The organism is Xanthomonas sp. BRIP62409, from assembly GCF_003992965.1.
Taxonomy (GTDB): domain Bacteria; phylum Pseudomonadota; class Gammaproteobacteria; order Xanthomonadales; family Xanthomonadaceae; genus Xanthomonas; species Xanthomonas euroxanthea.
Map to the genome: position 1 here is coordinate 576,717 of NZ_QEZJ01000020.1, position 56,636 is coordinate 633,352.

50 protein-coding genes, 1 other RNA gene and 1 pseudogene (1 of these 52 only partly in view) are annotated in these 56,636 nt (G+C 66.8%); 25 read left to right on the top strand and 27 right to left on the bottom strand.

Annotated features, from left to right (window positions below; all coding sequences use genetic code 11):
- Positions 1-872, top strand: the 3' portion of a protein-coding gene (ubiA, locus tag EO170_RS11690) for a 4-hydroxybenzoate octaprenyltransferase (protein ID WP_104649108.1). The gene continues 34 nt to the left of window position 1, outside the view; the window shows 872 of its 906 coding nt (coding positions 35-906); its start codon lies beyond the left edge, outside the window; it ends in the stop codon at positions 870-872.
- 111 nt (positions 873-983) lie between these two features.
- On the opposite strand, the gene EO170_RS11695 is transcribed toward ubiA, so the two are convergent.
- The gene (locus EO170_RS11695; protein WP_181901072.1) at positions 984-1,709 is read right to left on the bottom strand and encodes a ComF family protein; all 726 of its coding nucleotides are present in this window, start codon (positions 1,707-1,709) and stop codon (positions 984-986) included.
- A 49-nt stretch (positions 1,710-1,758) separates the two neighbouring features.
- Between EO170_RS11695 and bioB the strand changes: the two genes are divergently transcribed.
- The 5 genes from bioB to bioC all read left to right on the top strand — a co-directional run bounded on the left by bioB (position 1,759) and on the right by bioC (position 7,107).
- The gene (gene bioB, locus EO170_RS11700) at positions 1,759-2,793 is read left to right on the top strand and encodes a biotin synthase BioB (protein WP_126945062.1); all 1,035 of its coding nucleotides are present in this window, start codon (positions 1,759-1,761) and stop codon (positions 2,791-2,793) included.
- A gap of 97 nt (positions 2,794-2,890) precedes the next feature.
- Complete coding sequence (bioF, locus tag EO170_RS11705) at positions 2,891-4,096, top strand: 8-amino-7-oxononanoate synthase (protein ID WP_126945065.1); 1,206 nt, start codon at positions 2,891-2,893, stop codon at positions 4,094-4,096.
- A gap of 273 nt (positions 4,097-4,369) precedes the next feature.
- Positions 4,370-5,131 (top strand): pimeloyl-ACP methyl ester esterase BioH, encoded by a 762-nt coding sequence (bioH, locus tag EO170_RS11710; RefSeq protein WP_104585657.1) that lies wholly within the window; start codon positions 4,370-4,372, stop codon positions 5,129-5,131.
- 43 nt (positions 5,132-5,174) lie between these two features.
- Entirely contained in the window at positions 5,175-5,957 is a 783-nt protein-coding gene (locus EO170_RS11715) for an SDR family oxidoreductase (protein ID WP_126945068.1), read from the top strand.
- Positions 5,958-6,222: 265 nt separating this feature from the next.
- The gene (bioC, locus tag EO170_RS11720; protein WP_047124575.1) at positions 6,223-7,107 is read left to right on the top strand and encodes a malonyl-ACP O-methyltransferase BioC; all 885 of its coding nucleotides are present in this window, start codon (positions 6,223-6,225) and stop codon (positions 7,105-7,107) included.
- Between the two features lie 170 nt (positions 7,108-7,277).
- Here the strand turns inward: bioC and EO170_RS11725 are convergent.
- Positions 7,278-7,353: non-coding RNA, sX9 sRNA (locus EO170_RS11725), on the bottom strand.
- 94 nt (positions 7,354-7,447) lie between these two features.
- Here EO170_RS11725 and lpxO point away from each other — a divergent pair.
- Entirely contained in the window at positions 7,448-8,353 is a 906-nt protein-coding gene (gene lpxO, locus EO170_RS11730) for a lipid A hydroxylase LpxO (RefSeq protein WP_016903250.1), read from the top strand.
- A gap of 269 nt (positions 8,354-8,622) precedes the next feature.
- On the opposite strand, the gene EO170_RS11735 is transcribed toward lpxO, so the two are convergent.
- The 3 genes from EO170_RS11735 to EO170_RS11745 form a co-directional block, all read right to left on the bottom strand.
- Complete coding sequence (locus tag EO170_RS11735; protein WP_115675733.1) at positions 8,623-9,042, bottom strand: nuclear transport factor 2 family protein; 420 nt, start codon at positions 9,040-9,042, stop codon at positions 8,623-8,625.
- 80 nt (positions 9,043-9,122) lie between these two features.
- Complete coding sequence (locus EO170_RS11740; protein WP_104649188.1) at positions 9,123-9,740, bottom strand: YdcF family protein; 618 nt, start codon at positions 9,738-9,740, stop codon at positions 9,123-9,125.
- Entirely contained in the window at positions 9,725-10,684 is a 960-nt protein-coding gene (locus EO170_RS11745) for a pyridoxal-phosphate dependent enzyme (protein ID WP_104649102.1), read from the bottom strand. The genes EO170_RS11740 and EO170_RS11745 overlap by 16 nt, the downstream gene beginning before the upstream one ends.
- 157 nt (positions 10,685-10,841) lie before the next feature.
- Between EO170_RS11745 and EO170_RS11750 the strand changes: the two genes are divergently transcribed.
- The 3 genes from EO170_RS11750 (at position 10,842) to EO170_RS11760 (ending at position 14,733) form a co-directional block, all read left to right on the top strand.
- Positions 10,842-11,321, top strand: a complete 480-nt coding sequence (locus EO170_RS11750) for a hypothetical protein (protein ID WP_047124571.1) — start codon at positions 10,842-10,844, stop codon at positions 11,319-11,321.
- A gap of 578 nt (positions 11,322-11,899) precedes the next feature.
- Positions 11,900-13,804: a tRNA uridine-5-carboxymethylaminomethyl(34) synthesis enzyme MnmG gene (mnmG, locus tag EO170_RS11755; RefSeq protein ID WP_126945071.1), complete on the top strand. Its 1,905-nt coding sequence runs from the start codon at positions 11,900-11,902 to the stop codon at positions 13,802-13,804.
- Between the two features lie 281 nt (positions 13,805-14,085).
- Positions 14,086-14,733, top strand: coding sequence for a DUF2490 domain-containing protein (locus tag EO170_RS11760; RefSeq protein WP_164740191.1), 648 nt, complete (start codon positions 14,086-14,088; stop codon positions 14,731-14,733).
- Positions 14,734-14,864: 131 nt separating this feature from the next.
- Here EO170_RS11760 and EO170_RS11765 read toward each other — a convergent pair whose 3' ends face one another.
- A complete protein-coding gene (locus EO170_RS11765; protein ID WP_126945075.1) occupies positions 14,865-15,833 on the bottom strand; it encodes an alpha/beta hydrolase in 969 nt (322 codons plus the stop codon).
- A 323-nt stretch (positions 15,834-16,156) separates the two neighbouring features.
- The gene (locus EO170_RS11770; protein WP_115675730.1) at positions 16,157-17,017 is read right to left on the bottom strand and encodes a PA4780 family RIO1-like protein kinase; all 861 of its coding nucleotides are present in this window, start codon (positions 17,015-17,017) and stop codon (positions 16,157-16,159) included.
- Positions 17,018-17,164: 147 nt separating this feature from the next.
- Between EO170_RS11770 and EO170_RS11775 the strand changes: the two genes are divergently transcribed.
- Positions 17,165-18,022, top strand: coding sequence for an IclR family transcriptional regulator C-terminal domain-containing protein (locus tag EO170_RS11775; RefSeq protein WP_115675729.1), 858 nt, complete (start codon positions 17,165-17,167; stop codon positions 18,020-18,022).
- Positions 18,023-18,038: 16 nt separating this feature from the next.
- Here the strand turns inward: EO170_RS11775 and EO170_RS11780 are convergent, their stop codons facing one another.
- The 9 genes from EO170_RS11780 to EO170_RS11825 form a co-directional block, all read right to left on the bottom strand.
- Positions 18,039-18,965 (bottom strand): alpha/beta fold hydrolase, encoded by a 927-nt coding sequence (locus EO170_RS11780; RefSeq protein ID WP_164741014.1) that lies wholly within the window; start codon positions 18,963-18,965, stop codon positions 18,039-18,041.
- A 266-nt stretch (positions 18,966-19,231) separates the two neighbouring features.
- Entirely contained in the window at positions 19,232-19,636 is a 405-nt protein-coding gene (pcaC, locus tag EO170_RS11785) for a 4-carboxymuconolactone decarboxylase (RefSeq protein ID WP_104583844.1), read from the bottom strand.
- Between the two features lie 282 nt (positions 19,637-19,918).
- Complete coding sequence (pcaD, locus tag EO170_RS11795; protein WP_126945081.1) at positions 19,919-20,707, bottom strand: 3-oxoadipate enol-lactonase; 789 nt, start codon at positions 20,705-20,707, stop codon at positions 19,919-19,921.
- A gap of 10 nt (positions 20,708-20,717) precedes the next feature.
- A complete protein-coding gene (locus tag EO170_RS11800) occupies positions 20,718-22,100 on the bottom strand; it encodes a 3-carboxy-cis,cis-muconate cycloisomerase (protein ID WP_206514011.1) in 1,383 nt (460 codons plus the stop codon).
- A gap of 300 nt (positions 22,101-22,400) precedes the next feature.
- A complete protein-coding gene (pcaG, locus tag EO170_RS11805) occupies positions 22,401-22,964 on the bottom strand; it encodes a protocatechuate 3,4-dioxygenase subunit alpha (RefSeq protein ID WP_126945087.1) in 564 nt (187 codons plus the stop codon).
- Positions 22,965-22,968: 4 nt separating this feature from the next.
- The gene (gene pcaH, locus EO170_RS11810) at positions 22,969-23,697 is read right to left on the bottom strand and encodes a protocatechuate 3,4-dioxygenase subunit beta (RefSeq protein WP_126941557.1); all 729 of its coding nucleotides are present in this window, start codon (positions 23,695-23,697) and stop codon (positions 22,969-22,971) included.
- Positions 23,698-23,777: 80 nt separating this feature from the next.
- Positions 23,778-24,986, bottom strand: coding sequence for a 3-oxoadipyl-CoA thiolase (gene pcaF / locus EO170_RS11815; RefSeq protein WP_126945090.1), 1,209 nt, complete (start codon positions 24,984-24,986; stop codon positions 23,778-23,780).
- Positions 24,983-25,771 carry a CoA-transferase subunit beta gene (locus EO170_RS11820; protein ID WP_115675723.1) on the bottom strand — a complete coding sequence of 263 codons (789 nt, stop codon included), beginning with the start codon at positions 25,769-25,771 and terminating at the stop codon, positions 24,983-24,985. The genes pcaF and EO170_RS11820 overlap by 4 nt, the downstream gene beginning before the upstream one ends.
- Positions 25,768-26,631, bottom strand: coding sequence for a CoA-transferase (locus EO170_RS11825; protein ID WP_126945093.1), 864 nt, complete (start codon positions 26,629-26,631; stop codon positions 25,768-25,770). The genes EO170_RS11820 and EO170_RS11825 overlap by 4 nt, the downstream gene beginning before the upstream one ends.
- A 256-nt stretch (positions 26,632-26,887) precedes the next feature.
- Here EO170_RS11825 and EO170_RS11830 point away from each other — a divergent pair, with 256 nt between their 5' ends.
- The 7 genes from EO170_RS11830 (at position 26,888) to glpK (ending at position 35,021) form a co-directional block, all read left to right on the top strand.
- The gene (locus EO170_RS11830) at positions 26,888-27,964 is read left to right on the top strand and encodes an aromatic ring-hydroxylating dioxygenase subunit alpha (protein WP_104583851.1); all 1,077 of its coding nucleotides are present in this window, start codon (positions 26,888-26,890) and stop codon (positions 27,962-27,964) included.
- 22 nt (positions 27,965-27,986) lie between these two features.
- Complete coding sequence (locus tag EO170_RS11835) at positions 27,987-28,790, top strand: GntR family transcriptional regulator (protein ID WP_104650581.1); 804 nt, start codon at positions 27,987-27,989, stop codon at positions 28,788-28,790.
- On the top strand, positions 28,783-29,766 hold the full coding sequence (locus EO170_RS11840) for a PDR/VanB family oxidoreductase (protein WP_104583853.1): 984 nt from the start codon (positions 28,783-28,785) through the stop codon (positions 29,764-29,766). Before EO170_RS11835 ends, EO170_RS11840 begins: the two co-directional genes overlap by 8 nt.
- A 55-nt stretch (positions 29,767-29,821) precedes the next feature.
- Positions 29,822-30,649, top strand: a complete 828-nt coding sequence (locus tag EO170_RS11845; protein ID WP_104650580.1) for a DeoR family transcriptional regulator — start codon at positions 29,822-29,824, stop codon at positions 30,647-30,649.
- 223 nt (positions 30,650-30,872) lie between these two features.
- Entirely contained in the window at positions 30,873-32,387 is a 1,515-nt protein-coding gene (glpD, locus tag EO170_RS11850) for a glycerol-3-phosphate dehydrogenase (protein WP_126945096.1), read from the top strand.
- A 179-nt stretch (positions 32,388-32,566) separates the two neighbouring features.
- Positions 32,567-33,388: an MIP/aquaporin family protein gene (locus EO170_RS11855; RefSeq protein ID WP_104650579.1), complete on the top strand. Its 822-nt coding sequence runs from the start codon at positions 32,567-32,569 to the stop codon at positions 33,386-33,388.
- 133 nt (positions 33,389-33,521) lie between these two features.
- Positions 33,522-35,021, top strand: a complete 1,500-nt coding sequence (glpK, locus tag EO170_RS11860; protein ID WP_104583856.1) for a glycerol kinase GlpK — start codon at positions 33,522-33,524, stop codon at positions 35,019-35,021.
- A 130-nt stretch (positions 35,022-35,151) separates the two neighbouring features.
- Here the strand turns inward: glpK and EO170_RS11865 are convergent, their stop codons facing one another.
- Both EO170_RS11865 and pobA read right to left on the bottom strand, forming a co-directional pair.
- Positions 35,152-35,664, bottom strand: a complete 513-nt coding sequence (locus tag EO170_RS11865; RefSeq protein ID WP_104583857.1) for a nuclear transport factor 2 family protein — start codon at positions 35,662-35,664, stop codon at positions 35,152-35,154.
- 257 nt (positions 35,665-35,921) lie between these two features.
- Positions 35,922-37,106, bottom strand: a complete 1,185-nt coding sequence (gene pobA / locus EO170_RS11870; RefSeq protein ID WP_126945099.1) for a 4-hydroxybenzoate 3-monooxygenase — start codon at positions 37,104-37,106, stop codon at positions 35,922-35,924.
- A 98-nt stretch (positions 37,107-37,204) separates the two neighbouring features.
- On the opposite strand from pobA, the gene EO170_RS11875 reads away from it, so the two are divergent.
- Positions 37,205-38,101, top strand: a complete 897-nt coding sequence (locus tag EO170_RS11875; RefSeq protein WP_126945102.1) for a helix-turn-helix domain-containing protein — start codon at positions 37,205-37,207, stop codon at positions 38,099-38,101.
- A 581-nt stretch (positions 38,102-38,682) separates the two neighbouring features.
- Here EO170_RS11875 and EO170_RS11880 read toward each other — a convergent pair.
- From EO170_RS11880 to EO170_RS11905, 6 genes are all read right to left on the bottom strand, one after another.
- Complete coding sequence (locus EO170_RS11880; protein ID WP_104650575.1) at positions 38,683-40,164, bottom strand: benzaldehyde dehydrogenase; 1,482 nt, start codon at positions 40,162-40,164, stop codon at positions 38,683-38,685.
- 28 nt (positions 40,165-40,192) lie between these two features.
- Positions 40,193-40,960 carry a coniferyl-alcohol dehydrogenase gene (locus EO170_RS11885; protein ID WP_126945105.1) on the bottom strand — a complete coding sequence of 256 codons (768 nt, stop codon included), beginning with the start codon at positions 40,958-40,960 and terminating at the stop codon, positions 40,193-40,195.
- Positions 40,961-40,993: 33 nt separating this feature from the next.
- Positions 40,994-41,935, bottom strand: a complete 942-nt coding sequence (locus EO170_RS11890; protein WP_126945482.1) for a transporter — start codon at positions 41,933-41,935, stop codon at positions 40,994-40,996.
- 208 nt (positions 41,936-42,143) lie between these two features.
- Positions 42,144-42,620 (bottom strand): MarR family transcriptional regulator, encoded by a 477-nt coding sequence (locus tag EO170_RS11895; protein WP_104583863.1) that lies wholly within the window; start codon positions 42,618-42,620, stop codon positions 42,144-42,146.
- Positions 42,621-43,206: 586 nt separating this feature from the next.
- A complete protein-coding gene (locus tag EO170_RS11900) occupies positions 43,207-44,451 on the bottom strand; it encodes an HD-GYP domain-containing protein (RefSeq protein WP_126945108.1) in 1,245 nt (414 codons plus the stop codon).
- A 137-nt stretch (positions 44,452-44,588) separates the two neighbouring features.
- Positions 44,589-45,896, bottom strand: coding sequence for an MFS transporter (locus tag EO170_RS11905; protein WP_126945111.1), 1,308 nt, complete (start codon positions 45,894-45,896; stop codon positions 44,589-44,591).
- 730 nt (positions 45,897-46,626) lie between these two features.
- Between EO170_RS11905 and EO170_RS11910 the strand changes: the two genes are divergently transcribed.
- On the top strand, positions 46,627-47,172 hold the full coding sequence (locus tag EO170_RS11910) for a gamma carbonic anhydrase family protein (protein ID WP_164741036.1): 546 nt from the start codon (positions 46,627-46,629) through the stop codon (positions 47,170-47,172).
- A gap of 257 nt (positions 47,173-47,429) precedes the next feature.
- Here EO170_RS11910 and EO170_RS11915 read toward each other — a convergent pair whose 3' ends face one another.
- Both EO170_RS11915 and EO170_RS11920 read right to left on the bottom strand, forming a co-directional pair.
- Positions 47,430-47,696: a YkgJ family cysteine cluster protein gene (locus EO170_RS11915; protein WP_104650573.1), complete on the bottom strand. Its 267-nt coding sequence runs from the start codon at positions 47,694-47,696 to the stop codon at positions 47,430-47,432.
- A 48-nt stretch (positions 47,697-47,744) separates the two neighbouring features.
- Positions 47,745-49,112, bottom strand: a complete 1,368-nt coding sequence (locus EO170_RS11920; RefSeq protein ID WP_126945114.1) for a cellulase family glycosylhydrolase — start codon at positions 49,110-49,112, stop codon at positions 47,745-47,747.
- A 408-nt stretch (positions 49,113-49,520) separates the two neighbouring features.
- Between EO170_RS11920 and ilvD the strand changes: the two genes are divergently transcribed.
- Positions 49,521-51,359: a dihydroxy-acid dehydratase gene (gene ilvD / locus EO170_RS11925; RefSeq protein ID WP_126945117.1), complete on the top strand. Its 1,839-nt coding sequence runs from the start codon at positions 49,521-49,523 to the stop codon at positions 51,357-51,359.
- A gap of 259 nt (positions 51,360-51,618) precedes the next feature.
- Here the strand turns inward: ilvD and EO170_RS11930 are convergent.
- Positions 51,619-51,964: pseudogene (locus tag EO170_RS11930) on the bottom strand (phage integrase N-terminal SAM-like domain-containing protein); the annotation flags it as partial.
- A gap of 1,215 nt (positions 51,965-53,179) precedes the next feature.
- On the opposite strand from EO170_RS11930, the gene EO170_RS11935 reads away from it, so the two are divergent.
- From EO170_RS11935 to EO170_RS11955, 4 genes are all read left to right on the top strand, one after another.
- Positions 53,180-53,482 carry a hypothetical protein gene (locus tag EO170_RS11935; RefSeq protein WP_126945120.1) on the top strand — a complete coding sequence of 101 codons (303 nt, stop codon included), beginning with the start codon at positions 53,180-53,182 and terminating at the stop codon, positions 53,480-53,482.
- An 836-nt stretch (positions 53,483-54,318) separates the two neighbouring features.
- Complete coding sequence (locus EO170_RS11945) at positions 54,319-54,897, top strand: hypothetical protein (RefSeq protein ID WP_126945123.1); 579 nt, start codon at positions 54,319-54,321, stop codon at positions 54,895-54,897.
- Positions 54,898-54,965: 68 nt separating this feature from the next.
- Positions 54,966-55,298 (top strand): hypothetical protein, encoded by a 333-nt coding sequence (locus EO170_RS11950; protein WP_024938819.1) that lies wholly within the window; start codon positions 54,966-54,968, stop codon positions 55,296-55,298.
- Positions 55,299-55,423: 125 nt separating this feature from the next.
- Positions 55,424-55,777, top strand: coding sequence for a hypothetical protein (locus EO170_RS11955; RefSeq protein WP_126945126.1), 354 nt, complete (start codon positions 55,424-55,426; stop codon positions 55,775-55,777).
- Positions 55,778-56,636: the final 859 nt, after the last annotated feature.

Consider the following 56,636-nt stretch of genomic DNA (forward strand, 5'->3'; position numbering starts at 1 on the left):
CGCCCGCGCTGACCTGGCCGCAGCGACTGGGGCAGTACTGGAAGCTGGTCCGCGGCGATCGTCCGATCGGCAGCCTGTTGTTGCTGTGGCCCACCTGGTGGGCATTGTGGCTGGCTGCCGATGGCCTGCCGCCGCTGTGGACGCTGTTCGTGTTCACCGCCGGGGTCTGGTTGACCCGCTCGGCAGGCTGCGTGATCAACGACTACGCCGACCGCTGGCTGGACCCGCATGTAGAGCGCACCAAGTCGCGTCCGCTGGCCACCGGTGCGGTGTCCGGGCGCGAGGCGCTGTGGGTGTTCGTGGTGCTGATGCTGGTGGCGTTCGCGCTGGTGCTCACGCTCAACTGGCTGACCGTGGCGCTGAGCGTGCCGGGCGTGTTCCTGGCCGCCAGCTACCCCTATCTCAAACGCCATACCCACCTGCCCCAGGTCTATCTGGGCATGGCCTTCGGCTGGGGCATCCCGATGGCGTTTGCCGCGGTGCAGGGCAGCGTGCCATGGCTGGCCTGGCTGCTGTACGCGGCCAACATCCTGTGGGCGACGGCCTATGACACCTGGTACGCCATGGTCGACCGCGAGGATGACATCCGCATGGGCAGCAAGTCCACCGCCATCCTGTTCGGCAGGTTCGACCTGCTCGCGCAGGGCCTGCTGTATGCGTCGATGTTTGCGGCACTGGCACTGGTCGGCCTGCGTGCCGGTCTCGGCATCGCGTACCTGGCAGGGCTGGGCGTGGCCGCGCTGCTGGTGGCCTACGAATTCCGGCTTGCCCGCCACCGCGAACGCGGCCCCTGCTTCCGTGCCTTCCTGCACAACAACTGGGTGGGCCTGGCGATCTTCGTCGGCATCGCCGCCGCCCTGGCAATGCGCTGACCCGCAGACGGGCAAACCACCTCGGCTTAAGCCCCTCTCCCAGCGGAGAGGGTCGGGGTGAGGGTACGGGCGAAGCCCATGGTGCAGCTCACAACCCGCGGCCCACCAGCCTCACGGCACCCGCGCACACACCCACGCATCCACCCGCTGCACGCCGGCCCGACGCAAGGCCTGCGCCGCCGCATGCAGCGTCGCACCGGTGGTCATCACGTCATCCACCAATGCCACATGCGCCGGCAACGCGCCACGCGCGACGAAGGCGCCGCGCAGGTTGCGCTGGCGCTCGGCCGCATCCAGCTCCGACTGCGGCGCGGTCGCGCGGACCCGGCGCAGCAAGGGCAGGCAGGGCAACCGCAGCGCGCGCCCGAGCGGTCTGGCCAGCTCCAGCGCCTGGTCGTAACCGCGCTGGCGCAGGCGCTGCCGATGCAGACTCACCGGCACCAGTGCCTGCGGACGCGGCAGGCCCGCACACGCCTTGACCATCAACTCGCTGAGCAGACGCCCGGCGGCCAGATCCTGGCGAAACTTGAAACGCCGCAGCAGGCCATCCACCGGCCAGCGATAGGTGAAGCACGCATGCACGTGCTGCAGCGGCGGCCGATGCTGCAGGCATTGCCCGCACAGCAGCGCTTCATCGGAGGCGGACAATGGCGTTGCGCAGCACAGGCAGGCGCGCCCGTGATCGGGCAAGGCCGCGCGGCACCACGGGCAGAGATCGCCATCGGCAGTGCCGGCCTCGGCGCATACCAGGCACACGTTCGGCAGCAGCAGCCGCAACACCCGTCGCGGCCAGCTGTAAACCGAATGCACCTCATCGAAGTTGACAGCCTCTCGCATGCTCACCAGACTGCCTGGCTTCCAAGCCGCTGACTGTCAGGAAACCCCGATGTCTGTTGTCGTACGCCATGACTGGGATCGCAACGAGCTGCAGGCGCTGTTCGATCTGCCGTTTCCGGAGCTGCTGCACCGCGCCGCCAGCGTGCATCGCGAACACTTCGATCCGGCGGAAGTGCAGGTTTCCACGCTGCTGTCAGTCAAGACCGGCGGCTGCCCGGAAGACTGCGCGTACTGTCCGCAGGCGCAGCGCTACGACACCGGCGTGACCGCGCAGAAGCTGATGGAGACCGAAGAGGTCGTCGCCAAGGCGCGCCAGGCCAAGGCCGCCGGCGCCTCGCGCTTCTGCATGGGCGCGGCCTGGCGCTCGCCCAAGGAGCGCGACATCCCCAAGGTCGCGGCGATGATCCGCGAGGTCAAGGCGATGGGGCTGGAGACCTGCGCCACGCTCGGCATGCTCGACGCCGGCCAGGCGCGCGCGCTCAAGGATGCGGGGCTGGATTACTACAATCACAATCTGGACACCGCGCCGGATTACTACGACTCGATCATCCACACCCGCCAGTATCAGGACCGCCTGAACACGCTGGAGCATGTGCGCGACGTCGGCCTGAAGACCTGCTGCGGCGGCATCGTCGGCATGGGCGAAACCCGCGAGCACCGCATCGGCCTGCTGCTGGCGCTGGCCACGCTGCCGGCGCATCCGGACTCGGTGCCGATCAACCAGCTGGTGCAGGTTGCCGGCACGCCGTTGCACGGCACCCAGCAGCTGGATCCGTTCGAATTCGTGCGCATGATCGCCGTGGCCCGCATCACGATGCCGCATTCGATGGTGCGCCTGTCCGCCGGCCGCGAAACAATGAGCGACGAGCTGCAGGCGCTGTGCTTCCTGGCCGGTGCCAACTCGATCTTCTACGGCGAAAAACTGCTGACCACCGGCAACCCGGACACCGAGCGCGACCAGGCCCTGTTCCAGCGCCTGGGCCTGCGCCCGATGCAGATCACCGTCGACGCCGCCGACCATGACCACCCGGGCACCGTGCATGCGGAGATCACCCGCAGCACGGCCTGCGAGCACGCTGCCTGACCGCGAAGCGAGCACCCGGCACCGATCGTCGGTGCCGGCTGGGCGCGCCGGGCGCGGCAGGCTACGCTAGCGCACCTTTCTGCCGCTGAACGCCCCCATGGCTCGCCCCGATCTGCACGAACGGATTTCGTCGCTGCGCACCTTGCGTGTGGCCCAGGAACGGGTGCGGGTACGGCGGCTGGTGGGCCGGCGCGATGGCGTGCGGCTGGAGATCGATGGCCGCTGGCTGACCGGCTTCTGCTCCAACGATTATCTGGGCCTGTCGCAACAGTTCGAAGTGGTCGCTGCGTTGCAGGACGCCGCCGCGCGCGATGGCGCCGGCGCCACCGCCTCGCACCTGATCTGCGGCCACCACACCGCGCACGAAACGCTGGAGCGCGAGATCGCGCAGTGGCTGGGTTATCCGTCGGCCCTGCTGTTCGGCAGCGGCTTTGTCGCCAATCTGGCGGTGCAGCAGGCCCTGCTCAGCGAGGACGACGATGTCTGCGTGCAGGACCGGCTCAACCACGCCAGCCTGCTCGATGCCACGCGCCTGGCCGGCTGCCGGCTGCGCCGCTATCCGCACCTGGATGTGGAAGGCGCGATGCGTCAGCTCAAGGGAGCGCCCGAGGGCGCGGCGATGCTGGCCAGCGATGGCGTCTTCAGCATGGATGGCGATGTGGCCCCGCTGCGCGCGTTGAGCCTGGTGGCGCGCATGCAGCAGGCGCTGTTCTATGTCGACGACGCACATGGCGTGGGCGTGCTCGGGCCGCAGGGGCGCGGCTGCGTGGCCGAAGCCGGACTGGGCGTGGCCGAGGTGCCGCTGCAGCTGGTGACCCTGGGCAAGGCGCTCGGCGGCTATGGCGCGGTCGTTGTCGGCGATGAAGCGTTGGTGCGCCATCTGGCCGAAACCGCGCGCCCCTACATCTACACCACCGCGTTGCCGCCAGCGCAGGTCGCTGCAACCCTGGCGGCGGTGCGCCTGGCGCGTCGCGACGATTGGCGGCGTGCCAAGCTGGTCGAGTCGATCGGCAGCTTCCGCGATGGCGCACGCCGGCACGGCTTCGAACTGATGGCCTCGGATACGCCGATCCAGCCCTTGCTGTGCGGCGAAGAAGCCACAGTGATGGCGATGTCCGCCGCGCTGGAACAGGCCGGCTTTCTGGTCGGCGCGATTCGCCCGCCCACCGTGCCCGAAGGCAAGGCGCGTCTGCGTGTGACCCTGTCCGCGCTGCATACGCCGCAGCAGGTGCAGGCCTTGATCGAGGCCATCGTGCAGGCGCGCGATGTGGTCAGTCGGCAGCCACTGCGCGCGTCGGCCTGAGGGCGACGATCAAGACGATTGCCCAGCAGCCGGGCAGCGCCGCCGGTGCTCGGGGTGGCACGGATCGCTCGACTGAAACCGCAGCGCTGCGCGCGCAATCCACACCCAGCTGACACCTGATGGAGCACTGGCGTTGCCGCTGCCGCGATCAGGGTCATGTGCGCACGCAACGGAACTGCTTCGAATCCCGGGGTCAACGCGCCACGTACAAGCGCCATGCGCCGACTCGGCACGGATCTGCGCACCGATTGTCCAATCGGCGACAATCCCCGCATGCATATCGATGTCATCGGCCACGGGCCTGCGCTGGTTCTTCTGCATGGTTGGGCGTTGCACGGCGGCGTGTTCGCGCCGCTGGTGGAACGCCTGGCCGCGCACCATCAACTGCATCTGGTGGACCTGCCCGGGCACGGTTTCAGCCGCGAGGACAGCACGCCGCTGGCGCTGCCGGACGTGGTCGCCGGCATCGCCGCGGCCACCCCGCCGGCGGTGTGGGTCGGCTGGTCGCTGGGCGGGCTGTTCGCACTGCATGCCGCAGCCACCCAGCCGAAGGTGCGCGGGCTGGCGATGATCGCGGCCACGCCGCGTTTCGTGCGTGGCCCCGAGTGGCCCGACGCGGTCGAGCGCGAGGTATTCGTGCAATTCGGCCAGGACCTGGCGCGCGATTATCGCGGCACGCTGGAGCGCTTTCTGGCGCTGGACACACTGGGCTCGGCGCATGCCCGCGCCGAGTTGCGCAGCCTGCGCGAGACGCTGGTGGCGCGCGGCGAACCGGCGGCCGCAGCGTTGCAGCAAGGTCTTGGCCTGCTGGAGCGCACCGACCTGCGCCGCGCGCTGCCGCAGCTGACACGCCCCAGCCTGTGGATTGCCGGCCAGCGCGACCGGCTGGTGCCGGCGGCCGGCATGCAGGCCGCCGCGGCGCTGGCTCCGCACGCCCAGGCATTGACCATTGCCGGTGGCGGCCACGCACCGTTTCTTGGCCACGCCGACCAGGTCGCCGAGGCGCTGCAACGCTTCGTTGCGTCCGTGCCGTGAACCGATCGTCGATCATGCGCCATCGCTGATCGAGGACACACGCATGGATCTGGGAATCGCCGGGCGCTGGGCATTGGTATGCGCCGCCAGCAAGGGCCTGGGATTGGGCTGCGCACGCGCGCTGGCCAGCGAAGGCGTCAACGTGGTGATCGTCGCGCGCGGCCGCAATGCCCTGGAGCAGTCCGCCGATGCGCTGCGCGCACTGCCGGGCGCCGGCGAAGTGCGCAGCGTGGCGGCCGATATCGCCACCCCCCAGGGACGCAGCGATGCCCTCGCCGCCTGCCCGCAGGTGGATATCCTCATCAACAACGCCGGTGGCCCGCCGCCCGGCGATTTTCGCCAGTGGGAACGCGACGACTGGCTGCGCGCACTGGATGCCAACATGCTGGCGCCGATCGAGTTGATCCGCGCCAGCGTCGATGCGATGCGCGCACGGCGCTTCGGCCGCATCGTCAACATCACCTCCAGTGCGGTGAAGGCGCCGATCGACATCCTGGGCCTGTCCAATGGCGCGCGCGCCGGCCTTACCGGCTTCGTCGCCGGGCTGGCGCGCAGCACGGTCGCCGACAACGTCACCATCAACAATCTATTGCCCGGCCAGTTCGCCACCGACCGCCTGCGCGGCAACTTCGCGGCGATCGCCCAACAGCAAGGCCTCGGCGCCGAAGAGGTTGCCGAGCGCAAGCGTGTGGGTATTCCGGCCGCACGCTTCGGCGAGCCGGACGAATTCGGCGCGGCCTGCGCGTTCCTGTGCAGCGCGCAGGCCGGCTACATCACCGGGCAGAACCTGCTGATCGACGGCGGCAGCTATCCCGGCACGTTCTAGGACGCGCCGGCCATGCCGATGGGTGTGGCCAATGCGGTGGCCGACGCGCCCTAGGCGGACGTTGCGGGCCGATGGTTGTGGCAACTGCGGCGGACGTTCCGGTTGCCTCCGGCCACGACGCGCGCGTCGAGACACCTTGCCGGTCCATTGCGGTCGCCATGCTGTCGCTGGCGGACCGACCGCTTGCACTGCTCCGGGCCGATTGCCTGTCCGCGCCACACATCGATTCCCTCCGCCCCGGCCACAGGCGACAATAGCGCCGCTCATGAACAGTACTTTCGACCCCCGCCACGTCCGGCGCGCCTTTGCGCGTGCCGCCAGCAGCTATGCCGCCGCCGCCGCGCTACAGCGCGAAGCCGAAGCGCGCCTGCTCGAATCGCTCGACTACCTGGGCGACCAGGTGCCCAAGGTGGTGCTGGATGTCGGCGCCGGCCCCGGCCATGCCAGCGCCGCGATCAAGAAGCGCTGGCCCAAGGCGCAGGTGATCGCGCTGGACCAGGCCATGCCGATGCTGCGCCAGGCGCGCAAGGCGGCGGGCTGGTGGAAGCCGTTCGCGCAGGTCTGCGCCGATGCGCGCGCCTTGCCGGTGGCCGACGGCAGCGTGGATGTGATCTTCAGCAACCTGTGCCTGCAGTGGGTGGAAGACCTGCCGGCAGTATTCGCCGGTTTCCGCCGCGCGCTGCGGCCGGGCGGCTTGTTGCTGTGCTCCACCTTCGGCCCGGAGACGCTGATCGAATTGCGCGAGGCCTTCGCCCAGGCCGACCCGGCCCCGCATGTCAGCCGCTTCCCGCCGATCGCCCAGTTCGGCGATGCCTTGCTGATGTCCGGCTTCCGCGACCCGGTGCTGGACCGCGACCTGTTCACGCTGACCTACAGCGACCTGCCCGCGCTGATGCGCGAGCTGCGCGCGATGGGCGCCACCAACGCGCTCAGCAATCGCCGCGCCACCCTGACCGGGCGCGGCCGCTTCGCCGCCGCCAGCGCCGCCTACGAGCCCCTGCGGCGGCCGGACGGCACCTTGCCCAGCTCCTGGGAAGTGATCTATGCCCATGCCTGGGCGCCGGCACCGGGCGCGCCCATCCGCGAACAGGGGCATGACGTCGCCAGCGTGCCGGTGGCCTCGATTCCGATCCGCCGCCGCATCGACTAGCGGCGGTGCAGATCGCCGGCAGCACCGCAGCCGCTGCCGGCGAGACACACAGTTTTGCGACCACACCAATGCCGACCTGTCAGGCTCGGTCCCGACACCCGGTAGAATTCAGCAGTCAACGGCCGCAGGTTCCTGTTGCGGCTCACCTTGTTCAATGCCTCAACCAGCGTGGCTCGCACTACGTCGCAAGCGATCGCCAGGTGGCTGCAGACGGCGCGCAGGGACCGCCGTGTACGCGTGATACATGCAGTTCCGAGCACCGCCAGCGCCCGCCCGGCCGTTTGTCGTTTTGATCGCCGCGCTGATGTTTGCGGCCCCCGCCCCCCAATTGGTCTTCCCAATGTTGAAGTGGCTCATCATCGCGCTGTTCATCGCATCGGCGCTGTACATCCATTACCGCGGTCGCGTGCGGCACCGGCTCAGCCGGCAGCTGCTGGACCATTCCACCTTCATGGCGCCGATCAACACGCTGATGTATCTGTGTTCGCGGGTGCCGACCACACCGTTCATCGATCCCGGCAAGGAATTCCCGGAACTGGCGCCGCTGCGCGCCAACTGGCCGCTGATCCGCGATGAAGCGGTGGCGCTGCAGCAGATGCAGAAGATCCGCGCCGCCGACGGCTATACCGACATCGGCTTCAACTCGTTCTTCCGCCGCGGCTGGAAGCGCTTCTATCTGAAGTGGTACGGCACCGCGCACCCGTCGGCGTCCGAGCTGTGCCCGCAGACCACCGCGCTGCTGAAGTCCATCCCCACGGTCAAGGCCGCGATGTTCGCCGAGTTGCCGCCGGGCAGCGAACTGCGCCCGCACCGCGACCCGTTCGCCGGGTCCATGCGCCTGCACCTGGGCCTGGCCACGCCCAACGACGACCGCTGCTTCATCGACGTCGACGGGCAGCGCCACAGCTGGCGCGATGGCGAATGGACGATGTTCGACGAGACCTACATCCACTACGCGCGCAACGACACCGACCAGGACCGCATCATCCTGTTCTGCGACATCGAGCGCCCAATGCGCTGGCGCTGGGCCGCGGCGGTGAACCGCTTCGTCGGCCGCAGCCTGCTCTCGGCCGGTGCCTCGCCCAACCAGGAAGGCGACAAGACCGGCGGCATCAACCGCGTGTTCCGCTACTTCTATGCCGCGCGGCTGAAGGCCAAGGCGCTGAAGGAACGCAACAACCCGCTGTACCAGACGCTCAAGTGGGGCATCTTCATCCTGGTGGTGGTCGGGATCGTGCTGCTGTAACCCGGACCACGCGCAGGAGCGCGCTTACGCGCGATGGGGCGTTACCGGTAACGCCCATCGCGCCCGGGTGCGCTCCTGCGCAGGTCTGGCTGCCCATGCCGATCGGTCCAGGCAGGGTATGCACCGCGCCCTGCCGCAACGCCGGAGTCATGCCACAACACCGGACCCACCACGTAGGAGCGCACCCGGGCGCGATGAGGCGTTACCGCAATGCCTGGTCGCGCCCGGATGCGCTCCTACGCAGGGCTGGCCCGCGCCGATCGATGCACTCAGCGCGCCACCTGCGCGATCCATTCCTGCAGGTTGTAGTAGTTGGTGACGCGGGTGATCCTGCCGTCGTGCACAGTGAAGAATGCACCGCCCGGCAGCACGTAGGTCTGCCCGTTGGCCTCCGGCAGGCCTTCGTCGGTGGTGTGGTAGACCCCGTGCACCACGTACTCGGCACCGACCCGCGTGCCATCCTCGTTGGCGGTGACCACGACATCGCGCAGCTGCTCGCGGTAGCTGTCGTTCATGCGTTGCAGGAAGGCGGCAAATGCCGCCCGGCCGATCTCGCGCGGGCCCTGATTGAGGTCGTGCGCGACATCGTCGGCCAGGAACGCCAGCATGGCATCCCAATCGCCGCGGTTGAAGGCGTCGTAATAGGCCTGGACCAGGCCGATGGCGTGTTGCCGATTGCGCTCGCTCATGCTCGCACCTGCCGCTGGGAAAGTCGCATCATAGAGCGCGTGCTGCGCTTGGACACGCCTGCCATGCAGCACACCCGGCATCAGGCGCCCTGCACCACCAGATCGCGGTGGAAGTAATAGACCTCCTGCAGCAGGAAGCGCCAGCTGGTGTGGAAGCTGCGAAAGCGCGTGCTGGGCGTGGAGGAGGCCAGCGCGTCCACCCCCAGCTCCTGGCTCAACCGCAGCGCGCGCGCCATGTGCAAGGGGTCGCTGACGATGATCGCCCGGTGCATGCCGTGACGGTCCATCAGCGCGCGCGCCTGTTGCAGGTTCTGCCGGGTGGTGCGCGAGACCGTCTCGATCACGATCGCTTCCGGCGGGACGCCGTGGCGTAGCGCATAGCGCCGCGCCACCTGCGATTCGGCAAAGCGCGCGCCGTTGCCGAAGCCGCCGGTGAACAGCAGCCGCGGCGCGTAGCCCTGCGTGTACAGGTCCAGCGCATGCCGGATGCGCTCCTCGAACACCGGCGAGGGGCGCGCGTCGTAGGCGGCCGCACCCAGCACGATGATCACGTCGGCCGGCGCGGCCTGGTCGCGATCGCCGACCCAGACGATCCAGCCGGCCACGCCCACCAGCCAGATCAGCGCCAGCATGCACAGGCGCCAGCACCAGCCCCACAGACCGATCCCACGCGAGCGCCTGCTCACGCCGCGGCCCAGGGCAGCGCGTCCAGGTCGACATTGCCGCCGGACAGGATCAGCCCGACCCGCCGCCCGGCAAAGCGTGCCGGGTCGGCCAGCACCGCCGCCAGCGCAATCGCCGAGGACGGCTCCACGACCTGTTTGAGGACCTGCCAGATCAGCCGCATCGCCTGCACCACCGCCGCATCGTCCACGGTGATCACCTGTGCGCCGGCGGCCTGCAACAGCGCGAAATTCGGCGCGCCCAGGGTGCCGCGCAGGCCGTCGCAGAGCGTGTCGGGCACGAAGTCGACCAGGCGCTCGCCAGCCGCCAGCGAGCGCGCGGTATCGGCCGCCCCGCTCGGCTCGGCCAGCACCAGCTTGCAGCCCGGCGCCGCTTGCAGCGCCAGCGCCGTGCCTGCCGCCAGCCCGCCGCCTCCGACCGGTGCCACCAGCACGTCCAGCCCGCCGCTCTGCCGCAGCAGCTCCAGCGCGGCGGTGCCCTGCCCGGCGATCACGGCCGGGTCGGTATACGGATGCACCAGCGTCGCGCCGCTGCCGGCCTGGACCTCGGCACACATCTGCTCACGCGCCGCGATGGTGGGCGCGCAACGCCACAGCGTGGCGCCGTGACGGGAAATATTGGCCAGCTTGGCGGCCACCGCGCCTTCGGGCACCACCACATGGCAGCCGATCCCGCGCGTGCGCGCGGCAAGCGCCAGTGCGGCGCCGTGATTGCCGGACGAATGGGTGACCACACCGCGTGCGGCAAGCCCGGCCGGCAATGACCACACCGCGTTGCAGGCACCACGGAACTTGAATGCGCCGCTGCGCTGCAGGTGTTCGGCCTTGAAGAACAGCTGCGCGCCGCAGAGGGCGTCCAGGCTGTGCGCGGTCAGCAGCGGTGTCGGCGCGCACTGCGGCGCGATGCGCGCAGCGGCTTGCAGGACGTCGGAATGGGCAGGAGGGACCGTCTCGATCATGCCTGCAAGATTAACGTATCGTCCCCGCCTTCACGGCTGCAGGCGCACTGCCCGCGCATGCTGGATCGATGAAGAAGCGCCACATTGCGGCACAGTTAAGGACCGATTCAAAGCATCGGCTCGAAAGTGACACCATGGTTGCAGGAGGGCACCATCGATGAAATTCCGTCTGATCTTCGCCGCCGGGCTGTTGGCCCTGGGCGGCTGCGCAACGTACGACTACACCGGCGCTGGGTCGGGCGGCTATTACCGCGGCGCGCCCGCGGTGCAGTACCGCTACCCGCCGGGGTACTCACCGTATTCCTACGGCAGCCCGTACGGCTACCCCTATGGTGCCGGGTCGATCGGGCTGTACGACTACCCGGTGTATCCGGTCTACCGCGGCGGTGGCGGCTATTACTACCGCCAGAACGATCGACGCCCGCAGTACCGGCCGCCGCGTCCGAATGGCTCGTTCTACGGCCCGCGTCCGAACGGCCCCCGCCCCAACGGGCCGCGCCCGCAGCAACCCAACCGCCCCCCGGCGACCGGTGCGCCGCCGTCGCGGCCGCCGCCACGCATCGGTGCACCACCGCGGGTGATCCGTGAGATTCAACGGCAGACCGCACCCCGCAACACACGCCAGCAGATTCCCTGAGTGGCTGACTGCGACGTGGCCCACAAATGATGATGTTGGGGGCTTGCGTTCAGCCGGCACTTGGTCGCAAGCTAGGTGCTCTGTGTGACCCGCCACGTCATTTTTTGACCTGACTCGCTTCACTGACCGACTTATGTCGATGTCCGACAGGGAAATCTGGATCCCCCCTGTTCCGGCCCTGTCGGATATCGGCGCCTCCAATGCATAAAGCCCCGGCATGCCGGGGCTTTATGTTTTTGTCTTCCGCTCTGCCGTACCTGTGGGCATCCCAACCCGGAAGGCGGGCTTGCGGCCGGCATGGATTCCGGAAAAAAAATAAGGGTCGGCAGTCCCCCGACTACCGACCCTTACGCGACCCCGTCGCACGCGTGGCTGGCCCCTGTTCCAATTCCAGCCTTGCGCCCATGTCGCAATGCCACGACGGGTGCAGTAGGGATATCCGCACGGAACATGCCAACTTGAGGGTCAGCATTCGATAATGTGATGTAAGTCACACTTCTACTGGTTTCGTGACCTCAACCGCCCTTCAGCCGATACTTTCGCGGCCGCCAACCTTCTTCTGCTCCTGGTCCACGCTCATGTCCGACTCCTTCTATCGCTACGACGTCATCGTGATCGGCGGCGGCCATGCCGGCACCGAGGCGGCGCTGGCGTCCGCGCGCGCCGGTGCCCGCACCTTGCTGCTGACCCACAACATCGAGACGGTGGGCGCGATGAGCTGCAACCCGGCCATCGGCGGGATCGGCAAGGGCCATCTGGTCAAGGAGATCGACGCGCTGGGCGGGGCGATGGCACGCGCGGCGGATCAGGCCGGCATCCAGTGGCGCACCCTCAATGCCTCCAAGGGGCCGGCGGTGCGCGCAACCCGCTGCCAGGCCGACCGCAACCTCTACCGCAATGCGATCCGCCGCATCGTCGAGACGCAGTCCAACCTGACCGTGTTCCAGGCAGCGGTGGACGATCTGATCATCCACCACGGCGCCGCCGAAGCCGACAGCGTGCGCGGCGTGGTCACCCAGACCGGGCTGCGTTTCGAAGCGCCGGCAGTGGTGCTGACCGCCGGCACCTTCCTGGCCGGCAAGATCCATGTCGGCGAAACCCAGTACGCGGCCGGGCGCATGGGCGACCCGCCGGCCACCACGCTGGCCGCGCGTCTGCGCGAGCGGCCGTTTGCGATCGACCGGCTCAAGACCGGCACCCCGCCGCGCATCGACGGGCGCACGCTCGACTACGGCGTGATGGCCGAACAACCCGGCGACGATCCCCTGCCGGTGATGTCGTTCATGGGCCAGCTCGGCGATCACCCGCGCCAGGTCAGCTGCTGGATCACCCAGACCACCGAGCAGACCCACGACATCATCCGCAGCGCGCTGCATCGCTCGCCGCTGTATTCGGGGCAGATCGAAGGCATCGGCCCGCGTTACTGCCCGTCGATCGAAGACAAGGTGGTGCGCTTTGCCGAGAAGACCAGCCACCAGATCTTCGTCGAGCCCGAAGGCCTGGACGTGGCCGAGATCTATCCCAACGGCATCTCCACCTCGCTGCCGTTCGACGTGCAGCTGGCGCTGGTGCGCTCGATCCACGGGTTTGCGCAGGCGCACATCACCCGCCCCGGCTATGCGATCGAATACGACTTCTTCGACCCGCGCGGGCTCAAGGCCTCGCTGGAAACCAAGGCAGTGGGCGGGTTGTTCTTCGCCGGCCAGATCAACGGCACCACCGGCTACGAGGAGGCCGCCGCCCAGGGCCTGCTCGCCGGCCTCAATGCCGCGCGCCATGTACAGGGATTACCGGCGTGGTCGCCGCGCCGCGACGAGGCCTACCTGGGCGTACTGGTGGACGATCTGATCACCCACGGCACCACCGAGCCGTATCGCATGTTCACCAGCCGCGCCGAATACCGGCTGCAGCTGCGCGAGGACAATGCCGATGCGCGCCTGACCGGCGTCGGCCGTGCCATGGGCCTGGTCGACGATGCGCGCTGGGCGCGGTTTGCGGCCAAGCAGGAGGCGGTGCAGCGCGAAAGCGCGCGCCTGTCGCTGCTGTGGGCGACCCCGGGCAATGCGCTGGGCCGCGAAGTGGCCCAGACCCTGGGCGTGGCAGTGAGCCGCGAAACCAACGTGCTGGACCTGATCAAGCGCCCCGAACTCAACTACGCCACGCTGATGCGCGTGCCGACCCTGGGGCCGGGCGTGGACGATGCGCAGGTGGCCGAGCAGGTGGAGATCAGCGTCAAGTACGCCGGCTACCTGGATCGCCAACGCGACGACATCGCGCGCCAGCAACGCCACGAAACCACGCCGATTCCGGAAGGATTCGATTATGCCGGCGTGCGTGGCTTGTCGATCGAAGTGCAGCAGAAACTCGAACGCGTGCGCCCGCAGAACATCGGCCAGGCGCAACGCATTCCCGGCATGACACCAGCGGCGATCTCGCTGCTGCTGGTGCATCTGGAACGGGCGCGCCGCAGCCAGGTGGCGTGAGTGCCCGCCGATGCGCTGACACGTTGATGTCGGCGGCCTGATCGCCCCATCGCTTTACACGCTGAAAATGCGTGGATGCTTGTCAACCGATGTCATGGCGCGACTCCATGTCGCCGCATGCGAAGCAATGCGCCGGTATCGCACGGGCGATGCCGGGAAGCTTGATGGAGGTCGCGACCGAGTTGGTATGCTCCGGCACCACTGACGACGTCCTGACCATGAACCCACTGCGCGCGCTGCTGTCGGCAACCTACCGAATCGCCTGCCCCGCCCTGCTGCTGATGCTGGGCGGCACCTCGCAAGCGGCCGCGCAGACCGAGGAAGACGGGCGTTACTGGCTGAGCGTGTATGCCCAGGGCAAGCTGCCGGTCGAGAACCTGTACTGGAGCATGGACGTGCATCCGCGCTGGCGCGAAGAGGGCGAGCAGTTCGACCAGTTGATCCTGCGCCCCGCGGTGTTTTACCGGTTCACTCCCAAGGCCAGTGTCTGGATGGGTTACGACACCATCATCAGCCACCCGGCCGGGCAATCCTCCAACCGCGAAAATCGCTGGTGGGGCCAGTTTCAATATCAGTTCGATCCGATTGCCAACATCACCATCACCAGCCGCACCCGCCTGGAGCAGCGTCACCGCGAAGGATTCAGCGACGAAGGGTATCGGGTGCGCCAGATGATCAGAGCGGTCCGGCCCAGTGCGTTGTCTGCACAACTGTCGTGGGTGGCGTTCAACGAACTGTTCGTCAATCTCGACCAGACCGAATGGGGTGCGCGACGCGGCCTGGACCAGAACCGCGTCTTCGTCGGCATCAACTGGAAGTTCAACGACGTTGCCAATGTCGATGTCGGCTATCTGAACCAGTTCGTCAATACCAGCACGGTGGACCGCGAAAACCATGTGCTGATGACCACATTCCGCTTCAATTTCTGAAGCGTGATGGGCGGCCGCAAGGATTGCGCAACCACCGGCTCGGACGGGGCTTCCCGACGCCGGTGACCTGCATGCGCGAGTGGCTGCAGTGCCGCGGCAGCGCGCGCATGCACGCCTGCCGCATGCATGCCTTACGCCGCCCTGCACTCGACGGCAGGCAGCAAGCGCTGGCGCAGTAGCAGTGCCGCCATCTCCAGCGTTTCGTCGGCGGCGCGCAGGACCCCGCCCATATTGATGAAGCCGTGGATCATGCCGGGAAAGCTGTGCAGGGTGACTTCCACGCCGGCTGCGCGCAGACGTTCGGCATAGCCGCGTCCTTCGTCGTAGAGCATGTCGCGGTCGCCCACGATGACCAGTGCGGGCGCAACGCCGGCCACCTCCGGCACCAGCATCGGCGAGACACGCCAGTCCTGTGCAATGGCGGGATCGGGCAACAGATGCCGATTGAAGAAGCGCACCGCCTCGGTGGTCAGTGGCGGCAGGCCGGCATTGTGCGATCGCGACGGATACTGCCCGTTGTCCTCGCGCGCATCGGTCAGCGGATATACCAGCACCTGGCAGCGCAACGCGATCCCGGCGTCGCGCGCGGCCAGCGCCGCGACCGCGGCCATGGCCCCGCCGATACTGTCGCCAGCCACTGCCAGGCGCTGTGCATCGGCACCGACCGCATCGGGCTGGGCAACCAGCCAGTGCAGGGTCGCCAGCACGTCCTCCACACCCGCCGGCGCGGGATGTTCCGGCGCCAGGCGATAGTCGACCGCCAGCAGCTGGCAGCCGGCACGCGCCGCCAGTTGCCGGCAGACATCGTCATGGGAGTCCAGGTCGCCCACCACACCGCCGCCGCCGTGCACGAACAGGCAGGTCGGTGCGGGGCCGCCGGCTAGCCCTGGCGGGCGATACAGGCGCAGGCGCACCGGGCCGGCTGCGGTATCGGCCTGCAGATCGCGCACCTCGGCCATCTCCACACGTGGAAAACCCATCTGCACGCCGAGTGCACGCATCATTGCGCGAGCACCCTCGATTGGCAGGGTTTCCATCGGTGGTTGAGCGGCGTGTTGAAGCTGGGCAAACAGGCGCACGACATCGGGATCAAACGACATGACGGACTCTCCAGGAGACGATGGCTGAGCCTGCCAGATACTTATGATCAATCACCATCGACCGTCATCAATCATTTCAATGGCGTTGCCGACTATGCGCCGCAGCGCCGCAAGATCCGGTACTGCCGACGCATGCAGCCGCAGTGGCGGTGGCCAGCAAATGGTCGCCGCGATCGGGCGTCGCCGGTTTTTTGCTGCACTGCAACGCATCTACGCGCCTGCACCGGCGCGCACTTGTGCGATCTCCCTGCGCGCTGCATGCCGGCAGCGCTGTCGCTGTGCCGCCGCTGTCGCGCCGACGCGCGCGCCAGGGCAGCGGCAGTCTAGTCGTCGTCCTCGGCAGCGGCCTCGCGGCCCTGCTGACGGATGAGGTTTTCCTGGCGCGCGTCTTCGATCGAGGCGCGGATGGCACGCACGTCGGCCCGGCGGGTGTCGAACTTGAAGCGTCCGGTCAGCACGCTGTCCGGGCGCAACTCACCCTTTTCGAACAGCGCCCACATCTCTTCGCCGTAATGGGTTTCCAGCAGCTCCGGGGCGAAGCGGCCGAGGCAATCGCGCAGGTTGTGCACATCGCGCAGCAGCATGTCGCGGGCGGCGTTGTTGCCGGCGGCGCTGACCACCTGCGGGAAGTCGATCAACACCGGGCCCTCGGGCGAGACCAGCACGTTGTATTCGGACAGATCGCCGTGCACCAGGCCCAGCGACAGCATCTTGACCACGTCGCCGATCAGGCTGGCATGGAAGCTGCGCGCCTGTTCCGGTTCCAGGTCTACCTCGCCCAGCCGCGGTGCGCTGTGGCCGGCCTCGTCGGTGACCAGGTCCATCAGCAGCACGCCATGGAAATAGCCGCGCGGCCTGGGCACGTGCACGCTGGCATCCATCAGCTGATAGAGCACCTCGGCTTCGGTGTTCTTCCACGCGGTCTCGGCTTCGCGCCGGCCGAACTTGGTGGCCTTGCCCATCGCGCGCGCCTGGCGGCTGCCACGCACCTTGCGGCCTTCCTGGTACTGCACGCGCGCCTGGAAGCTGCGTTGCGCCATGTCCTTGTAGACCTTGGCGCACAGGATGTCGGCGCCTGTGCTGACCACGTAGACGGATGCTTCCTTGCCGCTCTTCAGTGGTCGCAACACTTCGTCGATGATGCCGTCGTCGATCAGCGGTTGCAGGCCCTTGGGGGTTTTCATGGACTAAGGGGACCGATCCGAAACAAACCAGCAACGATTATGCGGCAACCAGGGTGAAGCGCTTACATGTCCGGGCACAAGCTGCGACCGGGCGCATGCATCGGCGTGAGCGCTTACCATGCATGGACCCCTCCAACCCGCGATCCGATGCCCGAGCCCGCCTCCAGCCGACGCAAACGCCCCACCGCCGTGGCCACCGGCGGTAGCGAACGCGGCCTGCCACACGAGTTGATGCAGCAGATCGCCGCGGCCCAGGGCGACCCGGACTTCATGACCTCGCTGGGCCGCGGGCTGGTGGTGCTGAGCGTGTTCGCCCAGCACGCGCGCGAGGTGACGATGTCGCAGATCAGCCTGGAGACCGGCATCTCGCGCGCGGCGGTGCGGCGGGTGCTGCACACCCTGGCCAGGCTGGGCTATGTCGGCGAGCAGGGCCGCGGCTACGTGCTGCTGCCACGCGTGCTGGGGATCGGCGGCGCCTATGCGGCGTCTTCGTCGATGACGGCGGCGGCGCAGCCGGTGCTGGACGGGCTGCGCGACCAGTTGCACGAATCCTGCTCGCTGGGCGTGCTGGACGGCGACGACCTGCTGTACGTGGCACGCGCAGAGACGGTGCGCATCATGTCGATCGGGCTGCGCCCGGGCACACGCCTGCCGGCCTATTGCACCTCGATGGGCCGCGTCCTGTTGGCCGCCCTGCCCGGCGACACCTTGCAGGCGTACCTGGAGCGCACCACGCTGCGCCCGCGCACCGACCGCACCGTGACCCAGGCATCGGCATTGCTGGAGGTGCTGGCACGTACGCGCCGCGAAGGCATGTGCCTGACCGACCAGGAACTGGAAATCGGCCTGCGCTCGATCGCGGTACCGGTGCGCAACCTGCGCGGCGAGGTGATCGCCGCGCTCAATATCGGCGCCCAGGCCGGGCGCGTGAGCCTGCAGACGATGCAGACGCTGCTGGAGCCGTTGAAGCAGGCCGCGCAGCGGCTGGGCGCGTTGTTGAGCTAGCGGGCTGCCGGCGCGCTCAGCGTGGCCGGCGCAGGAAACTCACCACCGCATCCACCCAGGCGGCGTGGGTGTCCTCGACATGTGCCACGTGATCGGCGTGCGGCAGCGTGACCCAGCTGCGGTCTTGGCTGCGCAGACGTGCGTACAGGTGCGCGTTGTCGGACTGGGTCGCGATGGGATCGTCGACGCCACGCAGCAGCAAGACCGGCAGCGTGGTCACCTGCTCCGGCTGGAAGGCGAACTGCTCCATGGCGCGCCAGTCGGTGCGCACCGGGTCGGCCGACACCGCCTGCGCCACATAGGCCGCACGCACGCCGGGCGGGGCGGCGTTGGCGGTGATGAAATCCTCGCCGGCCGCCGCGGCCGTGGTGCGCGCACGCACTGGCTGCGCAGGCGCCGGGGTGGCGTCGGGGGCTGCGTCGACATCGTCCGGGAAGCCGTACAGCACCAGCGCCGACACTGCCTGCGGGTGTTGCTGGCCGATCAGCAGCGCCACCCGCGCGCCATTGGAATAACCGAGCAACGCCGGCGCCGGCAGCTGCGGGTGCTGACGGGCCACCCAGGCCAGCACCGCACTGACATCGGCCACTGCGCGCGCGGGCGTGTTCCAGCCGCTGGGATCGCGCGCACTGCCGCCATAGCCGCGCAGGTCCACCGCGTAGGCGGCATAGCCGGCCTGCGCCAATGCCGCCAGCACCGAGCGCGCATCGCGCGGTTCGTCGGGAACCTGCAGGTCGAAATTGGGCAACGCACTCCAGGTGCGCCCATGCACCAGCAGGATCGTGCCGCGCGGCTGCGCCGGCACGCGCGACCACACCGCCAGCGTCTGGCCATCGTCGGTGCGCACCTGCGCCAGGCGGGTCCCGGGCCCGGGATGCGGTCGTGCCTGCAGCCCGGAGGCGGCGAGCAGCAGCAAGAGCAAGCAAACGGTACGCAGCAGCATCGGCAACCTCGTGGGGAATGTCCTGTGCGACCGGAAGCGGTTGTCCGTCGCCGCATGTCCATCATCCCGTCGTCGATGGGCGATGTCATCACCGGCCGGTGTGCTCACGGCGCCGCCAGCACGCAACCAGATGCATTGCGTCTGCATCCTTGCCGCCACCTGCGCTGCTGGCCTAGCAGCGGCACGCTATCCGAACCGATCGCGGTGCATCGCCGCCTGGCGCGCCAGCGACGCGTGCCTGCTGCACTCGCGCGTCGCCGTGGTTGTCAGCCTTCGCTTGCCGGCCCTGCGTCGCCCGCCTGCTCCTCGAGGATGGGCTTGGCCAGCGCAAAGGCATGGTTGGCGGCCGGCACGCCGCAATAGACCGCGGCCTGCAGCAACACTTCCTTGATCTGCTCGGGGGTGACGCCGTTGTTGCGCGCGGCGCGCACGTGCAGCTTGAATTCCTCGTCGTGGCCCAGCGCGACCATCATCGCCAGGGTCAGCAGCGAACGGGTGTGTGCGGGCAGGCCATCGCGGGTCCAGATGGTGCCCCAGGCATAGCGGGTGATCAGCGCCTGGAACTCGTCGGTGAACGCGGTGCGTGCGGCCAGCGAGCGCTCGACATGCGCATCGCCCAGGACGCGTCGGCGCTCGCGCAGACCTGCCTGGTAACGCTCGTCTTCGTGCATCGGAGTTCTCCTGCGTGGGAATGGGGAATGGGGAATGGGGAATGGGGATTCGGGATTCGGGATTCGGGATTCGGGAATGGTCGCTGCAGATCCGCAGCGGCGGCAGGTAGATGCTGACGTGTCAGGTGGCGTGGTGGCCGTCGACGTTGCCGACCTGGTGCGGTTGCCATGGGTCAGCTGGGCACAGATGCAAGCTACGACCGGGAATGCCGAGCGTCGCACCTGCCGGATCGGGGTGCCGGCTTCGCGCGTGGGGCAACTGCCGGGCTGGGCGTGCGAGGGTCACACGTGGTCGGCCTGCAGAAAGCCCAGCACGCTGTCGTTGAAGGCGGCCGGCGATTCGAGGTTGCAGATATGCCGGCCGGGCACCTGCGCGTAGTGGCCGCGTGGGGCGGCATAGGCGATCTCGCGCAGATCGGCCGGCGGACAGACCGGGTCGTCGTCGCCGGCCAGTGCGAGCAGTGGCAGTTCCAGGGTGTCGAGCGCGCCGCGGAAGTCGGCGTCGGCCACCGCCTGGCAACAGGCGATATAGCCCTGCGGCGAGGTCGACACGAAGGCGGCCACGATCATGTCCAGGCGCTGCGCATGGCGGGTGGCAAACGGCGGTGTGAACCAGCGCTGCAAGGTGGCATCGACCAGCCCCGGCAGGCCTTCGCTGCGCACCTGTTCGATCCGCGCGTTCCAGCTCTGACTGCTGCCGATCTTCTGCGCGGTGGCGCACACCACCAGCCGGCGCAGGCGCTGCGGCGCATGCAGGCCCAGCCATTGCCCGGTGAGTCCGCCGATCGACAGGCCGCAGAAGTCGCTCTGCGCGATCTGCAACGCATCCCACAGCGCCAGCACGTCCTGGCCCAGGTCGGCAACGCGGTACGGGCCGGGCGGCGTGTCCGAATCGCCATGGCCGCGGCGGTCATAGCGCAGGATGCGGTAATACGGCGCAAACGCGGCGATCTGCGCGTCCCACATGTGCAGGTCGGTGCCCAGGGAATTGCAGAAGGTCAGCCAGGGGCGGCCTTCGGTGCCGTCGAGACGGTAATGCAGGCAATGCGTGGGCAACTGGAGATAAGCCATCGGAGCACCGTCAGCGGGATGAGGAACCGGCCAGCACGCGATCGATCCAGACCGAGGACATGCCGCGCCAGCTGTCCACATCGAACACCGCCTGCAGTTGCGCCTGCGTGAGCACCGCGCCCACCTGCGCGTCGTCACCGAGCACCTCGCGCAGATGGCGCTGCTGCGCCTGTGCACGCGCCACCGCGCGCTCGACCAGCGCATGCGCCTGCGCCTTGCCGAGCCTTGGTGCCAGCGCGAACACCGCCGCCTCGGCATACAGCGCGCCGCCATGGCTGTGCAGGTGCGCGCGCATGGCGGCGCGATCCAGTTGCAGGTCGGCCAGGCAGGCCTGCATCTGCGCCAGGCTGCCGGCGGTCAGGCACACGATCTGCGGCAAGGTCTCCCATTCGGCATGCCATTGCCCGGCGGCGCGTTCGTGCGGCTGCGCCATCGCGCTGAACAGGGTCGCGACCAGGCCGGGCACGCGCGTGGCGGCGGCAACCGCGGCGACGCTGGAGACCGGGTTGCGCTTGTGCGGCATCGCCGAGGAGCCGCCCTTGCCGGCCGCGGCCGGCTCGAACACTTCACCGACTTCCGACTGCATCAGCAGCACCACGTCGCCACCGATCTTGCCCAGGGTGCCGGCCAGCAGACCGAACGCACAGCCAACCTCGACCAGGCGATCGCGGGCGGTATGCCACGGCAACGCGGGCAGCGGCAGCGCCAGCGTCGTTGCCAGCGCCTGGGCGACAGCGAGACCGCGCTCCTGCAACGACGCCAGCGTGCCGGCCGCACCGCCAAACTGCAGCACCAGGCCATCGTGCTGCAGGGCCTGCAGGCGGTGGTGCGCGCGCTGCAGCGCATCCAGCCAGCCGGCGACCTTGAGCCCGAGAGTGACCGGCACCGCCTGCTGCAACAAGGTACGACCAGGCAGGCCGGTGTTGCGTTCGCGTTCGGCCAGCGCAGCCAGCTCGGCGCACAGGCCTTGCAGGCGCGGCAGCAGCAGGTCGAGCGCGGCACGCAGCTGCAGCACGGTGCCGGTGTCGATGACGTCCTGGCTGGTGGCGCCCCAGTGCACCCAGCGCGCGGCCTGCGCATCGTGGGCGGCCACGCGCGCGGTCAGCGCCTTGACCAGCGGAATGGCGGGGTTGCCGGCAAGTGCGGTGGCCTGGGCCAGCGCGGCCAGATCGTAATGCTGCACGTCGCAGGCGGCCGCAATGGCCTGGGCGGCATCGGCGGGAATCACGTCGCATTGCGCCTGCGCGCGGGCGAGCGCGGATTCGAAATGCAGCATCGCCTGCACGCGCGCCGCATCGTCGAACAATGCGTCGCAGGCAGGTTCGCCAAACAGGGATCCCAGCAGGGAAGACGTCGCAGTCATGCATGGCCTCTGGTGGCGTGCCGGCAGCATGGCACCGATGCGCGGGAGTGCCAACTGGCGTGCGCGGGGGGGGCGTGGTGCAAACGCAGGTGTGCGTGGCGTGCACACGCGTTCGTCTGGCGTGGTCATGCGCGCGGCCTGCGTGTTTCGCCAATGCAACTGACGCTGCGGATAACGGCGCCGCGCGCCGGTCACGTACCGATCGCGACGGGTCATCGACGGCATCGCGCGTTGCCACCTGGTTGCTTGCCGCGCGGCGTCTGCACGCGGATGCAGGCGTCGTGCTCACGCGGACACATCGCAGCAGCCAACAGCGCGCCGACGATGCGATCAATAGTGGAAGAACACGGTTTCCGCATCGCCCTGCATATGAATGTCCCACACGTAGTCGCTGCCGCCACGCGACTGGGCCAGCAGCGTACCGCGACGTTCTGCCGGCACCAGGGCCAGGATGGGATCGCTGCCCAGCTGCGGGTCGTCGGCGAAGTACAGCCGCGTCGACACGCCGCGCAACAGGCCGCGCATGAACACCAGCACGGTCAGATGCGCGGCCTGCGCCACGCCGCCGGGGCCGGCGACCCGGCCCGGCTTGATGGTGCTGAAGGAAAAATGCCCCTGCGCATCGGTCGGCACGCGGCCCCAGCCATCGAAGCCGGGATCGTGCGCCTCGCAGCGTGCGTCGGCGGCATGCGCATAGATGCCGGCCGCATCGGCTTGCCACATTTCCAGCACCGCATCGGCCACCGGGCTGCCGGCGCCGTCGAAGACGCAACCGCTGACCCGCACCTGCGTGCCTGCGGCCTGCGCAGGCGCGAGCTGCTGGCGATACAGCGGCTCCAGCCCGAGCCGGTAATACGGGCCAACGGTTTGCGACGGGGTGGTGTGCAGGCTCATCGATTCACTCCCAGACCGTTTGCTTGCGGCCGCGCAACACGATGTCGAAGCGGTAGGCCAGCGCGTATTCGCTCACCGCGTTTTCCCAGTCGAAGCGGGACACCATGCGTTCGCGCGCCAGCGCATCGTCCACGCAGTTGTAGATCGGGTCGTGCGCCAGCAGCGGGTCGCCGGGGAAATACATCTGGGTGATCAGCCGCTGCCCGATGCCATCGCCATGCAGCGAAAAATGGATATGCGCCGGCCGCCAGGCGTTGTAGTGATTGCGCCACGGATACGCGCCCGGCTTGATGGTCTTGAATGCATAGCGGCCGTGGTCGTCGGTGAGCACCTGGCCGGTGCCGCGGAAGTTGGGGTCCAGCGGTGCGTCGTGCCGATCGCCGGCATGTTGATAGCGGCCAGCGGCATTGCATTGCCACACCTCGACCACGCTGTTGCGCACCGGCTTGCCGTTTTCGTCGAGCACGCGGCCGGACACGATGATGCGCTCGCCCAGCGGCTCGCCCGCAAAGCCGGCAGTGAGGTCGGCCGCATGCGCCCCCAGGGTGAGCCGATTCAACTGCGGGCCGGTGACTTCCGACAGCGTGGCCGGGATCTCGATTGGCGCGCGCGTAGGCCCGCGCAATGCGGTGGATGCGTAGGGCGGATGCAGATAGGCCGGCTGCGTGCCGATCCGCGGCCGGCGATAGCCAAGCAGCGGATCGATCAATGTGTCAGAGCTGGGGTCGCGCATGCGGGATCTCCATCGGTGGCGCTGCGGCAGGATCAAGACGTGGGTGTGCGGTCACGGCAGCGGCGGTTGCAATCGGCGCACTACACGCGCTCGATTGCCAGCGCCACGCCCTGCCCCACCCCGATGCACATGCTGGCCAGCCCGAGCCGCCCGTCGACCGCTTCCAGTTGTCGCAACAAGGTCAGTGCCAGCCGCGCGCCGCTCATGCCCAGGGGATGGCCCAGCGCGATGGCGCCGCCATTGGCGTTGACGTGCGCGGCATCGTCGGCCAGGCCGAACGCGCGCGTGCAGGCCAGCACCTGCGCGGCGAAGGCTTCGTTGAGTTCGATCGCATCGAACTGCGCAATGCCCAGGCCCAGGCGTGCCAGCAGGCGCTGCGTGGCCGGCACCGGGCCGATCCCCATGTAGGCCGGCTCCACACCCGCCGAGGCGAAGCCGAGCACGCGTGCGCGCGGGATCAGCCCATGCGCGTGCACGGCCTGCTCGGATGCCAGCAACATGGCGGCAGCGCCATCGTTGAGACCGGACGCATTGCCGGCCGTCACCGTGCCGGGCTGGCGGAACACCGGCTTGAGCTTGGCCAGCATCTCGGCGGTGGTGTTCGGGCGTGGATGCTCGTCGCGATCGACAGCGGTCGCCTCGCCCCCTTTGCGTGCGGTCACGGGCACCGGGGTGATCTCCCCCTCGAAAAATCCCGCTGCCTGTGCGGCGGCGGCGCGTTGCTGGCTACGCAGCGCGAACGCGTCCTGGTCTTCGCGCGCGATGGCGTGGCGCTGGGCGACGTTTTCGGCGGTTTCGCCCATCAGCTCCACGCCATAGGCGCCCTGCAGACGCGGATTGACAAACCGCCAGCCCATCGTGGTGTCTTCCAGCTGTTGGGTGCGGGCGAACGCGCTCTCGGCCTTGCCCATGACCCAGGGCGCGCGGGTCATCGACTCGACCCCGCCGGCGATCGCCAGCCCCAGTTCGCCGGCACGGATGCCGCGCGCCACCGTGCCGACCGCGTCCAGCCCGGAACCGCACAAGCGATTGAGCGTGCTGCCCGGCACCGAACTGGGCAAGCCCGCCAGCAGCAGGCTCATACGCGCGACATTGCGATTGTCTTCGCCTGCCTGGTTGGCGCAGCCCAGATACACGTCGTCGATCAGCGCCGGCTCCAGTTGCGGATTGCGTGCCATCAACGCGGCGATCGGGACCGCGCCCAGGTCGTCGGCGCGCACCCCGGCCAGTGCGCCGCCGTAGCGGCCGATCGGCGTGCGGATGCCATCGATCAGATAGACCGCGCTCATGCCTCGGCTCCGGCTGCCTGCTTGCCGTGCGCCGCGTCGGTGCGTGCCTGCAGCGCGCGCAGCGCCTGCAATTCCGCGGCACTGGGCGGCGTGGTCTGCGCCAGAGCGTCGGCAAAGCGGATCGGCCAGCCGGTGGCGGCGCGCACCTGCTCGCGGGTGCTGCCGGGATGCAGCGCGGTGACGGTGAGTTCGCGGGTCACGGGGTCGGGCTCCATCACGCACAGGTCGGTGACGACCACGCTGGGGCCGGCGCCGGGCAGGCCGGCACGCTGCCGCGCATCGCCACCGTCCAGATGCCCGACCGTGGTGACGAAGTCCAGCGCGGGTACGAAGCTGCGTGTGGATTGGCGCATGATGATGAACACCTGCTTGGCGCTGGCCGCGATCTCCGGTGCCCCGCCTGCGCCGGGCAGCCGCGTCCTGGGCGCCGCGTACGGGCCGATCACCGTGGTGTTGAGGTTGGCATGGCGATCGATCTGCGCCGCGCCCAGGAAGCCCACATCCACGCGGCCACCCTGCAGCCAGTAGCGGAAGATCTCCGGCGTGGAGACCACGGTATCGGCGGTGTCGGCCAGTTCGCCGTCGCCGATCGACAACGGCAGCACGTCCGGGCGCGCGCCGATCGGGCCGGATTCGTAGATCAGGGTGACATCCGGCGCATGCGTCAGCCGCGCCAGGTTGGCGGCGGTGGACGGCAGGCCGATGCCGACGAAGCACACCGCGCCATCGGGCAGGCGCCGCGCCGCCGCCACGGTCATCATCTCGTTGGTGCTGTAGTCGCTCATGCGGCCACCTGCAGCAGCGATTGCGCGTACACGCGCTGGAACGCTGCGAAATCGTCGGTGTCGAGAATGTGCGTCTGGATCCAGGCCTGGAAGCGTGCGCGGTCGCGCGCGATGGCATCCCAGGCCAGATAGAAGCGGTTGTCGCGGGCGTAATAGCCATGCGCGTACGAGGGCGCGGCGCCACCGGGCACGTGGCAGACCGCATCGACCACCCAGCGCGGCAGGATGCAGGCGTTGGGCGGCGCCTCCAGCGTGTCGACGATCTCCTCCACCGTGACGATCACCTTGCGCGCGGCCAGCGCGGCCTCTTTCTGCACGCCCAGGATGCCCCACAGCAGCACATTGCCGCGGCGGTCGGCCTGCTGCGCATGGATCACGGTGACATCGGGGTTGACCGCCGGCGTGGTGGCCAGCGTCTCGCCGGTGTAGGGGCATTGCAGGAACCTGATGCTGTCGTTGACGCGCGGCAGGTCCGAGCCGACGTACCCGCGCAGCACCGCGAACGGCAGGCCCGAGGCACCGGCCACGTAGGCATTGGCCATGTCGGCATGGCTGTGTTCGCGGATCTGCAGCGGCTGCGGCCAGCCGTGTTCGACCGCATCGCGCAACCGGTGCAGCGAGCCGACACCGGGATTGCCACCCCAGGAAAACCGCAATGCCGATGCGCAGCCGGCGCCGATCAACTGGTCGTAGATCAGGTCCGGGGTCATGCGCACCAGGTGCAGGTCGCGCTTGCGCTGGCGGATCACCTCGTGGCCGGCCGCATGCGGGATCAGATGGGTGAAGCCTTCCATCGCCACGCAGTCGCCATCGGCGATCAGCTGGGACACCGCTTCTGAAAGGGGGACGATCTGGGCCATTGCCTGGGTCCTGCGCAGCGAGCGTGCGGTCACGTTAGGCGCAGCTGCACAGCCCGGTCAATTCGATTATCGGTGTACCAATTCGATAATCGCACAATTTCGCTGCGCGACTGACGCTCCAACATTGTCTCCGGTGTATACATAACTTCGCTTGCAAGCAGACGCCAGCGCTGGCATGGGCGTCAACTGGTTGCCAGCCGGCGCCCCACTGCCGATCCGCACCCCAGGTTGTATACAAACCCCAGGAGTCACGGTCATGTCCCAGTCCAAGCAGCTGTTTCCCCTCAACGCGTGGTATGCCGTCGCCTGGGACCACGAGATCAAGCACGCACTGACCCCGCGCAAGGTCTGCAACCTGGATGTGGTGGTCTACCGCAGCACCGCCGGGGCGGTGATCGCGCTCGAAGATGCGTGCTGGCATCGCCTGGTGCCGCTGTCGATGGGCAAGCTGCGCGGCGACGATGTGGTGTGCGGGTATCACGGGCTGGTCTACAACAGCCAGGGCCGCTGCGTGCACATGCCCTCGCAGGAGACCATCAATCCCTCCGCATGCGTGCGCAGTTTTCCGGTGGCCGAGAAGCATCGCTATGTGTGGATCTGGCCGGGTGACCCGGCGCAGGCCGACACCCGCCTGATTCCCGACCTGCACTGGGCGCACGACCCAGCCTGGGCCGGCGATGGCCGCACCATCTACGCCAAGTGCGACTACCGGCTGGTGCTGGACAACCTGATGGACCTGACCCACGAGACCTTCGTGCATGGCTCCAGCATCGGCCAGGACGAGATCGCCGAAGCACCGTTCGAGGTGATGCATGGCGACCGCTCGGTGGTGGTGTCGCGCTGGATGCGCAATATCGACGCGCCACCGTTCTGGGCCAGCCAGATCGCGCGCCATCTGGATTACCGCGGCAAGGTCGACCGTTGGCAGATCATCCGCTTCGAAGCGCCCGGCACCATCGCCATCGATGTCGGCGTGGCCATCGCCGGCACCGGCGCGCCGGAGGGCGACCGCAGCCAGGGCGTCAACGGCTACGTGCTCAATACCATCACGCCCGAAACCGACACCACCTGCCACTACTTCTGGGCGTTCATGCGCAACTACGCGCTGCACGATCAATCCCTGACCACGCTCACCCGTGCAGGCGTCACCGGCGTGTTCGGCGAGGACGAGGCAGTGCTGGAAGCGCAGCAACGCGCCATCGACGCGCATCCGGATCACACCTTCTACAACCTCAACGTCGATGCCGGCGGGATGTGGGCACGCCGCGTGATCGACCGACTGATCGCCCAGGAACAGCGCGCGCAGGAACTGTCGCTGCGCATGGTGGGCTGAGGCAGCGCGCCGGGAGCTCCGTATGTCGCCCACCACCCCGTTTCGCAGCAGTGCCGCGCAGACCACGCGCGCGCTGCTGTCGCTACGCGAACTGATCCTCGACGGCACCCTGCCCGCCGGAACGCGCCTGTCCGAGCTGGCGGTGGTGCAGCGGCTGGGCATGTCGCGCACCCCGGTACGCGCGGCATTGCAGCGGCTGTGCGAGGAAGGCCTGGCCAGCGCACTGCCGGGCGGCGGCTATGCGGTGCAGGCCTTCAGCGAACGCGACGTGCACGATGCGATCGAGCTGCGCGGCACGCTCGAAGGCCTGGCCGCGCGCATCGCGGCCGAACGCGGCGCATCGGCCGCGGCGCTGGCCCAGGCACGCCAGTTGCTGGACACGCTCGACGGCATCGTCGGCCCGCCGCTGCAGGCCATCGACTTCAGCGCGTACGTGCAGGCCAATGCGCAGTTCCACGCGCTGCTGGTGGCCATGGCCGGCAGCGATGTGCTGGGCCGCGAACTCACCCGCGTGCTGCAGCTGCCGTTCGCCTCGCCCAACAGCCTGGTCATGGCGCAGACCACCAGCACCGAGGCGCGGCTGATCCTGACCCTGGCGCAGGACCAGCACCGCGAAATCATCGCCGCCATCGAGGACCGCCAGGGCGCGCGTGCCGAAGCGCTGATGCGCGAACACGCACGGCTGGCCCATCGCAATCTGCGTCACGTGCTGCAGACCCCGGCGGCGATCACCCGGGTGCGCGGTGGTGCATTGATCGGCCGCGCCCATCCCGCCACCGCTGGCAGCAGCCAGCCCGCCCTTCTGCCTGGAGTTCCCCATGCGTAAAGACACCCAGTGGCACCGCGCCCATGTCGTCAGCATCGCCGATGCCTGCGAGGGCGTGCGCGAGATCGTGCTCGACCCGGGCACCGCGGCACGCGGCTTCGAGGTCGGCAGCCATCTGGATTTTCGCCTGCAGCTGCATGGCCGCGCCGACGTGCGCTCGTACTCGCTGGTGGGCGAGCCGCGTGCCGACGGCTACTACCAGATCGCGGTACGGCAGATGCCCGACAGCCGCGGCGGCTCGCGGCACATGTGGACGCTGCAGCCCGGCGATGTGGTGGAGATCTCCCCGCCCAGCAACAACTTCGCGCTGGATGAAGGCGGCGAGGAGATCCTGCTGATCGCCGGCGGGATCGGCATCACCCCGATCATCGGCATGGCGCAGCGGCTGGCGCGCCGCCACCGCGCGTTCCGCCTGCTCTATGTCGGACGTACGCGCCGTGCAATGGCCTATGTCGACGAACTGGAAGCGCTGCTCGGCGAGCGCCTGCAACTGCACTGCGACGACGATGCCGGCCGGCCGGAGCTTGCTGCCGAGCTGGCGCGGCTGTCGCCCGCTGCCGAGGTGTATGTGTGCGGCCCGCTCGGCATGCTCGAAGCGGTGCGCCAGCACTGGCACGCGGCCGGGCGTTCGCGCGCGCGGCTGCATTTCGAGACCTTCGGCAACAGCGGGCGGGTGCCGGCGCAGGCCTTCGTGGTCAAGCTGCCCGGGCTCGGGCTGGAAGTGCCGGTGGCCGAGAACGAATCGATGCTGGATGCGCTGGCCGACGCCGGGGTGGAGCTGATCGCCGAATGCCGGCGTGGCGAATGCGGGCTGTGCGCGGTCGAGGTGCTGGACAGCGCGGCCGATATCGATCACCGCGATGTGTTCTTCAGCGACGAACAACGCCGCGAGAATCGCAAGCTGTGCGCCTGCGTCTCGCGCGCGGTGGGTGGCAGCATCACCATCGATACCGGCTACCGGGGCGAGCTGGGCTGAGCGCGGCCGTCGACACGCCGACGCTCACGCGGCGCGTGTTTGCATCCTCACGCGCATGCGCGATCATCTGCGCATGGAGTCGACTCACTACAGGACGGTCCCGGCGCCGGCACTCAACCCGCGCCAGGAACAATTGGTGGCATTGGTGCGGCAGCAGGGCTTTGCCGAGGTGGAAGGGCTGGCGACGCGCTTCGAGGTGACGCCGCAGACCATCCGGCGCGACCTGACCCTGCTGTGCGATGCCGGCGTGCTGCGCCGCTATCACGGTGGCGTCAGCATGCCCTCGAGCGTGGAAAACCTGGCCTACACCGCGCGCAAGGCGCTGCAGGCGCGCGAGAAACAGCACATCGCCGCACAGGTCGCCCGCTTCATCCCCGACGATGCCTCGCTGTTCATCAACCTGGGCACCACCAACGAAGAGGTCGCGCGCGCCTTGCTGCAGCACCGCGGCCTGCGCGTGATCACCAACAACCTCAATGTGGCGGTGATGCTCAGCGCCAATCCCAGCTTCGAGGTGATCGTGGCCGGCGGCGTGGTGCGCGGGCGCGACCAGGGCGTGACCGGCGAGGCGACGGTGGAGCTGATCCGGCAGTTCAAGGTGGACTTCGGGGTGATCGGCATTTCCGGCATCGACCTGGATGGCACCTTGCTGGACTTCGACTACCAGGAAGTACGCGTGGCCCAGGCCATCATCGAACACTCGCGGCAGGTGTTGCTGGCCGCCGACCACAGCAAGTTCGGCCGCAACGCCATGGTGCGACTGGGCGCAATCGCCCAGGTGCACGACTGGTTCACCGACCGGCCGCCGCCGCAGGAGCTGGCCGCCGTGCTGGCCGAGGCCGGTACCCGCGTGCATCTGGCCGCACCCGGCAACGCCGGCTGAGCCGATTGTTCGTTTGTGTGCGTTTGCGCAATGCACACCCCGATTGAATCGCCCGATCGATCCACCCTGACGATCGGATTTGAGTTCCCGATAGGCTCAAACATTGCAAAGTTGCCCGCAGCCCGGGCGTCGCAGCTCTTCACGTTCCAAAAAGGTTTGATGTTCGAATATGTTCGAACATGACAACTTGGGTTCGCTCCTGCGCGCCCGGACGGAGACACCGATGGGCGAGACATACGATCTTCTGGTGATAGGCGGCGGCATCAACGGGGTCGGCATCGCCCGCGATGCGGCCGGGCGTGGCCTGTCGGTGTGCCTGTGCGAGCAGGACGACCTGGCCGCGCATACCAGCAGCGCCAGCACCAAGCTCATTCACGGCGGCCTGCGTTACCTGGAGCAGTACGAGTTCGCACTGGTCGGCAAGGCGCTGGCCGAGCGCGAAGTGCTGCTGCGGCTGGCCCCGCACATCATCTGGCCGCTGCGCTTCCTGCTGCCGCATCAACCGCATCTGCGCCCGGCCTGGATGATTCGCGCCGGCCTGTTCCTGTACGACCATCTTGGCGGCAGCAAGCGCAGCCTGCCGCGCTCGCGCCGGCTGTCGCTGCGCACGCACCCGGTCGGCCAGCCGCTGCAGGAATCGCTGCGCACCGGCTTTGTCTATTCCGATGCCTGGGTGCAGGACGCGCGGCTGGTGGTGCTCAATGCGATGGACGCCGCCAGGCGCGGTGCCCAGATCCGCACGCGCACGCGCTGTGTCGGTGCCTGGCGCGATGCGGGCTTCTGGTACGCCGAACTGGAAGACCGCGACGGCCGCCGCCGCACCGTGCAGGCGCGCGCGCTCGCCAATGCGGCCGGGCCGTGGGCGGTGTCGTTCCTGGACAAGGTGGCCGCGGTGCCGCACAAGCACGCACTGCGGCTGGTCAAGGGCAGCCATATCGTGGTGCCAAAACTGTTCGACCACGACCATGCGTACATCTTCCAGCAACCGGATCGGCGCATCGTGTTCGCCATTCCGTACGAGCACGACTTCACCCTGATCGGCACCACCGATGTGGATTATCAGGCCGACCCCGCCGCACCCAGCATCGATGCGGCCGAGGTGCAGTACCTGTGCGAGGCGGTGAACCTGTATTTCCAGCAGCAGATCAGCCCCACCGATGTGGTGTGGAGCTATAGCGGCGTGCGCCCGCTGCTCGACGATGCCGAAGACAACGCCGCCGAAGTCACCCGCGATTACCAGCTGGAAGTGCTCACCGACGGCGCACCATTGCTCAACGTCTTTGGCGGCAAGCTGACCACCTATCGCAAGCTGGCCGAAGAAGCGGTCGACCGCCTGACCCAGGCGCTGGGTGCACGCAAGCCGGCGTGGACCGCGCGCGGCGATGCATTGCCCGGCGGCGAACAGCGCGATATCGCCAGCCTGCTCGAACGCGTGCGCACGGCACGCCCGTGGCTGCCGGCACCCACCGCGCAGCGGCTGGTGCGCAACTACGGCACCTGCGCGGAGCAGTTGCTGGGCGATGCGCAGGATATCGCGGCATTGGGCACGCACTTCGGTGCCGATTTGTACCAGGCCGAGGTGGACTACCTGTGCGCCCACGAGTGGGCCGTGACCGCCGACGACATCCTGTGGCGCCGCAGCAAACTCGGTCTGCGCATCGACGCGGCCGGGCGCGCGCGCCTGGAAGCGTACCTGCAGACGCAATCGGTCCGGCAAGCGGATGCCGTGCCGGCCTGATCGAACCGCGTTGCCGGCGAGGACGGGTCGTTCGGCAACGTATCCTGGCGCATTCGCCGGCATCATCCTGAGTCACGTGGAGGGCACCCCCAGATGAGCATTACCCAGCACCCCTGCGCGCCAACGCGCGCATCGCACCACCCTGCCTGCGTCATCGCTATCGGCACGGGGTCGCGCGCATGAGCCGCCAACTGGTGGGTGAGTTGATTTCCGAAGCGGTGGCGATGTTCATCATCATCGCGCTCGGCGATTCGGTCGCGGCCATGTACGTTCTCTACGATCCCAGCCCGTACCAGAACGCCTATTGGGGCGTCTGCATCGCCTGGGGCCTGGCGGTGACGCTGGCGATCTATGTCACCGGCTCGGTGTCCGGCACGCATGCCAATCCGGCAGTGACGCTGGCGCTGGCATTGTTCCGCGGGTTCTCCTGGAAGAAGGTGCTGCCGTACTGGGGCGCGCAGGTGATCGGTGCGTTCCTGGGCGCGGCCATCGTCTACCAGTTGTATGGCCCGGTGATCGACCACTACAACCAGGTGCAGCAGCTCACCCGCGAAGCCGGTGGCGCCGCCGGAGTGTTCTTCACCGCCCCCGGCCTTGCGGTCACGCCGATGCATGCGCTGGTCGACCAGATCATCATCACCGCGTTCCTGATCTTCGGCATCTTCGCCATCACCGAGCAGTTCAACGAAGCTGCGCCGACCGCCAATTCCGGCGCGCTGATGATCGGCCTACTGGTGGCCACGCTGGGCGCATCGATGGGCTATCTGGAAGCCTGGGCGATGAATCCGGCGCGCGACTTCGGCCCGCGCCTGTTCGCCTATCTTGCCGGTTGGGGCGAAGCCGCCTTGCCGGCCAAGGACAACTACTGGTGGATCCCCATCGTCGGCCCGTTGATCGGCGGCCCGATCGGCGCGCTTGCCTACCAGTGGCTGATCCTGCCGTTCCTGCCGGCACGCGTGCGCCATCTGCAAGGCGGCAAAGCGCCGCTCGATCCGCGCTGACTGCGCTGCTGCACGACTGACAGCACCGCGCCGCTGTGGAGCAGGCCCCGGTTTCATTGGCCTCTCGAACAGCGGCGTGCATTGCCCACTTTCTCGCCGTGCGCCAGCGCCGGCATTGTTCGAGGAATCTCCGATGGAAAAGCAATACGTCCTTGCGATCGATCAAGGCACCACCAGCTCGCGCGCGATGCTGTTCGATCGCAACGGCAAGGTGGCCGGCGTGGCGCAGCGCGAGTTCGGCCAGATCTTTCCGCAGCCGGGCTGGGTGGAACACAACCCGCGCGAGATCATGACCAGCGTCTACACCACGATCACCGAGCTGCTCAACAATGCGCAGATCGATGCGCGCTCGATCGCCGGCATCGGCATCACCAACCAGCGCGAGACCGCGGTGGTGTGGGACAAAGCCACCGGCCAGCCGATCTACAACGCCATCGTCTGGCAATCGCGGCAGACCAAGGACATCTGTACGCAACTCAAGGAGGCCGGGCACGAGCAGATGGTGCGCGACAAGACCGGCCTGCTGATCGATGCGTATTTTTCCGGCACCAAGGTCAAATGGATCCTCGATCACGTCGACGGCGCCCGCGAACGCGCGCGCAACGGCGAACTGGCCTTCGGCACCATCGACAGCTGGCTGATCTGGAATCTCACCGGCGGCAAGGTGCACGTCACCGACTACACCAATGCCTCGCGCACCTTGATGTACAACATCCACACGCTGGAGTGGGATGCCGAGCTGCTGGCCATGCTCGACGTGCCGAAGGAGATGCTGCCGGAGGTGCGCTCGTCCAGCGAAATCTACGGCATGACCCAGACCCAGTATTTCTATGGCGAGCAGGTGCCGATCGCGGGCATCGCCGGCGACCAGCAGGCGGCGTTGTTCGGCCAGGCCTGCTTCGAACCGGGCATGGCCAAGAACACCTACGGCACCGGTTGCTTTGCGCTGATGAACACCGGCGACAAGGCGGTCGCGTCCAAGGCCGGCCTGTTGACCACGATTGCCTGGGGCATCGACGGCAAGGTCGAATATGCGCTGGAAGGCTCGATCTTCGTCGCAGGGTCGGTGGTGCAATGGCTGCGCGACGGCCTGCGCATGCTCGGCAAGGCCAGCGACTCGCAGGCCTATGCCGAACGCGCCGGCGACAACGACGGGGTCTATCTGGTGCCGGCCTTCGTCGGCCTGGGCGCGCCGTACTGGCGCAGTGATATCCGCGGCGCGGTGTTCGGGCTGACCCGCGGCACCACCAAGGAACATTTCGTGCGCGCGGCGGTGGAATCGATGGCGTACCAGACCCGCGACGTGTTGACCGCGATGCAGGCCGATTCGGGCATCGAACTGAAGGAACTGCGCGCCGACGGCGGCGCAATCGCCAACGATTTCATGGCGCAGTTCCAGAGCGACATGCTCAACGTGCCGGTGCTGCGCCCGGAAGTGGCCGAAACCACTGCGCTCGGCGCGGCCTATCTGGCCGGCTTGGCAACCGGGTTCTGGAGCAGCCGCGAAGAGATCGCCAAGCAGTGGGCAGTGGATCGCCGCTTCGAGCCGACCATGGCCGAGGACAAGCGCGAACAACTGTATGCCGGCTGGCAGCAGGCGGTGGAAGCGACGATGGGCTTCCGTATCAGCTGACCGTTGCCATCGAGACGACAACGCCCGCCATCAGGCGGGCGTTGTCGTTTTCGTCAACCACGTGCATGGTTGTTACGCCCTGCACGGATCACGCAGAGCTGCACACTGCAGCCCTGCAACGCAGCAGCGATTACTGCCCGCCGGTATTGGCGCGGCCGGCAATGGTGTCCGGATCCCAGTGCTCCTTGATCAGGCCCTTTTCGATGCGGAACATGTCGAACCAGGTGGTGGTGTAGGTCTTGCTCGGATCGCGCGGATCCGGCAGCGTGCGCACCGACACCAGCGTGACCAGGTCACGGTCGGCGGTGATGGCCACCAGCGGCAGCTGCACGCGTTCCTGCACCGGTGTCGGCGGCACGAACGCGGTCAGGAACGCGATGAAGGCATCGCGGCCGTTCGCCACGTTCGGGTTGTGCTGGATGTAGTTCTTGTCCATGTATTTCGGCGCTTCCTGCACCTGCCCGGCCTCGAACACGATGCGCCAGAAGTCGTAAACCAGCCGCTTGTTGACAGTCTCGGGCCAGGTGGAGCCGAGCAGCATCTTCTGGTGGTTGGGATTTTCGGTCACCGCGGTCTGCGCGAACGCAGCCACCGGCGCTACCAGCATGACCAGTAGCAAGGCGCGGGAGAACAGCTTATTCATGGAAGACTCCTTATGTGGAGACGGGCGCTACGCTGGCTGGAACGCCAGCATGGTGCGCCGCTGATTGGGGGAATGACGCGCCTTGGCAGACAGGGTTTCTACGCGTCGCCACCAGCCTAACGGCCGCGTCTGCTCGCCCGCTAGCCGCCCTGGAGTGCACCAGGGCACTTCCGGCATTGGTGGTAATCCGACGGTAACCACTGCAGCCGAATTCTCAGGCGCACACGAGGGATCTCCGGCAGCGGTCATGGCCACACTTACTCCGGCAGTTCCACCAGTGGCAGGCCGGCATAGTTTTCAGCCACCGTCGCGCGCCCTGCCTCGCTGCCCAGCAGATACTCCAGTTCCGCGGCATGAATGCGTGCGGTGAACGCGTCCTGGTCGGCGAAGGTATGCAGCAAGGTGGTCATCCACCATGAAAACCGTTCGGCCTTCCAGACGCGTTGCAGCGCCAGCGCCGAGTACTGTTGCAGCACCTCGGCATCGCCACGCGCGTTCCAGCGCTCGAACAATTGCGCAAGCAGGCCGACATCGGCCAGCGCCAGATTCAAGCCCTTGGCGCCGGTGGGCGGCACGATATGCGCCGCATCGCCGGCCAGGAACAGGCGCCCGCACTGCATCGGCTCGGCGACGAAGCTACGCAACGGCGCAATGCTCTTTTCGATCGATGGCCCGGTGATCAATTGCGCAGCCAGCGTCTCGGGCAACCGCGCACGCAATGCATCCCAGAACGCCTGGTCGCTCCATGCCTCTACCCGCGCATCGGCCGGTACCTGTACGTAGTAGCGCGAACGCGTCGGCGAGCGCATCGAACACAACGCGAAGCCGCGCGGGTGCTGCGCGTAGACCAACTCGTCGTGGACCGGCGGGGTGTCGGCAAGCACGCCAAGCCACCCGAACGGATACACCCGCTCGAACAGGCGCAGTCGCTCGGGCGGAATGCTGGCGCGGCTGATGCCATGGAAGCCGTCGCAGCCGACGATGTAGTCGCAGTCGATGCGCTGGCGCCGTCCGTCATGGGTGAACTCCGCCGCGGGTGCGTCGCCATCCACCCCGCACAACGTCACGTCCTGCGCGCTGTAATACGTCGGCGCAGCGCTGCGTGCACGTGCCTGCATCAGATCGGCAGTGACCTCGGTCTGGCCGTAGACGGTGACGCTGCGTCCGCAACCGCGCAGCAGGTCGATGCGCTCCCGGCGGCCATCCAGCGACAGTTCGAAGCCGTGATGCGGCAGGCCCTCGCGCTGCACGCGTTCGCCAACCCCTGCCCGCTGCAACAGCGCCACACTGCCCTGTTCCAGCACGCCGGCACGAATCCGTCCCAGCACGTGGTCCGGCGTCTGCCGCTCGATCACCACGGTGTCGATGCCGGCCCGTAGCAACAGCTCGCCCAGCAACAGGCCGGATGGGCCGGCGCCGATGATCGCGATTTGGGTGCGCATGCAATGCTCCTGCCCCAGCTGACGGATGCAGGCCAGTGTGGGTAGCCAAGCGCGTGCAGTGAAGGGATGATTGCGCGCAGTGCTTGGACTTTTCGACGATGCCCAGACGCGCGCACGCCATTGCTGCAGCCACCGCGGTGCCCGCCTTCGGCCTGTACGGCGAGCAGCACGCCGACACGCCCGAGTTGTTGCATTGGGAGTCGATTGCCGCACGCAGCCGGCTACATGACTGGCACATCGCTCCGCACCGGCACGAGGACCTGGCACAGTTGCTGTACGTGCAACGCGGGCCGGCGACGCTGCAGCTGGATGGCCGCAGCCAGCGCGTGCGTGACGCGCGCGTGATCTGGCTGCCGCCGCTGTGCGTGCATGGCTTCGGGTTCGATCCGCGGGTGCGCGGCCACATCATCACCTTGTGCATGCCGCTGGTGCGCGACGCCTTGGGTGCTGCACCGCTGTTGCAGGCTGCCCTGACCATCCCGCAGGTCCTGCGCGCACAGCGCGCACGCGGGCTGCTCGACGTGCTGTTCGCCAGCATTGCCGACGACCATGCCTGCCGACGCGTCGGCCATGAGGCCGCATTGCACGCCGCCACAGCGCAGTTGTTGATCTGGACCGCCCGCACGGCGCTGGAACACGCGCAGGATGCCGCTGCGGTGAGTCCGTATGCCGACCCGGCACTACGCCATCTCCGCGGCTATCAGGCCTTGATCGACCAGTACTACCGTGCGCATTGGCCGGTCTCCCGCTATGCCCAGCAATTGGGCCTGACGCCGGGCCATCTCAATGCGTTGTGCCAGCGACTGGCCGGCGCCTCGGCACTGCAATTACTGCAGCGCCGCATCATGCTCGAAGCCCGCCGCAGCCTGCGCTACACCAGCCTGAGCGTGCAGCAGATCGCCGCGGACCTTGGATTTTTCGACGCTGCGTATTTCAGCCGCTATTTCGTACGTCACGCCGGCTGTTCGCCGACGCGCTTTCGCGCTGGCGATTAAGAGCGACCGATCCGTGGGCTGGTTGCAGGGTTTTCAACAAAGTAACCAGCGGACTGTCCGGTGCGGTGTCCTCGCTGATTGCCGGACCGTGTGGCGGCATGGATGCCGCCACCGAGCCTCCGGGGAAGGATTCACGGCGTGTCCCGCAAGCGGTGAGGGCAGCGCGCACTCGATGCTGTCAGTTTGCTGCAGGGCCCTTGCCCGCCCACCATCGCAGGACACGCCGCAAGTACGTCCTTGTAGGCTCCGGCGCGGCATCCATGCCGCTCAGGGTCCCGCGACGGCAAGCGGGCGAGGACCAGTCCAGATGGTCGGTGTGCATGGTAAGAGCAGTGCTGGACGCGCCTTGTTAAACCATGAAGCATCGGCTCCATGTCTGATACACCGCAGTGCAGACAGCTTTTCGAACCAGTGCCGGCCAACTGTCTGGTGCGGTGTCCTCGCCGGTTGCGGGACCGTGTGGCGGCATGGATGCCGCCACCGAGCCCCCAAGGACGGGTTCACGGCGTGTCCCGCAAGCGGTGAGGGCACCGTGCCCTCGACGCTGCGAGTTTTGCTGAAGGGCCCTTGCCCCACGCCGGTCAGAACGGGTATTGCGGCACTTCGTTCTTGATCGTCAGCCACTGCCAGTGGGTGTACTGCTCCCAGTCGGCCGGCCCGCCGACACTGGTGCCGTTGCCGGAGGCACCGGTACCGCCGAAGGGGTTGATGACTTCGTCGGACACGGTCTGATCGTTGATGTGCAACAGGCCGGTATGGAGCTTGTCGCCCAGGTTCATCGCGCGCGACACCGATGCCGACAGGATGCCGGCGGCCAGGCCGTACTCGCCATGGTTGGCCAGTTCCGCGGCTTCTTCGTCGGTGTCGAACACGGTGATGTTGATCACCGGCCCGAAGACTTCCTCGTCGAATGCACGCATTCCCGGACGCACGTTGGACAGCACCGTCGGCGCATAGAACAGGCCTTCGTTGCTGGCACCGGCTTCCACCACCGCACCGGCGGCAACGCTGTCGTCCACGATATCGATCACACGCTGCAGCTGGCGCTGGTCGATGATCGGGCCCAGGGCCACGGTGCCGCTGACCGGATCGCCAACCGGCAGATGCCTGGCCTTTTCAGCCAGCCGCTGGGTCAACGCATCGGCAATGCCACGCTGGACCAGCACGCGGCCGGTGGCCATGCAGATCTGCCCTTGATGCATGTAGGCGCCGAACGCCACGGCAGAGGCCGCCCTGTCCAGATCGGCGTCGTCGAGCACGATCACCGCGTTGTTGCCGCCCAGCTCCAGCGACACCTTCTTCAGGTGCCGGCCCGCGATCTCGCCGATGCGTCGCCCGGCAGCGGTGGAGCCGGTAAAGGCAATCATCGGGACATCCGGCGATTCGACCAGCGCCTGGCCGATGGCGGCATCGCCGTGCAGCACGTGCAACAAACCCTTCGGCAGGCCCGCTTCCTCCAGCACCTGCGCGATGACCACCCCGCCGGTGTACGGCGTGCGCGGGTCGGGCTTGAGCACCACCGCATTGCCCATTGCCAGCGCCGGAGCTACCGACCGCAGCGACAGGATCAACGGGAAATTGAACGGGGAAATCACCGCGATCACGCCCAGCGGCAGATGCCGGGCCAGGCTGAGCTGGCCGGCGCCGGTGGGCAGCACCTGGCCGACGGCCTGCAGCGGCAGCGCCGCCGCCTGCTGATAGAACACCACCGACTCGTTCACTTCGCGCTGGGCCTTGGGCAGGATGCCGCCGGTCTCGCGCGCGATCAGCAGCGCCGCTTCCGCACTGCGTGCTTCCATCAGCTGCGCGGCACGGTGAAACACGGCAGCGCGCTCACGCGGCGTCGTGGCTGCCCAGGCACGTTGCGCTTTTTTCGCCAGCGCCACGGCAGCGGCGACATCGGCCAGATCGGCCTTGCCGACTTCGTGCAGCAGCTTGCCGGTGGCCGGTTCGATGATCTGCGCGGTGCCGCCGTTGCCGGGCACCCAGTCGCCATTGAAGATACAGCCATGCCACGCCGGGACGGACGACGCGGCAATCGCGGTGTTGGGGAGAGCGTTCATGGTCTAGCCTCCTGCTGAGGGGGTGGTGTTACAGGGTGGTGGACGCCAGCCCGCCATCGACCGGCAAGGTGATGCCGTTGATCCAGCGCGCAGCATCGGAGGCGAGAAACACGATGGCCTCTGCCACCTCGTCGGCGTACGCCGGACGCGTCATGCGCTTGGCGTCTTCCTTGACGCGCTCCTCGCCGAGCATGGTGACGAAATCGCCGAGAATCGGCGTAAACACCGGTCCGGGCGCGACGTTGTTGACGCGCACGCCATGCTCGGCGAACCAGGTCCGCGACTGCAGCAGGGTCCATACGATCAGCGCTTCCTTGAAGTACTGGTAGCAGGTGTCGTGGCTCACCGGATGCGCCTGCAACCACGCAGTGCCGGACGTAAAGCTGTCGGTGGCGGCCAGCTGCTTGTGCAGCTCCAGGCGTTGCGGCCATTCGGCGCCCAGGATGGAGGCCACGTTGATGATGGAACCGCCAGCCGTCATGCGCGGCAGCAGCGCCTGGCTCAAATGGCGCAGACCCAGGTAGTTGACGCGCGCCACGACCTCCAGCGGTGCGGTGCCGGGAACGCCGGCCACGTTGGCCAGCGCGTCGATGCGCTCCGGCAAGGCCTGCACCAGCGCATCGATGGACGCCGGATCGCCAAGATCGGCCTGGTGGAACCCGTGCAGCGACATCTGCACCGGCGTGCGATCGACGCCGATCACCCTGGCGCCATGGAAACGGGCCAGGCGCGCCACTTCGGCACCAATGCCCGATGCCACGCCGGTGACCACGATCGTCTTGTTCTGCAAATTCATTGCCACTCTCCGAAGAGGCCGGCCGTACCGGCGCTAGAACACATGGACGTACTGCAGGTTGACGTTGTTGCCGGAGGCAGCGTTCTTGACCTCCACCGGCAGATACACATTGGCAAACAGCATGTTGTTGGCATCCATCCGCCATACACCGCCGGGGCCGGCATAGAACACGCGTTGGCGGGTGTCGGCCACGCGCTGCCCGTTGGTGCGGTTGTCGCGGAACTGGGTGAGGTAATAGGCATTCACGCCAAGGCGGATGTCGGGCACCACTTCCCAGGACGTGGCGAAGTTGATCCAGCCCGCATCGCCGGCCTGGCCGTTGCGGAACGCAAAACCCGGCGGCAGGTTCGGACGCCGCTCGCTGCGGAAGTTGTAGATGTAGTTGATGCGTGCGCTGACTTCCCAGTTGGGCGTCGGGAGCACGGTGAACGCGTATTGCGGCACCAGCGACCAGTAGCCGGCACCCTGATTGAGGTCGCGGTCGCGGTCGAACTTGCCGGTCGGCGCGATCGCATTGATTTCGAAACGCTGCGAAAACACCGGCCTGCCATTGCGGATCACCGGCAGCATCTGCAGATAGGGGCCAAAGGTCAGGTCACCCACACCGGCACCGTTGTCGCGCAAGCTGGCAATGCTGTTGCGCCCGAACGAGGCATCCAGGTTGATCAGCGGAAGCAGCGTGTTGATGCCAACCGCGCCGCCAAAGAGCTTGTACGGCGTGACATAGGCGACCTGGGTCAGCAGCAGGGTCGAATCGATGCGTGGGCGATCGAACACCGGCACGTCGTTGCCGCGGGAATCCTTGACCGCATCCAGTGAGCTCTGACGCAGATAGGTGATCACCGCCCAGCCGGGCGTGGTGCGGGTGAAGCCGTCCAGGTAGCTGGTACCGCCGGTATTGATGCCGTTGGTCAGCGTCGTACTCTGCGGCAGGTTCTGCGCCCCGGCGGTGCCGGCAGCGAGCAGCGCCACCATGGCAAGCGCTGCGCGGCGCAGCCCCGATGCGCGGGAAGACAACCCAGACAGGACCGATCGATAGTTCACTGCAAACATCTCCAGCATGGGGAGGGACAGCGGACACTGCGGCGGAACAACGGTCAGGCAGGCGCGATCGACACGCCGGCGACGGCGCGTGCAAAGCTCAGGTGGAACGCGGGCCGTGCGCCTGCACGGCAGCTGCGGATCAGGCGGTGTCCAGACGGTCCAGCCGGTCGAGTGCGCGCAGCAACGGTGCCTCGCTGCTGCCAAGCACCACACTGAGTTGCTGTTCCATCCGCAGCACTTCGGCCTCGGCGGCGCTCAGCAGGGTCACGCCGGCGGTGGTCAGCGACAGGTGCTGCATGCGTCGGTCCTGGCGTCCCCGCACCTGCCGCAGCAGGCGGCGCTTGACCAGGCGTGCCACCACGATCGCCAGGTTGGGCGCCGACACGTGCAGCACATCGCCGATCTGGCGTTGGTTGATGCCCGGGTTGCCGTCCACCAGCATCAGCAGCGAGAAGTCCACCGGCTTGAGATCGAACGCTGCCACGCAGTCCTGAAACATCCGCCGCACCAGCAACTCGGTGCGGGTGATGCGGTAGCCCAGCAGCCGCAGCAGGCGCGCCTGATCCACCGTGGTGACGGCATCCGGCGGCAGGGCGGCATTGGCAGTGACGGACATGACGGTTCTCGCAGCGAAGACGACGGGCGGACCGGTGCGCGCAACGCACACCGCCCGCAACGCCGGTCCGCGGCGTGAGCTGCATTGTAGACGCGCTCAGGCATGCCGAGGGGGGCTTGGCTACGTCGTGCAGGCAGGCCACAGCATGCAGGTGCCGGTCCAGCGCCAGCACAGGGCGGCCGTCTGCGGCGGCAGGCAGGTGTGGGAAGCGACGGTCATCCAGGCACGGCTGAGACATGGGTTCCAGGTCGGCAAGTGATTGCGTTCCGGAATAGTTATGGATCATAACTACATTGCCAAGCTGCAGCGCAGCATGGTCGCGCTCGCCAGGCTGACCAATGCGCCTGGTGGTGGTGCGGCAACCGGCTTGCGGCCGGCGCGCCTGGCACGGGTGCGTGCGGTCTACCGGGCCTGGCAGCGGTGGTGGCAAGCACGAGGACAACGCTGCGGTTGTCACCACGCGACGCTTGCGCATCCAGCCCAATCACCCAGCGGGATTCCTCAACTGGCGTGGCGCTCGCTTGATGCATCTGCGTGCCAGGTAGGCCAACTGCTAACTGGCGGCCTACGGGTTACGAATTACCGATTACGGCAACCACAGCTTCTCGAGATCGCGGAAGCCCCAGTCGGTGGGGCTTTCCATCTGTGCGATGCGGTCCTGGCAATCCGGCCGCGACAGATCGATGTCCTGCACCAGCACATGGCTGCGCAACTTGGCCGAATAGAACACGCGGACCTTGGGCTTGAGCAGCGCATCGGCGGTCTGCTCGATCACCACCGCCAGTTTCTGCGACTCCAGCCGCACCAGCGAGCCGACCGGATAAATCCCCAGCCGGCGCACGAAGGCCTGGAACACCACCGGGTCGAAATGCCCCTGCCACGACGCCATGCGCTTGAGCGATTCGGCCGGATCCCAACCGCGCTTGTAGGGGCGGTCGGAGCTGATGGCGTCGTACACATCGCACACCGCGCCCATCCGCGACATCAGCGCGATGTTCTCGCCCGCCAGGCGGTTCGGGTAGCCGCTGCCGTCCATTTTCTCGTGATGGTGCAGCGCGATCTCCAGCACCACCGCGTTCTGCACGCCGCCGGCCACCAGCAGGCGATGGCCATCCAGCGGATGCTGGCGCATGACCTCCATTTCGTCGTCGGTGAGCTTGCCCGGCTTGTTGAGGATGTCCAGCGGCGTCACCGCCTTGCCCATGTCGTGCAGCAGGCCGCCCATGGCCGCCTCGACGACCTGCCCTTCGGGCAAGCCGAGCTGGCGCGCCAGCCCGCTCATCAGGCCGGCCACCGCCATCGAATGCAGATAGGTGTAGTCGTCGGCGGTCTTGAGCCTTGCCACGCTGATCAGGGCCTGCGGATGCCGCAGGACCGACTCGTTGATGGCTTCCACCAGCGGCATCGCCGCCTCGGTGTCGACGGTGCGTCCAAGCCGCACGTCACGGAACATCGCCTCGACCGTGTCGCGCCCGTCTTCGAAGATCTTGCGTGCGCGCACCACTTCGGACTCGATGCCGACCTGCGCGGTGACGCTATTGGTGCGTGCGGTGCGCGTGGCGGTGGGCGGCTCGGGCGTCGGTGATGGTGATGGTGATGGTGCCGCCGGCTCGGGCTCCGGACTGGTTGTGTCCGGCGCCGCCGTTTCCAGATCCAGGCCACGCGCGGTATCGATTACCAGTTGCTCGATCCGGCTGCCATGGATCTTCTCCACGTCATCCGAATCGACCAGGAACGAGGTCTTCCAGAACGGATGGTGCACCCACGCGCCCAGCAGCTTGTAGACATACATGCCGGGGCGGAGTTGATCGGAGTCGATGGTTCTGAGCATGCCGGCGCTGATCTGCAAATGGTCCGCGGAAGAGCCCGCCACAACGATGGAGGGTCTGTCGGGGTATCGGCAGTGCGCAGCATTTCTTTGGCCCGGTCGACCTCGCTCAGCTGCGCGACAACCGCCAGCCGGGCAGTTCAGCGCGCCGGCAGGCGCATGCCCAGCACGGCGATGGCCGCAAGCAGCAACGGCACGCTGCAGGCCAGGTACAGGGCCGCCGGCGACCAGCCCGCGTCCACCAGCACGCCCACGCACAGCGGCGAGGCGATCGCGCCGAAGCGGCCCCCCCCGATCGCCCAGCCCATGCCGGTGGAACGCACCGCCGCCGTGAAGACCACCGGCGCCACCGCATACAGCCCGGCGATGGCGGCAAACAGCGCCGCGCCGCTCAGCACCGCCGTGGCAAACGCCCAACTCAGCACGGTGCTGTAGAGGCCAAAGGCCAGCAGCGCCAGCGCCGAGATCCCCAGCGCGCCGGCGGTCAGCCGCGACAGGCGCGCACGTGCGGCCAATGCGCTGAAGACCGCCCCGCCGGCAATGCCGCCCAGATTCAACAAGACGCCACCGGTCACGCCCTGCGCCGCCGACAAGCCGGCCACGACCAGCAGCTTCGGGGTCCAGCTGAGTACGAAATAGAACGCGAACATCAGCAGAAAGAACGCCAGCGCGATCAACAGCGACTGCCGCCGCAATGCCGGTACGAACAGGGCCGCATAGCCCTGCGCCCGATTGGGAATCTGCGGCGGTGACGGCAGTACCGCATGCGGCGGCATGCCCATGCGTGCGAGCACCGCATTGAAGCGTGCGGCTGCACCGGGCGGGCGCCGCGCGATCAAAAAATCCAGCGACTCGGGCAAAAACGCCAGCACCAAGGGCACGCACAGCAGCGACCCGAGCGCACCGAGCACAAACACCGCGTGCCAGGACCATTGCTGCAACAGCAACGCCGCGATTGCGCCGCCCAGCGTTGCGCCGATCGGGTAACCGGTGGCCTGCAGCGCCAATGCCGTGCTGCGCCACCGGGCGGTGGAATACTCGGCAGCGATGACCGCAACGCAGGCCAGCATGCCGCCGATGCCGATGCCGGTGAACGCACGCAACGCGCCGAGTTGCCACACGCCGGTGGCCAGCGCCGAGGCGCCCATGCCCACGGTCAGTATCGCCAGGCAGGCCAGGATCGTCGCGCGCCGCCCGATGCGGTCGGCCAGCGGCGCCAGCAGCAACGAACCCGCCGCCATGCCAACCAATCCGGCACTAAACAAGGCCCCGAGCAGCTTGCCCGACACCTGCCATTGCGCCGACACATGCGGGGCGGTGAAGGCCATCGCCATCACATCGAAGCCATCGAGCATGGTCAGCAACACGCACACTGCCACCGCCCTCCACTGGAACGGCGTCATGCGTTCCAGTACGAAGGGTGCAGGTGTCACGGCGCTCTGGGTCATCGGGTGATCCTGGTGTAGGAATGGCAGGTGCGTTGGCAACTGCAGGCGTGGCCATGCGTGCGTGCAGCGGCAGCACGACGAAGACGCGGGCAAGCCTCGAAGCAGCAATGGCACTCGACAATGCATCGGCACTGCAACGCAGCACGAGCGCCGCGTTGCAAAACGCCATCGGCACGCTAGGCCGATCGCAGGGGACGTTCAATACAACCGCACGCACTGGTGTGCGCTTATCGAACAGGCTGGCAGAGCGCTTCGCCTGCCTCGCCATGCATTCGTTGAGGTGTTTGCATGGCGGCACCCGGGGTAGGCGGATTGCTTGCACGGACACGATCGACCTCGCGCCTACCGCTGCAGCGCGTGACCTGGCGTGCGATCGGACGGGGTAACCGCCACGTTCGTCTGGTCCGGAGTGCGAAGCGCATTGCTGCACTCGTCGCGCAGGCATGGCATGCAAGATTTCGCGGTAGCGAACTTGAACGATCCTAGATGCGCATGACTGCAAACCTCCACACGCAGTGCAACTCGATCCCTTCGAAGCTGCAGCAAACATTCAGGCGTAGCCCCACCGGTTCTGGCGTCGGTCGTTTCAACACGCCGCGCCGCTGCGTCATCCACGGCCACAGCCAGGCAGGTCATTTACCACGCCAGCGCTTGCCGCATGCGACAGTCGCCCCGCTATCATGCCGGCAGTGCCCGCACCGGGCGGCACGCCGACATGCTGGAGATCATCGTGACCCCGATTCGCTCGTTCCTGGACCACACCCCGCAACTGGGCGCACGCGTCTATGTCGACCCTGCCTGCACCATCATCGGCAAGGTGAGCCTGGGCGATGATGTATCGGTGTGGCCGGGCACGGTGATTCGCGGCGACGTCAATCATGTGCAGATCGGCGCACGTACCAACGTGCAGGACGGCACCATCATCCACGTCAGTCACCATAGCCCGTTCAACAAGGCCGGCTACCCGACGCTGATCGGCGCCGACGTCACGGTTGGCCACGGCACCATCCTGCATGCCTGCACCATTGAAGACCTGTGCCTGATCGGCATGGGCGCCTGCGTGCTGGACGGCGCCACCGTCAAGCGCTACGGCTTTGTCGGTGCCGGGGCGGTGGTCGGCCCGGGCAAGATCGTCGGCGAAGGCGAATTGTGGCTGGGCAATCCCGCGCGCCTGGCCCGCATCCTCAGCGACAAGGAAATCGAAAGCCTGCATTACTCCGCTCAGCATTACGTGCGGCTCAAGGATCAGTATCTGGGCGGCGCCAGCGCGGGCTGAATCCGGGTCCCCGCCCTGCGGCTGCAGGCCAGCATCGGCCCTCTGCGACACGGGTACACCGCCTTCGAGCTGGATGCACCTGCCGCAGACGCCCGTGGCCTGATGCTGGCAGGCCGACGCGCAGAGAGATGACGGCAGCAACGCGCCGCACGCCGCGTATCCCTGGCCGCCCGGGATGCAGCGCAGCCGCAGCCAGCTGCGGGTTGCATGGCGGCGGGGGTTGCATGGCGGCAAGGACGCCGGTGACCTGGCGCCGCTTACGGCCGCGTGGCCTGCTCCAGTGCCGTCAACGTGGCCAGCGCCTGGGCGCGCGAAGCGCCGCACATGTCCTCGGATGGACGCAGGCTGGCGCACACCGCCGGCCGCGTCGGCAAGCCGAACAGGCGACACCGGCCCCGGCCATCGAGCTGCACGCAGGGCACGCCCGCCGGCTTGCCCTGCGGCATGCCGGGGATCGCCGAACTGATCGACGGGGCAATACAACAGGCCGCGCAGCCGGCGCGGCACGGGAAGTCCATGCGCATGCCATCAGTGTAAACCGCCGCGTCCTCCGGGCCGCGGCGGCGCCGGGGTTAGAGAGGTGGCGGCACGTAGCCGGACAGGCGCACGTCGAAGAAGGCCTGCACCGCAGCGAGATTGCTCTTGGCCTGGATGTCCGCGCCCACGTCGCGGCTCATGCCCAGCACATCGTCATCCGGCCAGCCGGGGCCGAAGCACCACTGCGTGCTGGGGATATTGTTGGCCTGCAGATGCGCCAGCATGCGCGTGGTGGCGACCTCCGCGCTGCGGTTGCCGGCCGGATAGCCATGCTCACCCAGATAGCCGCGTTTGCCGGCATGCTGCAGGGCTTCGATGAAGGGCGCCACCATCTCGATGCCGGTGTCCGGCTTGACCACCTCGTTGCGCCCGCCGGGCCCGACCCAGTTGCCGCCGCCAGCTCCGTCGCTATCCAGGTAGTTGTGCGCTTCGTAGACGATGCGGTTATAGGGATCGGGGATGTCGAACAGGCCCATCGAGTCCTGCTGCCAGAGCCGGGCACTGGCATAGCCGTTGCCGCACACGAACACGAAGTGGTCGCGGTCGCGATCGATGATGGTCTTGCAGCACGCGGTGGCGGTGTTCTGCCAGTGCGCCGACATCGACAACACGCTGCCATCGGCGTTGCGCTCCTTTCCCTGGTATGGCTCATTCATCACGCCCCAGCCGAACACCGCCGGGTGTTGCCTGAAGCGATTGACGATGCGCGCCCACAGGTCGGGCAGGCCGGCCTCGTTGTAGAGCGTGCACCCCGGCGTGCCGATCACGCGGTATTCGTAGAGCTTGAGCAACTGGTCGCGGCGATCGAAATAGCCCTGGTAGCCGAAGCTGCGCAGCGGATAGGTGTCGGCCCAGACCTCGGCTGCGGCCGGGTTGTCGACGCGGTTGCCGCGTGCATCGACAAGCGTGCCGCTGGCGTCGCGCCGGTAGCCGGACTTGGCGGCCACCCGCTGCGGCAGGCGCATGTAGTCGTGCAGCTCCACGATGGCGCGCTTGCCGCGTGCAGCGATGTGGTCCAGTGCGTCCTGGACCTGGCGGCAGTAGGTCTCGTTCAGGGCCACGCCCTGCCCACGCGTGAAGCGCGCGGCGGTGGTCGGCAGCCGGAACAGCGGGCAGGCCCCGGCGGCAGCCACGTGCTGCGCGGTGATGGCGCGGTAGTGCGTGCCGATCTCGGCATTCTCCACATAGCTGTTGGAGGCCAGGCCCGACAGGTTCAGGCCCGCGAACGGCAGGGTGGCGCTCTGCGCGGCCGCGCGGCCGCCCCACCCGAGGCCCGCCAGCGCCGCCGCGCCGGCTGCACCCTGCAGCACGCGACGCCGCGTGATGCCGGCCGTTGCCGCCGGCGTCTGGTCGATGGGATGCGACGTTGCCGCCGTGCGGCGTGAATGAGGATGGTCGGACATGGGCGCCTCCTGCGGTGCCGTTGGTGGAGATCCTTGGCGGTGCTGCTCCCCCATTGGCCGCACCGGTCGAGGGACAATCCTGCCGATGTCCCGGCGGCGCGATCTGCGCTCCGGTTCGCACTCCGGGCACTGCATGCGCGCCCGCATACGTTTACATCGCATTACATGCCGGGCCGACGACGTGATGCAGCGGGAGCCGGGGCGCGTGTTCACGTGCAGTGCCGGCCGGCGCTGCTGCATTCCGCGTGCGCTGCGCACGATGCCCTCGCCCGCCCGCCAGCACGGCGTGCATGCGCCCGCGTGCTACCGTGCCAGATCACCGGAACGCGCCGCGACCGTTGCAGCAGCAACAGTTGCGACGCGGTCTAATTGCCAGCCACCGCTCGCCAATCAGCCGTCGACTTCGCCATGCCCGAGTACCGCTCCAAGACCTCCACCCACGGCCGCAACATGGCCGGCGCCCGCGCACTGTGGCGCGCCACCGGCATGCGCGATGGCGACTTCCACAAGCCCATTATCGCCATCGCCAACTCGTTCACCCAGTTCGTGCCCGGGCACGTGCACCTGAAGGATCTCGGCCAGCTTGTCGCGCGCGAGATCGAACGCGTCGGCGGCGTGGCCAAGGAGTTCGACACCATCGCCGTGGACGACGGCATCGCCATGGGCCACGACGGCATGCTGTATTCGCTGCCCAGCCGCGAGATCATCGCCGACTCGGTCGAGTACATGGTCAACGCGCACTGCGCCGACGCGCTGGTGTGCATTTCCAACTGCGACAAGATCACCCCCGGCATGTTGATGGCCGCGCTGCGGCTCAACATCCCCACCGTGTTCGTCTCCGGCGGCCCGATGGAAGCCGGCAAGACCAAGCTGGCCGAGCACAAGCTCGACCTGATCGACGCGATGGTGATCGCCGCCGACGACAGCGCCTCCGACGAAAAGGTGGCCGAGTTCGAGCGCAGCGCCTGCCCCACCTGCGGCTCGTGCTCGGGCATGTTCACCGCCAACTCGATGAACTGCCTGACCGAAGCGCTGGGCCTGTCGCTGCCCGGCAACGGCACCGTGGTGGCCACGCACGCCGACCGTGAGCAGCTGTTCTTACGCGCCGGGCGCGTGGCGGTGGAGCTGTGCCATCGCTGGTATGGCGGCGAAGACCCCACCGCGCTGCCACGCGGCATCGCCACCTTCGAAGCCTTCGAAAACGCGATGACCCTGGACATCGCCATGGGCGGCTCCACCAACACCATCCTGCATCTGCTCGCCGCCGCGCAGGAAGGCGAGGTGGCATTCGGCATGCGCGACATCGACCGCCTGTCCAAGCGCGTGCCGCAGCTGTGCAAGGTGGCGCCGAATACGCCCAAGTACCACATCGAAGACGTGCATCGCGCCGGCGGCATCATGGCCATCCTCGGCGAGCTGGCACGCGGCGGTTTGCTGCACACCAACGCGGCAACGGTGCACGCACGCACGCTGGCCGACGCCATCGCGCAATGGGATGTCACCCAGACCGACGCGGAAACGGTGCACACGTTCTACAAGGCCGGCCCGGCCGGCATCCCCACGCAGATCGCCTTCAGCCAGGCCACGCGCTGGGACAGCCTGGACACAGACCGCAGCGAAGGCTGCATCCGCGATGTCGCTCACGCCTTCTCGCAGGAAGGCGGTCTGGCCGTGCTGTACGGCAATATCGCCCGCGACGGCTGCGTGGTGAAGACCGCAGGCGTGGACGAATCCATCCACGTGTTCGAAGGCAATGTGCGTGTCTTTGAGAGCCAGGATTCGGCGGTCAAGGGCATCCTCGCCGACGAAGTGAAGGCCGGCGATATCGTGGTGATCCGCTACGAAGGCCCCAAGGGCGGCCCCGGCATGCAGGAAATGCTCTACCCCACCAGCTATCTCAAATCCAAGGGCCTGGGCAAGCAATGCGCCCTGCTCACCGACGGCCGCTTTTCCGGCGGCACCTCGGGCCTGTCGATCGGCCACGCCTCGCCGGAAGCCGCCGCAGGCGGTGCGATCGGCCTGGTGCGCGATGGCGACAAGATCCTGATCGATATCCCCAACCGCTCGATCAATCTGCTGATCTCGGACGAGGAACTTGCTCTTCGTCGCGCAGAGCAGGATGCCAAGGGCTGGAAGCCGGTGGAAGTGCGCCCACGCAAGGTCACTACGGCGTTGAAGGCCTACGCGTTGCTGGCGACCAGCGCGGATAAGGGTGCGGTGCGGGACAAGGCGTTGTTGGACGGCTGAGGCATTGCCATGAAGACCGCGGATTCTTAGCGGTCTTCATCGATTCCCGGCATAGGACTTTGTAGGGACTTCAGTCACGACGCCTCGTGGCAAACGCCTACAGCGGACTGGCATTGCTTGCCCGCAACGTCACCCACTGCCGGTGCGTAGCCCGTCCAGCGGGCTGCGCACCGCCCACGCCCCGCGCCCCGCGCCCCAGCACATGCGTGTAGATCTGCGTGGTTACCACATCCTTGTGGTCCAACAGCTCCTGCATGGTGCGCGCGACATCCTCGGCCGAGAGCACCACCGGAATGGGCCGCGCCCGCTTGGCGCGCTGCAGTTTCTCCATCCAGGGCAACTCCTCCCCCAAGACCTCGCGATACAGGAACAACAGCGCCGCCAGCGCCTGATTCTGCGTGCCGGCCGACACCTGGCCCTGCGTCGCCAGCTCGGTGAGAAACGCCTCGACCTCTGCCCGCCTAATCTGAGCTGGATGCCGTTTGCCGTTGGCCGCAATGAAGCGCCGGATCCAGCCCAGACGCCTGCTCGGTACGCAGGCTGTAGTGACGAAGCCGCAGCCGAGCACTGACCTGATCCAACAGCTTCGGAGTCAGAGCCGTCATTACGCCTGCATCGTCACGGGTGTAACTCATACGCCTGCTCGAACGTCGGCTAACGCAACCAGCATCGGTGCAAAGACTGCCGGTGGCCATCCGGCAAGTTATTGTCAAGGAATAGGGATTCCTTCTTTCCAGACCTCCGGCCTTAGTCGATACTTGGCGCAACACCGCTCTCAGGCGGTCCAATCGTGGTTAGGCCCCGGATGCAGCTAATTGGCTTTTCAATTGCCGAAGACTTTATCGCGCTTGAGCGCGGGCCTGACCGTTTTGACCTACACAACAACTTTGACTTTCAGGGCATGTCATACGCCCCAGCACAACAGACGTTAGAGCTACATTGGCACCGTGGCACCGGCGATTGGGTAAAGCCATCAGACCCGCCTGAGCTCTCGCTCAGCTTTGCGGGGGTGTACTTGTTCAAAGCCCAGGAGCGAGATCCGACAGTTCCATTCACCGAGGATGACTGCTTGGACTCCCTTGGATTCATGTGGGACGACCTATTAGCTGAGATGCGTGCATTCGCCTCAAGTAGACCGTCTGAGGGCTGCAACCACCTTACGGCCAACTTCATGAGTGGCTTTAGCATCAAAGTGGGCGCCGTATCCGCGACTCTGCGTGTCTCGGGCTAACAATTCATTCAAGCCGAACCCGTTTCGCGGGTCGGCTTAATTCAGGTGTTAGCACCCATGATCTTTCTCCCACACTTCCTTGCAGCCGTAAGCGAATCGGGCATCTGCTCCGCGTACTACTCCCTTTGTCGTGAGCATCCTCTTCGGCTAAATGTTCCACTCGCAAAGGCGCCCGCTAGTGCCGTACTAAAGGCTGCGACCGGGCAGGTCTTACTCAAAAGGCTTGACGGCCCGGGCACCGTATTTCGGCTGGACGGCCTGCCGGACAGAGTGTCACTCAATTTCATAATCCAAGGCCGCAGTTCTGTTGAGACAGATTTTTCTGTGTCTTTCGGAGATGGGGCCCAACGGGGCACATTTGCAATCTTGTGTAACGCTGCAACAGTCGCGGCTAGTTTGGCCGCACCTAATCCCGCCTATCCTCGCCCCGACTTCCGTTCCATTGAGGAGTTGGTAACAATCCTTAGCAAGTTTGACGCTCTCGTTCGCAAACTCGGCATGGTTGCCAATGGGCGCTAACAATTCATTCAAGCCGGCGCCGCGTGCGGCGCGGCTTAACTCAAGTGTTAGGCCACATTCGGACACATCCATGCAGTCAGAAGACTATCTCGACCGGCATTACATCGGCATCCGGAAGCAGTCCGAGACAGAGCGGGTATGCTGCTATGAGTTCATCTGCACGGAATACTGGCGGATCGGCACCAAGCGTCTCGAACAGCTTGGATACGTCACCGGCGCCTTTCAGATAGACAAGCAAACGGGCACCACTGAACTAGTGCACCCCATGCCTGGCGATGAGAGCCTCAGCGCTTTCAACCGTGCTAGCTACAAGATCCACAGGTGCTGGCTGGGCGGCGAGCTCCCGAACACAGATCAGTACTGTGCGGGCTAATATGGCCTAACAATTCATTCAAGCCGAACCCGTTTCGCGGGTCGGCTTAATTCAGGCGTTAGGCCTCATGAGCGACACTTTCGACCGTTCAATGTTGCTGCTCTCACTCCAGCGTGCACTTCTCGGCGAGGTGCACATTGAGCTGCGCCAAGCCTCAATCGAGGCTGATCCAACCTCAAAGACCGTTCGGCTCCGCTTCGAATACGACGGGTCTCCTCCGAGACCGACACGGGAAAGTTGCTCTTGCTCCGCCGCCGAGGTCATCGCTGACTTTCCAGCGCAGTGGCAACTGGACGAGCAGCACCTTACTGTTCCCGTGCCTACAGCTCTGGAGCCATTGGCCCATGTTGCATATCGTCGGGCCGAGCCTCAGCATGAGGCCTAACAATTCATTCAAGCCGAACCCGCTTCGCGGGTCGGCTTAACTCAGGCGTTAGGCTCAGTCAGACATTCTCCAAGGCCCTATCCATGCTCAACCGCGCCTGTCTTCTCGGCACACTGTTACTAGCTAGCGGTGCATCCTTAGCCAAGCCCAGCACTGAGCTTCCTGAAGCACTACGCTTGGCCGAGGCTTATGTCTCAAGCCATAAAATTTCAAACACCCACCGTTACCTTGCTAGCATCTCGTGGCATGAGGAGCCAGACCACCCAGACAAAAGTTGCTGGTCGGTCATGTGGCTACCAGACGAGCTAGCGTTTGATGCCCAGCTGGTCGTGTGGGTCTGCGGCGGTGGCAGGATCAGCCACCAAGCTGGCGGCTGGGCCTAACAATTCATTCAAGCCGAAGCCGCTTCGCGGCTCGGCTTAATTCAGGCGTTAGACGTGCTGGAGAGCTCATGGGGTTTGCAATTTCTTGGTTAGCGGTCTCTGGGAAAGCTCCTCAACAAGTGTTGCAAGAGCTTCAGCTCCATCGCACAGGTGAGACAGAAGAGTTTCCGGAGTCTCCCGTTTCGTCCGCTCAACTTCCTACTGGCTGGTTCTTAGTCTTTGCCAATAGGTTTGCCTCGCCGCTGGTCGCAGACGGCTCTTTGCAGCAACTTTCATCTGGCTGCACAGTCATTTCTTGCCAAGTTGAAGAGCACATGATGTTTAGTTCCGCGACGTGCTACTCCAACGGAAAGAACAATTGGCACGTAGCGCATGACGCACAAGAGAGCATTTATCACCTGTCCGCCAATGGCGACCTCCCACCGGAGTTCAATGACCTCTACGCATCGCTAAAGCAAGAGCAAGACGACGCTGGCGGGGACAAATCCGACGTTGATTACATTCATGATGTTCCGGTGTCCTTAGCCAAGGCGATTACATCATTTAAGCACGACCAAGACATCCAGGGTAACTCCCCTGAGCCATTTGAGATTCTTGCATCAAGCAGTTCGCCTGCATCGGCTAAACCTTGGTGGAAGATCTGGTAGGCACTTATAACAATTCATTCAAGCCGAACCTGCTTCGCAGGTCGGCTTAATTCAGGCGTTAGGCAGCCATGAAAAATTCCGTCTCGCGCTTTCAAGGCAAATCGTTTGGTTGGGGGTTCATCCTTTTCATCGGTTTGTTTTCGGCGTCCGCTTTCTGGGGCGAGTCGGTGGGCCTTAGTAAATTGGCTGCCGCCGTTCTGTTCGGTGTGAGCGGTTTTATTCCATTCCTCATTCAGGCCTTTACTGGTTGCGCGCTTGATGGCGCGTGGGTAGCCAGATTCAGCCGCAGAGAGCATCCAACCAAGTATTGGCTGTTGCTTGCTCTTTCTGCTGCTATTGGCATCGGCTTCTCATATGACGCGTACAGCACGTACATGGAGGCTGCACATGTCGCGGCCTAACAATTCATTCAAGCCGAACCCGCATCGGGGCAGCGCTTGGGCGCTTTTTCCGCTACGCTAGCACCCAACCGCCGCCCTGATACGGGTCGGCTTAATTCAGGCGTCAGGGCGCTCTAGTAGGTTCGATGCAGCCGAAGCCAACTGAAAACGAGCCCGGCATCGCACTAGGAGTGTCGCTTATCGCCATTCTGGGCGCCCTCCTTGTCAGCACTTTGCTCACCGGATTCAAGCCAGGCCCAGTGCGCACGGGCCCTAGCACCGTGCTACTGGGACTCTACCTGATGGCGTGGGGCACCATGTTCCTCGCCAGCTACTTCTACAGCCACAAGACATTCTTCTTACGCGCACTTATCTGGGTCTGCGAACATTGGTCCAACCCGAAAGGGCGTGTCATGGCTTTTTTCTATGCGGCACTAGCGCTGGGACTCGGCGGCGTGGCCACATTGTCGGGTCTCGGGCTCATCAATGTCGCGCCCTAACAATTCGTCCAAGCCGACGCCGCTACGCGGCGCGGCTTAACTAAGGTGGCAGTGGTGGAGCAGATGCGTTGGTGGTTGCCGCTTCGGTGAGTTCGCAGGCATGCATGCGGTTGGCTCCGGACAGCAGTCATCACCGTTGCTTGTTGCGGTAAGTTCGGCGCTTCGCCTTGGCACATCGTTCCCGCGCTGCATTCATTGCACTTGGTTTCGGTGGCATCACGCGCCGCTGCATCGCTGGGTAAGCTCCATCCTGCAAGCTGTGGCACACTCGGTCAACGCGGCAGTGCTGGGGAGCATGGTTGCCGTCTCAACCGTTTCGGCCACTCACTGCCTAACAACTCATTCAAGCCGATGCCGCTTCGCTGCACGGCTTAATTCAAGCGTTAGGCCTCGTCAAGCCTCAGGGGGAATTCTGATGAAGATCCAACATGCTGTAGCAGCTGGGCTAGTCGTCACAATCATGTCCGGATGCGCGACGGTGACATACGGAGACAAGAGCGCCGAAGCTACGTTGCGTGAACTGCAGCCTGTTCCCGGGAGAGTTAGCCTGTACGTATGTCGAGAGAAAGCCGCGTTTGTCGGAGCCGGCAACCGCACAACTGCAACCGTTGATAATAAGCCGATCGGAACCTTGAAGCCAAACGACTTCGCACATGTCGTTGTAGAACCTGGCCCTCATAGCGTCTACATCGAGCACAATCCTGGCGGGAAAAGTGGCGTGCTAAATCTGGACACCCGCGCCGATGAAGTCCCAATCATCTGGGTAGGAATGACGGGCCACGGCTGGGGCGTACTCACCGTGGATCAATTCAAGAGCCGGAGCGAAGCGGAGTCTTGTGTCAGGCAAGCCCAGTACGCC

What these genes read in the sequence shown, in the direction of transcription:
- EO170_RS11695 (WP_181901072.1), bottom strand. Translation starts at nt 1,709, where the DNA reads ATGCGAGAGGCTGTCAACTTCGATGAGGTGCATTCGGTTTACAGCTGG.
- bioB (WP_126945062.1), top strand. Translation starts at nt 1,759, where the DNA reads ATGTCTGTTGTCGTACGCCATGACTGGGATCGCAACGAGCTGCAGGCG.
- bioF (WP_126945065.1), top strand. Translation starts at nt 2,891, where the DNA reads ATGGCTCGCCCCGATCTGCACGAACGGATTTCGTCGCTGCGCACCTTG.
- bioH (WP_104585657.1), top strand. Translation starts at nt 4,370, where the DNA reads ATGCATATCGATGTCATCGGCCACGGGCCTGCGCTGGTTCTTCTGCAT.
- EO170_RS11715 (WP_126945068.1), top strand. Translation starts at nt 5,175, where the DNA reads ATGGATCTGGGAATCGCCGGGCGCTGGGCATTGGTATGCGCCGCCAGC.
- bioC (WP_047124575.1), top strand. Translation starts at nt 6,223, where the DNA reads ATGAACAGTACTTTCGACCCCCGCCACGTCCGGCGCGCCTTTGCGCGT.
- lpxO (WP_016903250.1), top strand. Translation starts at nt 7,448, where the DNA reads ATGTTGAAGTGGCTCATCATCGCGCTGTTCATCGCATCGGCGCTGTAC.
- EO170_RS11735 (WP_115675733.1), bottom strand. Translation starts at nt 9,042, where the DNA reads ATGAGCGAGCGCAATCGGCAACACGCCATCGGCCTGGTCCAGGCCTAT.
- EO170_RS11745 (WP_104649102.1), bottom strand. Translation starts at nt 10,684, where the DNA reads ATGATCGAGACGGTCCCTCCTGCCCATTCCGACGTCCTGCAAGCCGCT.
- EO170_RS11750 (WP_047124571.1), top strand. Translation starts at nt 10,842, where the DNA reads ATGAAATTCCGTCTGATCTTCGCCGCCGGGCTGTTGGCCCTGGGCGGC.
- mnmG (WP_126945071.1), top strand. Translation starts at nt 11,900, where the DNA reads ATGTCCGACTCCTTCTATCGCTACGACGTCATCGTGATCGGCGGCGGC.
- EO170_RS11760 (WP_164740191.1), top strand. Translation starts at nt 14,086, where the DNA reads ATGCTGGGCGGCACCTCGCAAGCGGCCGCGCAGACCGAGGAAGACGGG.
- EO170_RS11765 (WP_126945075.1), bottom strand. Translation starts at nt 15,833, where the DNA reads ATGTCGTTTGATCCCGATGTCGTGCGCCTGTTTGCCCAGCTTCAACAC.
- EO170_RS11770 (WP_115675730.1), bottom strand. Translation starts at nt 17,017, where the DNA reads ATGAAAACCCCCAAGGGCCTGCAACCGCTGATCGACGACGGCATCATC.
- EO170_RS11775 (WP_115675729.1), top strand. Translation starts at nt 17,165, where the DNA reads ATGCCCGAGCCCGCCTCCAGCCGACGCAAACGCCCCACCGCCGTGGCC.
- EO170_RS11780 (WP_164741014.1), bottom strand. Translation starts at nt 18,965, where the DNA reads ATGCTGCTGCGTACCGTTTGCTTGCTCTTGCTGCTGCTCGCCGCCTCC.
- pcaC (WP_104583844.1), bottom strand. Translation starts at nt 19,636, where the DNA reads ATGCACGAAGACGAGCGTTACCAGGCAGGTCTGCGCGAGCGCCGACGC.
- pcaD (WP_126945081.1), bottom strand. Translation starts at nt 20,707, where the DNA reads ATGGCTTATCTCCAGTTGCCCACGCATTGCCTGCATTACCGTCTCGAC.
- EO170_RS11800 (WP_206514011.1), bottom strand. Translation starts at nt 22,100, where the DNA reads ATGCTGCCGGCACGCCACCAGAGGCCATGCATGACTGCGACGTCTTCC.
- pcaG (WP_126945087.1), bottom strand. Translation starts at nt 22,964, where the DNA reads ATGAGCCTGCACACCACCCCGTCGCAAACCGTTGGCCCGTATTACCGG.
- pcaH (WP_126941557.1), bottom strand. Translation starts at nt 23,697, where the DNA reads ATGCGCGACCCCAGCTCTGACACATTGATCGATCCGCTGCTTGGCTAT.
- pcaF (WP_126945090.1), bottom strand. Translation starts at nt 24,986, where the DNA reads ATGAGCGCGGTCTATCTGATCGATGGCATCCGCACGCCGATCGGCCGC.
- EO170_RS11820 (WP_115675723.1), bottom strand. Translation starts at nt 25,771, where the DNA reads ATGAGCGACTACAGCACCAACGAGATGATGACCGTGGCGGCGGCGCGG.
- EO170_RS11825 (WP_126945093.1), bottom strand. Translation starts at nt 26,631, where the DNA reads ATGGCCCAGATCGTCCCCCTTTCAGAAGCGGTGTCCCAGCTGATCGCC.
- EO170_RS11830 (WP_104583851.1), top strand. Translation starts at nt 26,888, where the DNA reads ATGTCCCAGTCCAAGCAGCTGTTTCCCCTCAACGCGTGGTATGCCGTC.
- EO170_RS11835 (WP_104650581.1), top strand. Translation starts at nt 27,987, where the DNA reads ATGTCGCCCACCACCCCGTTTCGCAGCAGTGCCGCGCAGACCACGCGC.
- EO170_RS11840 (WP_104583853.1), top strand. Translation starts at nt 28,783, where the DNA reads ATGCGTAAAGACACCCAGTGGCACCGCGCCCATGTCGTCAGCATCGCC.
- EO170_RS11845 (WP_104650580.1), top strand. Translation starts at nt 29,822, where the DNA reads ATGCGCGATCATCTGCGCATGGAGTCGACTCACTACAGGACGGTCCCG.
- glpD (WP_126945096.1), top strand. Translation starts at nt 30,873, where the DNA reads ATGGGCGAGACATACGATCTTCTGGTGATAGGCGGCGGCATCAACGGG.
- EO170_RS11855 (WP_104650579.1), top strand. Translation starts at nt 32,567, where the DNA reads ATGAGCCGCCAACTGGTGGGTGAGTTGATTTCCGAAGCGGTGGCGATG.
- glpK (WP_104583856.1), top strand. Translation starts at nt 33,522, where the DNA reads ATGGAAAAGCAATACGTCCTTGCGATCGATCAAGGCACCACCAGCTCG.
- EO170_RS11865 (WP_104583857.1), bottom strand. Translation starts at nt 35,664, where the DNA reads ATGAATAAGCTGTTCTCCCGCGCCTTGCTACTGGTCATGCTGGTAGCG.
- pobA (WP_126945099.1), bottom strand. Translation starts at nt 37,106, where the DNA reads ATGCGCACCCAAATCGCGATCATCGGCGCCGGCCCATCCGGCCTGTTG.
- EO170_RS11875 (WP_126945102.1), top strand. Translation starts at nt 37,205, where the DNA reads ATGCCCAGACGCGCGCACGCCATTGCTGCAGCCACCGCGGTGCCCGCC.
- EO170_RS11880 (WP_104650575.1), bottom strand. Translation starts at nt 40,164, where the DNA reads ATGAACGCTCTCCCCAACACCGCGATTGCCGCGTCGTCCGTCCCGGCG.
- EO170_RS11885 (WP_126945105.1), bottom strand. Translation starts at nt 40,960, where the DNA reads ATGAATTTGCAGAACAAGACGATCGTGGTCACCGGCGTGGCATCGGGC.
- EO170_RS11890 (WP_126945482.1), bottom strand. Translation starts at nt 41,935, where the DNA reads ATGGTGGCGCTGCTCGCTGCCGGCACCGCCGGGGCGCAGAACCTGCCG.
- EO170_RS11895 (WP_104583863.1), bottom strand. Translation starts at nt 42,620, where the DNA reads ATGTCCGTCACTGCCAATGCCGCCCTGCCGCCGGATGCCGTCACCACG.
- EO170_RS11900 (WP_126945108.1), bottom strand. Translation starts at nt 44,451, where the DNA reads ATGCTCAGAACCATCGACTCCGATCAACTCCGCCCCGGCATGTATGTC.
- EO170_RS11905 (WP_126945111.1), bottom strand. Translation starts at nt 45,896, where the DNA reads ATGACCCAGAGCGCCGTGACACCTGCACCCTTCGTACTGGAACGCATG.
- EO170_RS11915 (WP_104650573.1), bottom strand. Translation starts at nt 47,696, where the DNA reads ATGCGCATGGACTTCCCGTGCCGCGCCGGCTGCGCGGCCTGTTGTATT.
- EO170_RS11920 (WP_126945114.1), bottom strand. Translation starts at nt 49,112, where the DNA reads ATGTCCGACCATCCTCATTCACGCCGCACGGCGGCAACGTCGCATCCC.
- ilvD (WP_126945117.1), top strand. Translation starts at nt 49,521, where the DNA reads ATGCCCGAGTACCGCTCCAAGACCTCCACCCACGGCCGCAACATGGCC.
- EO170_RS11935 (WP_126945120.1), top strand. Translation starts at nt 53,180, where the DNA reads ATGCAGTCAGAAGACTATCTCGACCGGCATTACATCGGCATCCGGAAG.
- EO170_RS11945 (WP_126945123.1), top strand. Translation starts at nt 54,319, where the DNA reads ATGGGGTTTGCAATTTCTTGGTTAGCGGTCTCTGGGAAAGCTCCTCAA.
- EO170_RS11950 (WP_024938819.1), top strand. Translation starts at nt 54,966, where the DNA reads ATGAAAAATTCCGTCTCGCGCTTTCAAGGCAAATCGTTTGGTTGGGGG.
- EO170_RS11955 (WP_126945126.1), top strand. Translation starts at nt 55,424, where the DNA reads ATGCAGCCGAAGCCAACTGAAAACGAGCCCGGCATCGCACTAGGAGTG.